The sequence below is a fragment of the Flavobacterium segetis genome, from assembly GCF_900129575.1.
Lineage (GTDB): Bacteria > Bacteroidota > Bacteroidia > Flavobacteriales > Flavobacteriaceae > Flavobacterium > Flavobacterium segetis.
This window is the reverse complement of sequence record NZ_FQWE01000005.1, coordinates 230686-288356: the sequence shown is the minus strand read 5'-3', so window position 1 is coordinate 288356 and position 57671 is coordinate 230686. Positions and strand designations below refer to the sequence as shown.

At 32.4% G+C, this 57671-nt stretch carries 37 protein-coding genes and 1 other RNA gene (2 of these 38 only partly in view); 19 read left to right on the top strand and 19 right to left on the bottom strand.

From position 1 onward, the window contains the following. From BUA99_RS09260 to BUA99_RS09225, 8 genes are all read left to right on the top strand, one after another. Positions 1–267 carry the 3' portion of an efflux RND transporter periplasmic adaptor subunit gene (locus BUA99_RS09260; RefSeq protein ID WP_072991236.1) on the top strand. The gene continues 810 nt to the left of window position 1, outside the view, so only the last 267 of its 1077 coding nucleotides appear in the window; its start codon lies off the left edge, out of view; it ends in the stop codon at positions 265–267. A 170-nt stretch (positions 268–437) separates the two neighbouring features. Then, the gene (locus tag BUA99_RS09255; protein WP_072991234.1) at positions 438–3671 is read left to right on the top strand and encodes an efflux RND transporter permease subunit; all 3234 of its coding nucleotides are present in this window, start codon (positions 438–440) and stop codon (positions 3669–3671) included. A 17-nt stretch (positions 3672–3688) separates the two neighbouring features. Next, positions 3689–3994, top strand: a complete 306-nt coding sequence (locus tag BUA99_RS09250) for a hypothetical protein (protein ID WP_072991231.1) — start codon at positions 3689–3691, stop codon at positions 3992–3994. Positions 3995–4043: 49 nt separating this feature from the next. Beyond that, a complete protein-coding gene (locus BUA99_RS09245) occupies positions 4044–4229 on the top strand; it encodes a YgaP family membrane protein (RefSeq protein ID WP_072991228.1) in 186 nt (61 codons plus the stop codon). A gap of 293 nt (positions 4230–4522) precedes the next feature. Beyond that, positions 4523–4975 carry a 2-dehydro-3-deoxyphosphooctonate aldolase gene (locus BUA99_RS09240; RefSeq protein ID WP_072991478.1) on the top strand — a complete coding sequence of 151 codons (453 nt, stop codon included), beginning with the start codon at positions 4523–4525 and terminating at the stop codon, positions 4973–4975. 170 nt (positions 4976–5145) lie between these two features. Next, complete coding sequence (gene kdsA, locus BUA99_RS09235) at positions 5146–5964, top strand: 3-deoxy-8-phosphooctulonate synthase (protein WP_072991225.1); 819 nt, start codon at positions 5146–5148, stop codon at positions 5962–5964. Positions 5965–5982: 18 nt separating this feature from the next. After that, positions 5983–6828 (top strand): hypothetical protein, encoded by an 846-nt coding sequence (locus BUA99_RS09230; RefSeq protein WP_072991222.1) that lies wholly within the window; start codon positions 5983–5985, stop codon positions 6826–6828. Positions 6829–7108: 280 nt separating this feature from the next. Further along, a complete protein-coding gene (locus BUA99_RS09225; protein WP_072991219.1) occupies positions 7109–8206 on the top strand; it encodes a PAS domain-containing sensor histidine kinase in 1098 nt (365 codons plus the stop codon). Positions 8207–8243: 37 nt separating this feature from the next. On the opposite strand, the gene BUA99_RS09220 is transcribed toward BUA99_RS09225, so the two are convergent. From BUA99_RS09220 to corA, 10 genes are all read right to left on the bottom strand, one after another. Next, complete coding sequence (locus tag BUA99_RS09220; RefSeq protein WP_072991216.1) at positions 8244–9623, bottom strand: M28 family peptidase; 1380 nt, start codon at positions 9621–9623, stop codon at positions 8244–8246. Between the two features lie 221 nt (positions 9624–9844). Continuing rightward, positions 9845–12145 (bottom strand): beta-glucosidase BglX, encoded by a 2301-nt coding sequence (bglX, locus tag BUA99_RS09215; protein ID WP_072991213.1) that lies wholly within the window; start codon positions 12143–12145, stop codon positions 9845–9847. An 80-nt stretch (positions 12146–12225) separates the two neighbouring features. Continuing rightward, the gene (locus tag BUA99_RS09210) at positions 12226–13617 is read right to left on the bottom strand and encodes a glucoamylase family protein (RefSeq protein WP_072991210.1); all 1392 of its coding nucleotides are present in this window, start codon (positions 13615–13617) and stop codon (positions 12226–12228) included. A 65-nt stretch (positions 13618–13682) separates the two neighbouring features. Continuing rightward, positions 13683–14660 carry a LamG-like jellyroll fold domain-containing protein gene (locus BUA99_RS09205; RefSeq protein WP_072991208.1) on the bottom strand — a complete coding sequence of 326 codons (978 nt, stop codon included), beginning with the start codon at positions 14658–14660 and terminating at the stop codon, positions 13683–13685. 21 nt (positions 14661–14681) lie between these two features. Next, on the bottom strand, positions 14682–16148 hold the full coding sequence (locus BUA99_RS09200) for a RagB/SusD family nutrient uptake outer membrane protein (protein ID WP_072991205.1): 1467 nt from the start codon (positions 16146–16148) through the stop codon (positions 14682–14684). 4 nt (positions 16149–16152) lie between these two features. Beyond that, positions 16153–19164, bottom strand: a complete 3012-nt coding sequence (locus BUA99_RS09195; RefSeq protein WP_072991202.1) for a SusC/RagA family TonB-linked outer membrane protein — start codon at positions 19162–19164, stop codon at positions 16153–16155. Between the two features lie 235 nt (positions 19165–19399). Beyond that, positions 19400–22144, bottom strand: coding sequence for a ligand-binding sensor domain-containing protein (locus BUA99_RS09190; protein WP_072991199.1), 2745 nt, complete (start codon positions 22142–22144; stop codon positions 19400–19402). 92 nt (positions 22145–22236) lie between these two features. Then, positions 22237–23436 carry an acetate/propionate family kinase gene (locus tag BUA99_RS09185; RefSeq protein ID WP_072991197.1) on the bottom strand — a complete coding sequence of 400 codons (1200 nt, stop codon included), beginning with the start codon at positions 23434–23436 and terminating at the stop codon, positions 22237–22239. Between the two features lie 196 nt (positions 23437–23632). After that, a complete protein-coding gene (pta, locus tag BUA99_RS09180) occupies positions 23633–25726 on the bottom strand; it encodes a phosphate acetyltransferase (RefSeq protein WP_072991193.1) in 2094 nt (697 codons plus the stop codon). A 58-nt stretch (positions 25727–25784) separates the two neighbouring features. After that, the gene (corA, locus tag BUA99_RS09175; protein WP_072991190.1) at positions 25785–26855 is read right to left on the bottom strand and encodes a magnesium/cobalt transporter CorA; all 1071 of its coding nucleotides are present in this window, start codon (positions 26853–26855) and stop codon (positions 25785–25787) included. Positions 26856–27172: 317 nt separating this feature from the next. Between corA and BUA99_RS09170 the strand changes: the two genes are divergently transcribed. Next, on the top strand, positions 27173–29734 hold the full coding sequence (locus tag BUA99_RS09170; protein WP_072991187.1) for a zinc-dependent metalloprotease: 2562 nt from the start codon (positions 27173–27175) through the stop codon (positions 29732–29734). A 578-nt stretch (positions 29735–30312) separates the two neighbouring features. Here BUA99_RS09170 and BUA99_RS09165 read toward each other — a convergent pair. Further along, complete coding sequence (locus BUA99_RS09165; protein WP_072991186.1) at positions 30313–31038, bottom strand: bacteriorhodopsin-like; 726 nt, start codon at positions 31036–31038, stop codon at positions 30313–30315. 112 nt (positions 31039–31150) lie between these two features. Between BUA99_RS09165 and BUA99_RS09160 the strand changes: the two genes are divergently transcribed. Then, positions 31151–32047 carry a Brp/Blh family beta-carotene 15,15'-dioxygenase gene (locus BUA99_RS09160; protein ID WP_072991183.1) on the top strand — a complete coding sequence of 299 codons (897 nt, stop codon included), beginning with the start codon at positions 31151–31153 and terminating at the stop codon, positions 32045–32047. Between the two features lie 110 nt (positions 32048–32157). Here the strand turns inward: BUA99_RS09160 and dnaK are convergent, their stop codons facing one another. After that, on the bottom strand, positions 32158–34044 hold the full coding sequence (gene dnaK / locus BUA99_RS09155) for a molecular chaperone DnaK (RefSeq protein ID WP_072991180.1): 1887 nt from the start codon (positions 34042–34044) through the stop codon (positions 32158–32160). Between the two features lie 465 nt (positions 34045–34509). Between dnaK and BUA99_RS09150 the strand changes: the two genes are divergently transcribed. The 6 genes from BUA99_RS09150 to tamL all read left to right on the top strand — a co-directional run bounded on the left by BUA99_RS09150 (position 34510) and on the right by tamL (position 44087). Next, complete coding sequence (locus BUA99_RS09150; RefSeq protein ID WP_072991178.1) at positions 34510–34839, top strand: hypothetical protein; 330 nt, start codon at positions 34510–34512, stop codon at positions 34837–34839. Positions 34840–34969: 130 nt separating this feature from the next. Continuing rightward, the gene (locus tag BUA99_RS09145) at positions 34970–35407 is read left to right on the top strand and encodes an acyl-CoA thioesterase (RefSeq protein ID WP_072991175.1); all 438 of its coding nucleotides are present in this window, start codon (positions 34970–34972) and stop codon (positions 35405–35407) included. 77 nt (positions 35408–35484) lie between these two features. Continuing rightward, a complete protein-coding gene (locus BUA99_RS09140) occupies positions 35485–36063 on the top strand; it encodes a cytochrome b/b6 domain-containing protein (RefSeq protein ID WP_072991172.1) in 579 nt (192 codons plus the stop codon). Positions 36064–36248: 185 nt separating this feature from the next. Next, the gene (locus tag BUA99_RS09135; protein WP_072991169.1) at positions 36249–36443 is read left to right on the top strand and encodes a hypothetical protein; all 195 of its coding nucleotides are present in this window, start codon (positions 36249–36251) and stop codon (positions 36441–36443) included. A gap of 347 nt (positions 36444–36790) precedes the next feature. After that, positions 36791–41800, top strand: coding sequence for a translocation/assembly module TamB domain-containing protein (locus BUA99_RS09130; protein ID WP_072991166.1), 5010 nt, complete (start codon positions 36791–36793; stop codon positions 41798–41800). Beyond that, positions 41793–44087 carry a translocation and assembly module lipoprotein TamL gene (gene tamL, locus BUA99_RS09125; RefSeq protein WP_072991163.1) on the top strand — a complete coding sequence of 765 codons (2295 nt, stop codon included), beginning with the start codon at positions 41793–41795 and terminating at the stop codon, positions 44085–44087. Before BUA99_RS09130 ends, tamL begins: the two co-directional genes overlap by 8 nt. Before the next feature lie 427 nt (positions 44088–44514). Here tamL and BUA99_RS09120 read toward each other — a convergent pair whose 3' ends face one another. The 5 genes from BUA99_RS09120 to BUA99_RS09100 all read right to left on the bottom strand — a co-directional run bounded on the left by BUA99_RS09120 (position 44515) and on the right by BUA99_RS09100 (position 51949). Next, positions 44515–46551, bottom strand: a complete 2037-nt coding sequence (locus BUA99_RS09120) for a protein-disulfide reductase DsbD family protein (RefSeq protein WP_072991159.1) — start codon at positions 46549–46551, stop codon at positions 44515–44517. Next, positions 46548–47861, bottom strand: coding sequence for a tRNA lysidine(34) synthetase TilS (tilS, locus tag BUA99_RS09115; protein ID WP_072991156.1), 1314 nt, complete (start codon positions 47859–47861; stop codon positions 46548–46550). The genes BUA99_RS09120 and tilS overlap by 4 nt, the downstream gene beginning before the upstream one ends. Positions 47862–48134: 273 nt before the next feature. After that, positions 48135–49430 carry an anthranilate synthase component I family protein gene (locus tag BUA99_RS09110; protein WP_072991153.1) on the bottom strand — a complete coding sequence of 432 codons (1296 nt, stop codon included), beginning with the start codon at positions 49428–49430 and terminating at the stop codon, positions 48135–48137. 111 nt (positions 49431–49541) lie between these two features. Continuing rightward, positions 49542–50576 (bottom strand): LLM class flavin-dependent oxidoreductase, encoded by a 1035-nt coding sequence (locus BUA99_RS09105; RefSeq protein ID WP_072991151.1) that lies wholly within the window; start codon positions 50574–50576, stop codon positions 49542–49544. Between the two features lie 170 nt (positions 50577–50746). After that, a complete protein-coding gene (locus BUA99_RS09100) occupies positions 50747–51949 on the bottom strand; it encodes an NAD(P)-dependent oxidoreductase (RefSeq protein WP_072991148.1) in 1203 nt (400 codons plus the stop codon). 241 nt (positions 51950–52190) lie between these two features. On the opposite strand from BUA99_RS09100, the gene BUA99_RS09095 reads away from it, so the two are divergent. From BUA99_RS09095 to BUA99_RS09085, 3 genes are all read left to right on the top strand, one after another. Further along, positions 52191–53390: a serine hydrolase domain-containing protein gene (locus tag BUA99_RS09095; RefSeq protein ID WP_072991146.1), complete on the top strand. Its 1200-nt coding sequence runs from the start codon at positions 52191–52193 to the stop codon at positions 53388–53390. 99 nt (positions 53391–53489) lie between these two features. After that, positions 53490–53886, top strand: a transfer-messenger RNA (tmRNA) gene (ssrA, locus tag BUA99_RS09090). A gap of 155 nt (positions 53887–54041) precedes the next feature. After that, positions 54042–54359, top strand: coding sequence for a hypothetical protein (locus BUA99_RS09085; protein ID WP_072991143.1), 318 nt, complete (start codon positions 54042–54044; stop codon positions 54357–54359). A gap of 72 nt (positions 54360–54431) precedes the next feature. Here BUA99_RS09085 and BUA99_RS09080 read toward each other — a convergent pair whose 3' ends face one another. Both BUA99_RS09080 and BUA99_RS09075 read right to left on the bottom strand, forming a co-directional pair. Then, positions 54432–54902 (bottom strand): OsmC family protein, encoded by a 471-nt coding sequence (locus tag BUA99_RS09080; RefSeq protein WP_072991140.1) that lies wholly within the window; start codon positions 54900–54902, stop codon positions 54432–54434. Between the two features lie 119 nt (positions 54903–55021). Next, positions 55022–57671, bottom strand: partial view of an efflux RND transporter permease subunit gene (locus tag BUA99_RS09075; protein WP_072991137.1) — the 3' portion only. 389 nt of this gene lie beyond the right edge of the window; the window shows 2650 of its 3039 coding nt (coding positions 390–3039); its start codon lies beyond the right edge, outside the window — the gene reads right to left on this strand; the stop codon is at positions 55022–55024.

Here is a 57671-nt window from a genome sequence, read left to right as displayed (position 1 = left end):
GTAAATATCCAGTTTCCAATTGCAAATAAAGCTAACACATCAAAAAGTGAAGTGCTTTTAGTACCAGTATCCGCATTAGTAAAACAAGGACAACTGACTGGAATTTACACAATAGGCACTGGAAATGTAGCCCTATTGCGATGGTTGCGCACTGGGAAAAGCTTTGGCGAACAAGTGGAAGTTTTATCTGGACTTTCGGCAGATGAGCAATATATCGTTTCAGCAGACGGAAAACTATACAATGGAGTTCCTGTGAGTGTTCAATAAAAAGTGTTCCGCTTTTATTTTAGATAATTAAGAAGATTTTGTAATTAAATTCTGCGTGAGGGATAGCAGTGAAAATCCTTTTTGTATCGTTGATAAACGAGATAAAAAGATTGTAACGAATAGCCCGACCCGACCTTTTGGAAGGGTCACGCCCAAATAAATAAAAAATTATGCAAGAAGGTATTTCAGGTAAAATAGCCAATTTATTCATGAACTCAAAACTGACCATCTTATTGATGATAGGTTTGATGATTATTGGAGTTTATAGTTCGTTTTTAATTCCACGGGAAGAAGAACCACAGATCAATGTGCCCATGGCCGACATCTTAGTTGGTTATCCAGGAGCAAGTCCGTCAGAGGTTGAAAGTCGTGTAGCAAAACCACTAGAGAAAATAATATCCAACATAAAAGGGGTTGAGCATGTGCATACCATGGCGATGAATGGTCAGGCGATGTTGATTGTACAGTTTTATGTAGGTCAAGATGTAGAGCGCTCGTATGTAAAATTGTACGACGAGTTAGCGAAACATGAAGATATGTTCCCAAAAGGGGTGTATAAACCAATGGTAAAAACACGTTCAATTGACGATGTGCCGATGCTAGGAATTACACTTTGGAGCGAAAAAGAAGATGCTTATCAAATTCGCCAAATTGCTGAAGAAGTAACTTCTGAGATTGAAAAAATTAAAGATGTAGCCATTACTAAAGAAATTGGAGGTAGTAATCGTGCACTTAAAGTAGTATTAGATAAAGATAAGATGGCCGAAAATGGCGTTGATGCTTTAGGAATTATGCAAATGATTCAGGCTAATAACGGCAGTTCACAATCGGGTGGTTTTGTTCAAAATGACCAAGAATATTTAGTGACTACTGGCCAGTTTTTATCGAATGCTGAAGATGTAGAAAACTTAGTGGTGGGTATCAATAAAAATATGCCTGTTTACTTAAAGCAAGTAGCTAAAGTGCAAGACGGACCAGAAACGCCAAGAAGTTACGTCTCTTTCGGGTATGGCAAAGCCAATGAAAAATTTAAAACAGCTAAATCAGAATATCCTGCGGTTACTATTTCTATTGGGAAAGTAAAAGGAGCTGATGCGATGAAGATTTCGGAGAAAATCCTAAATAAAGTGGAGTTGTTGAAAAAAGATTTAATTCCTGATGATGTTCATGTAGAAATAACTCGGAATTATGGAGAAACCGCTTCAGATAAAGTAGGCGAACTTTTATTTCACTTATTTATTGCAATTGTAGCAGTGACTATTTTAGTGATGCTGGCTATGGGATGGCGTGGTGGATTAGTAGTGTTTTTCTCGGTTCCATTAACCTTTGCGTTGACATTATTTAGTTATTATTTATTGGATTATACTTTAAATAGAATTACACTTTTTGCATTAGTTTTTGTCGTGGGAATTGTGGTTGATGATAGTATTATTATTGCCGAGAATATGCACCGCCATTTCAAGATGAAGCGACTGCCATTTAAACAAGCTGCCATTTATGCGATAAACGAAGTTGGAAATCCAACAATCTTAGCCACTTTTACGGTAATTGCAGCTATTTTACCCATGGCTTTCGTATCAGGAATGATGGGACCTTATATGAGTCCTATGCCGATAGGCGCTTCGATTGCGATGCTATTATCCTTGTTTGTTGCCTTGACGGTAACGCCTTATTTAGGATATCATTTGCTTCAAGAAAAAGATACGCAAGAACATAAAGAAGCTGAGGGATTAGAAACGAGCCGTATTTATAAAATATACAATAAGCTAGAACGTCCGTTATTAGAAAGTAGCTCAAAAAGAAGAATACTTTTAGCGGTAACTGTTTTGTTATTAATGGGTTCGGTTTTTATGTTTTTTACTAAATCGGTGGTGGTAAAAATGCTGCCTTTTGATAATAAAAATGAGTTTCAAGTGGTGATTGATATGCCAGAAGGAACTACGCTAGAACGCACAGCTGCGGTTACTAAGGAAATTGCGCAATACCTGTCAACACGACCAGAAGTGGTTAATTATCAAAATTATATAGGCACCTCTGCTCCTATTACTTTCAACGGATTAGTGCGTCATTACGACATGCGTGGTGGTAGTAATATGGCTGACATTCAGGTTAATTTACTACACAAGGAAGAAAGAACGATACAAAGTCATGCTATTGCAAGAGATATGCGAGGTGATGTTCAAAAGATAGCTAAGAAATATGGTGCTAATGTGAAACTAATTGAAGTTCCTCCAGGACCGCCGGTTTTATCGACATTAGTTGCTGAGATTTACGGAGGACCTAATTACGAGGAACAAATAAAGGTTGCTAAGCAAGTAAAAACTATTTTAGAAAACACCGCTGATGTCGTGGATATCGATTGGATGGTTGAGGACAATCAAGTAGAATACAAGCTCGAAATAGACAAGGAAAAAGCGATGCTTAACGGAATCGCTCCGCAACAAGTGGTTGGGAATTTAACTTATTTATTGAAAGAGTACCCAATTTCTAATTTGTATGATGAAAATTCAAATGATAATGTAGCTATTGTTCTTTCGCTTGATGATAAAGACAAAACGAGCTTACAAGACATTCAGAATCTAAAAATCAAAGGAAGTCAAGGCAACATGATTCCAATAAGTGATTTGGTCAAAGTAAAAACAGATACTTTACAAAAAACCATTTACAGAAAAGATCAAAAACGAGTAGTATATGTAACAGCTGATATGGCTGGAGCATTAGAAAGTCCGGTCTATGCGATCTTAGGGATGAGCGATCAACTAGCCAAGATGAAAGTTCCCAAAGGGTACAAAGTGGAAGAATTGTATATGGAACAACCTACTGACGAAACTAATTTTACCGTAAAATGGGACGGAGAATGGCAAATTACACTGGAAGTATTCCGTGATCTAGGAGTAGCATTTTTAGTAGCGATTGTCATAATATATATGCTAATTGTAGGATGGTTCCAAAACTTTAAAACACCAATTGTAATGATGTTAGCGATTCCGCTATCGTTGATTGGGATTGTTTTTGGACACTGGTTATTAGGTGCTTATTTCACAGCTACTTCTTTCATTGGCATGATTGCTTTAGCAGGTGTCATGGTTCGCAACTCCGTTTTACTGATTGATTTTATCGAAATTAGATTGGAAGAAGGAATTCAATTAAAACAAGCAATTATAGAAGCTGGAGCAGTAAGAACCTCTCCTATTTTGTTAACCACTGGCGCGGTTGTTATAGGAGCATCAATTATACTATTTGATCCTTTGTTTCAAGGATTAGCAATTTCTTTAGTGTTTGGAGCTATAGTTTCCACCATTCTCACATTGTTAGTGGTGCCATTGATTTATTACATTGTGGAAAGAAAAAAATGGGAAAATGTTTCTGAAAATTCTATCACGAATGATGAAGAAGCACTATAACTTTTAAAATAAAAAATATGAAACTACTGATTATAACTGCTGTGTTAGATTTTGAAAAAGAGATCAAGCAAATGCTAAAAAAAGTTCATGTAAAAACCTTTACTTATAAGGAAGTAAAGGGTTTTACAGACCTTTCGGAAGAAGCGATTGAAAGCAATTGGTTTGCGGGAGATATGCATGAAACAGAATCTGTACTCTTTTACGCTTTTGTAAAAAAAGAAAATATTGATCCCTTATTTGATTTGGTTAACGATTTCAACACTAAACAAGTGACCATGTCAAACATTCATATTGCTGTACTTAACATAGAAAAATCAAATTAATAACAACTAAATAAGAGGATGAAATTACTTCATTCCTCACATAAACATTATGAAAAACAGAATAGTAAGATTCGTAGCGGGAAGTTTTATTTTAATTAGTTTGCTTCTATCAATTTATGTAAACCAGAATTGGCTGTGGTTTACTGCATTTGTTGGAGCTAATTTATTACAATCATCAATAAGTAAATGGTGTTTGATGGATACTATTTTAGCGAAATTAGGTGTAAAGGATTAGTATTTTTAGTGATTGGTAATTCGTGATTCGTGATTCGTGAATCGTGAATCGTGATTAAAGAATAGTAATTGGTTTTTAGCATTTAAGACGTACGAATGAATTATAATTTTAGAAATAGAATTATTGAGTTATGATTATAGATTAAAACATGTGAATTATTTTGACACTTCAATTGACAAAAAAAACATATTGTAATCGATAGAATTTAAAGTTCTATTTATCTTTGTAAGAGTAAATATTGATTTGGTAAAACAAACACAAATCATTTATAACAATACAGAATTATGAAGAATATTAAAAAATCCATTCTCTTGATCGCCATTTTTATTGCTATTACCTCTTGTGTAAGTACTAGATCTACTTTAAAAAACGTTGATGATGATGCCCCTAATTTAGTGCTTTCGAGAGAAAATACTTTTGTTATTACAGAGTATAGCACCGATAAAAAATACGGTTACGAGGCTGATTATCCAGTTAATATTTTTTTTCAAAATACAAGAAATGAAACCGTTAATCAAGAGCGTTTTTTAAATGCTTTGGCTGGACCAAAGGGCGAAAAAATAACTTTTTCAAAAAAAGAAAGTTGCTGTCCTTTTCCAACAAAGAGAACCGACTTAGGTGCGGGATTTCTTGATGTTTATGAGTTAAAATGGAAAGGTCAAAAAAAACCAATCAAACTGTATTTAAATATTTACGAGAAAGGAATTTTGATGGTTCCAGTTGGGCTTAGTTTAGCGAAAAATTAAATTCAGAATTGTATTTTCTAGCCCTGATAGTAGTGGAAATCCTTTTCCTTTTTTGAAAATAAAAGGAAAAGATTGCAGCGTATAGCAGGAAATAGCTCCAAATAAAAGCAGAAACCGTAAACTAGAGTCATAAAACCTAACTATCTTTGCACTCTCAAAAAACAACTACTATGAACATACATAATATTCCCCAAATTAAACATACCGAAAGTGGCAACTTCTTCCTATTAGCTGGTCCTTGCGCGATTGAAAGTGAAGAAATGGCGATGCGAATTGCTGAAAAATTAGTTGGCATCACGGATAATTTACAAATTCCTTTTGTTTTTAAAGGATCATTTAAAAAAGCAAATCGGTCACGAATCGATAGTTTTTCAGGAATTGGAGATGAGAAAGCACTCAAAATTCTTCGAAAAGTTTCAGAGACCTTTAAAGTTCCCACAGTCACTGATATTCATACAAATGAAGATGCTGATATGGCTGCGCAATATGTTGACGTATTACAAATTCCAGCTTTTTTAGTACGCCAAACGGACTTAGTTGTGGCTGCCGCAAATACTGGCAAAGTAGTTAACTTGAAAAAAGGACAATTTATGAGTCCTGAAAGCATGAAACATGCGGTTCAAAAAGTACTAGATTGTCAAAATAAAAATGTAATGGTTACCGATAGAGGAACAATGTTTGGCTATCAAGATATGATTGTTGATTTTAGAGGAATTCCTACGATGCAGCAATACGCGACAACGGTTCTTGATGTTACACATTCGTTACAGCAACCGAATCAAACAGCTGGTGTAACAGGTGGACGACCTGACATGATTGAAACTGTCGCTAAAGCTGGTATAGCTGTAGGTGTTGATGGAATTTTTATAGAAACTCATTTTGATCCTGCCAACGCAAAAAGTGACGGAGCTAACATGTTGCACTTAGATTATTTTGAATCTTTAATGACAAAATTAGTGGCAATTAGAAAAACAATAAATACATTTTAAATAAAGAAAAAATACGTAATGAAATCTATATTTCACTTTTTAGCAGTTCTTCTTACGCTAAGCTCTGCTTGTTTATCCGCTCAAGAAAATATAAAGCTTCAAGAAAAATATACTGACCATAATAAAGGTAAATTTTTCGTTTCGTGGGGCGGAAATAGAGATAACTATTCTAAATCTGATATTACCTTCAAAGGAAAAGATTATAATTTTACGATAGAAAACGTTACTGCAAATGATAAGCCGAAAGGTTGGCATGTAGATTACATCAATCCTGCAAGAATGACTATTCCGCAAACTAATTTTAAATTGGGCTATTTTATTTCTGATAAATATAGTGTAGCCATAGGCATGGACCACATGAAATATGTTATGGCCCAAGATAAGGCTGTTACATTGAATGGATTTTATCCAAATCCTGGAACTTACGACGAACTCCTGCCAAATAATCAAATTCTTTTGACTGAAAAATTTTTAACCTTTGAACACACTGATGGTTTAAATTATGTGCATACAGAAATATCAAGACACGATGACATTTCTTCTTTATTCAATCTTGCTAATATTGATAAAGTACAAATTAATCTCACAGAGGGAATAGGAGTTGGAGTATTATATCCAAAAACTAACGCGATGCTATTGGGTAAACAACGCCACGACGACTGGCATATATCAGGTTTTGGGACTTCTTTAAAAGCAGGATTGAATGTCACATTTTTTAAACATTTTTATATTCAAGGAGAATTAAAAGGTGGTTACATTAACATGCAAGATATTAGAACTACTCAAAGTACAGACGATACTGCTTCACAAGATTTTTTCTTTTTTCAGAGAATCATTGCTTTCGGTGGAATATTTAAAATTTAATGTAGATTATAAATTTACAAGATCTAGAGAAACTTACAGATCATTCTAAAAATTTAAATATTAATATTACAATTGATATCTGCTTTTTTACATCGTTAAAATTCGAAATTATAAATTATAAATTTATATTAAAACTGTGTAAGATATGAATAGAAATTATTGTTTTTTATTGATTAATCGTTAAATTTACGAAAACAGAAGCGCTTCATTTAATTATCCCTCGATAATTTAAAAGAGCGAATACTTTGATTTGATTTATAATAATTATAAAAAAAATTCAATGAATAATACTAAAATAAACGTTGAGGACGAAAAAATTTATCGTTTTGATAATTTCTTTAATATATCAGCTGATTTAATTTGTATTGCGGGATATGATGGCTATTTTAAGAGAATAAACTCGGCTGTCTCAAAATTACTAGGATTTACTGAAGAGGAATTGTATTCAAGACCAATTACTGACTTTATATATGCTCCAGACATTAAAGATACAGTTGAAACTAGAGAAGAAGTTTATAAAAACAAACCATTATTAAATTTTGAAAATCGATACGTCACTAAAAGTGGAGAAATAATATGGCTGTCGTGGACTTCAATGCCTGTAGAATCAGAAAAATTAGTTTATGCAATTGCAAAAAACATTACTCATAAAAAAAAGGTAGAAGAAGAGAGAAATTTTTTACTTACTAATTTAACTCAGATAAATAAAGAATTGACCGTACTGTCACATAAAACTTCACACGATCTAAAGTCACCTATCAATAATATGCTTTCGGTTTTCAGTTTAATTGATATTTCTAAAATTAATGATCCAGAAACTTCAGAATTAATTGAAATTCTTAAAGTAACAAGTGAGAAATTAAAAGAAGCTCTCAATGATTCAATTGATCAATTAATTGAAAATAAACATATTAATACTCAAATTGAGGAAGTAAATTTGCGAGAAGTATTAAACGAGGTTCTTGCTTCAATAATATCCTTGATAAATGATTCAGCAGCGATACTTCAAATTGACTTTACAGCTTTTGAAACTATCACCTTCAATAAAGCATACATAAAAAGTATTTTTTTGAACTTAATTACTAATTCAATAAAATATGCGAAACCTACTCAAGCACCGCATATATCCATTACATCTCGAAAAATAAATGGAAGAAAACAGCTCATATTTTCCGATAATGGAATTGGATTTGATTTAAATAAGGTAAAAGACAAAATCTTTGGTCTTTACGAAAAATTTCACACTAATGATGATGGAAATAGTAGCGGTATTGGTCTTTATTTAGTTTATAATCACATCACAAGTCTGGGTGGTCGCATTGCTTTAGAAAGTAATATCAATGAAGGTGCAACATTTACAATTTCTTTTAAATATTGAAACAGTAAAAAATTGCAACTTCTTAATTTTTTAAATTTTATTTTACAAATCCATTTTGATCTACTAAGTAAATTAAAGATGCCATTGCTGCTGCACCTAACTCCAACTCTCTTTTATTCACCGCGTCAAACGTGTCATTAGCCGCATGGTGATAATCAAAATAACGTTGTGAATCAGGTTGTAAACCCACTTTTACAATGTGTTTAGACTTCAGTGGGCCAATATCTACCCCGGAATGGCCTTTTACAAATTTGTGTATTAAATAAGGTTCGAATAAAGTTGCCCAACTACTTATTCTATTAAAATTTGCCTCATCAGCTTCTACAGAAAAACCTCTTGGCGAAAATCCACCGGAATCACTTTCCAGTGCAAAAATATGATTTTCGTTATTTTTACTCGATTGTAATTCATACTCTTTTCCACCTCTAACTCCATTTTCTTCATTCATAAATAGAACGACTCTTAGCGTGTTTTTAGGCTTATAGCCAATACTTTTAAAGATATTTAATACTTCCATACTTTGCACACATCCTGCGCCATCATCGTGTGATCCATCACCTAAATCCCATGAATCTAAATGTCCGCCTACGACCATTATCCTTTCTGGATGTTCTGATCCTTTTATTTCTCCTATTACATTATAAGACAATACATCATCAAATGTCTCGCAAGATTGCTTAAAAAAGAAGGATGAATTAGATTTTTCTTTTAACATTTTACTTAAAAGTTCTGCGCCGTTTGTACTGATGGCAGCAGCGGGAATACGTTGTTCTGATGTAATATCACCATAATTTGTTGCACCAGTATGTGGTAAATCATCTAATCTTAAATTCATCGATCTTACAATTACGCCTAGTGCACCCATTTTACCAGCTTCTCTAGCTCCTGATGATCTTTGATCAACACAGCTACCATACGCTTTGAAGGTTTCAACAAATTCAGGATTCATTGGTCTATTAAAAAACACGATTTTCCCTTTAACTTTATCAATACCTAGGTTATTTAATTCCTCTAAACTTTGCACTTCAATAATGCCACCTTGAACGCCTTTTTTAGGAGTAGCTACTGAACCTCCAAGAGCGCAAATAGGAAATGTGATTTTTTGTTTACCAACTAATAAGTATGCGATTTCCTTTTCGCCCCGTACCCATTTTGGAACCATAACTTCTTGCAGGTAGACTTTGTCCAAACCAAGTGTTTCCAATTGTAATTTTGTATATAGAACTGCTTTTTCTGCTCCAGTAGATCCTGATAATCGCGAACCAATTTTATTTGATAGATGGTCTAACCAAGGATAACATTTAGCATTAGTTAAAGCTGATTTATAAATGTCCTTCAAAGCTAATTCTTCATTTGTTTGTGCCTTACCGATAAGGTGACTACACATAATAAATGCAACAATAAATGATTTTTTCATAGATGGTGACGTGTGAGTTAAAAACAATACGCTATTAGAGCTGGCAATTTCGTAATTATTTATCAATATCTATAGTTTAAATCGAAATAACGTCTAAAAATGAATTGCTATTTACAAATAAGAAATGATACATTATTTTTTTTACTCTTTACAATTTGTTCTATAAAAAAACCCTCCGACTGCATTATCGAAGGGTTTTAACTAACTAAACAAACCAAAATTTATTTAACCAATTCAAATTCAACTTTATTTTCTGTATTAGAATCAGTTCCTACAAAAATTTCAAAAAGACCAGGCTCAGCAACAAATTGTAAATTAGAATTATAGAACTTTAAATCCTCTACACCAATATCAAAAGTAACAGTAGTTTTTTCGCCTTTTTTAATAAATATTTTTTGAAATCCCTTTAATTCTTTTATTGGTCTTGTCACTGATCCAACTAAATCTCTAATGTACAATTGAACAACTTCTTTTCCATTGAAATTCCCAGTATTTTCAACCTCAACACTCACTTTTATCTTCTCATCAAAATTCACTTTATTATTAGAAATTTTGAGGTTCGTGTATTTAAAGTTGGTGTAGCTTAATCCATAGCCAAAATGATATAGAGGTTCGTTCCTTTCGTCAATATAATTTGATCTAAACTTTTCAAATTTCCCTTCCTTATTCAATAAAGGTCGGCCAGTGTTTTTTTGATTGTAATAAATGGGAACTTGGCCAACACTTCTTGGAAAAGTAGCTGTTAATTTCCCAGATGGATTTACATTACCAAACAATACATCAGCAATTGCACTTCCTGCTTCACTTCCCGCAAACCAAGTGTTAAGTATTGCTGGAACGTTTTCATTTTCTTGCACTAAAACTAAAGGACGACCTGTAAATAAGACTAAAACAACTGGTTTTCCTGTTTTTAACAATGCTTCTAGTAAATCTTTTTGAGCTTGCGGAATCTCTAGGTTGGTTCGACTGCTACTTTCTCCTGATAATTCAGCTGATTCTCCTAACGCTGCAACAATTATATCAGACTGGTTGGCTATCTTCACAGCTTCTTCTAATAATTCAGCCGCCGTTCTACTATCACGATTTAATGTTTTACCAAACATCGTCGCTCTTTCTTCAAAAGCTGCATCATAAACAAGATTGCTTCCTTTAGCGTAAAGCACTTTTGCGCTACTACCGGCAACTTCTCGGATTCCAGCAATAAGTGAAATCGATTTTTGCATATTAGTGGCAACACTCCAAGTTCCAGCCATATTTTCTTTGGCATCAGCCAATGGTCCAATAACTGCAATTGTTCCTGATTTTCTTAAAGGAAGCAACTGATTTTTATTTTTTAATAAAACTAAAGATTGCGTTGCAATAGTTCTCGCCTCAGCTCTATTACTTTTAGTAAAAACTTCCGTCTTAGCTCTATTTTCATCGCAATATTTGTAGGGATCATGAAACAATCCTAAGTCATATTTTGCATTTAAAATTAGTCTTACCGCGTTATCAATTTGCTCGATACTGACTTTTTTTTCGGCTAAAGATTTTTTTAAAGTTTTAAGAAAACCTTCGCCTACCATATCCATTTCAATTCCGGCATTCATTGCTAAAGCTGATACCGCTTGCAAATCGCCCATACCATGATCGACCATTTCATTTATACCAGTATAATCAGTCACAACAAATCCTTTAAAACCCCATTGATTGCGCAACACATCAGTCATTAACCATTTATTTCCTGTCGCTGGAATTCCGTCTACCTCATTAAAAGCAGCCATAACTGATCCCACACCAGCATCAACAGCAGCTTTATAAGGTGGGAAATAGTCATTATACATTCTTATTCTACTCATATCAACGGTGTTGTAATCTCGGCCTGCTTCCGAGGCTCCATAAAGGGCAAAATGCTTTACACAAGATAAAATCGTATTATTTTTAGACAAATCTTCTTGCTGATATCCTTTAACCATTGCTTCCGCTATTTTACCTCCTAGAAAAGGATCTTCACCTGAACCTTCAGAAACTCGTCCCCAGCGTGGATCCCGAGATACATCAACCATGGGCGAAAATGTCCAATTAATTCCATCTGCGCTTGCTTCTTGAGCAGCAATTTGCGCACTTCTCTCAATTAAATCCATATCCCAAGTACTTGAAAGTCCTAAAGGTATTGGAAATGTTGTTTCATAACCATGTATTACGTCCATCCCAAAAAGCAAAGGTATTTTTAATCGGCTTTTCTCAACAGCAATTTTTTGTACTTCTTTAATTTTCTTTACTGATTTGATGTTGAATAATCCCCCAACTTTTCCTTCTTCAATGTTTTTGGCAACATCAGAACTATTGGCTTGACCAGTTGTTATGTCACCCGAGGTAGGTAAATTTAATTGTCCTATTTTCTCCTCGATTGTCATTTTTGCAATCAAATCAGCAACAAATTCTGTTTTAGGTTTTATATTCACTGTTTTTGGTTTATCTTTTTTTTGGCTATAGCCAAAAACTGAAAAACCTATTAGCAGCACTATTACTTTAATATTCATTAATCGCATTTTTATATGTTTAAATATCCAATCTTATATTGCTTTATTACCTACAACTTTTAACTAACCTTCAATAATTTTTAAAATCCGTATTGCGTCGATTTAAATCCTAGAGATTGTAAACCTGTTTTTACTTCAGGTGCTTGCATAAATAATTTCCATATCAATCCCGTACGATGATTTTCAATCATTGGAGCAATTGTTCCTTGATCAATCGCTAAATAGCGTGGAGTAAACCAGTTATAATGTGGCGAAAATGCATCATAGGGTCCAGCTACACCTATTAAGTCATTCTTTCTTTCATTGTACAAGTACAACAAAAACTTCATACTTTCAACTGGTGTATAAGGAAATGAAGATAAGGCAGCGGTAGGTGTTATAACTCCAGTATCATTCAATGGCTGGTGCGCGGTATACCCAGTGGTTCCATCAATGTTTCTTGTATAACTTGCCGTTAATCCCCAACATTTATCAGAATAACCATTCCAATTCTTAGGATTGGTAATACAATATTGATTGATAATTTTAGAATGATTCTGTGTCAGTTTCCAATAATCAGCATAAGTATCTGACAAACCTCTTGGATCCATGCCTAAGTATGAATATTGAGACCAAAATAATGGACCTACATTTCCTGCCGCGCCATTATGGTTAAGAAGTACTGGAATTCCAAACTGTGAACCACCGTTTACGATAGCGCCACTTCTTGCCCATCCTTGATGATATGCAGCAGCAGAAATAGGATGAGTTGGTGAAGAAGCACCTAAAACATACGCAATTAAAACTTCATCATTTCCTTGTAGCTTCAAATTCATATCCCAAGCAAAATTAGGAGACCAGTGCCAATACATTACATTTTCTCCTTTTGTATACCAATCCCATTCTACACCTTTCCATAAATCGTCAGCTAAAGTTGCAAGTGCCTTTTCAGCTGAACTACCATCTTTAAAATATTCTCTGACAGTCAATAAACCTTGACATAAAAGTGCAGTTTCAACAATATCACCACCATTATCTTTAGCACTAAACGGAATTACTTTACCTGTTCTTCCATCGATCCAATGAGACCATGCGCCATGAAATCTATCCGCATTTTTCAAAAAATTTAATGCGGTTGTCATTCTATTCACTGCCTCACCTCTTGGAATAAATCCACGTTCTATTCCTACTATTAATGTCATAAAACCAAAACCTGAACCTCCGGTGGTAATAATATTAGATTCAAAACTTGGTACATCAGCATAATATCTTTCTCGAGCGAGTTTCGAATTAGTTTCAGCATAATCCCAAAAATATTTAATGACATCTTTTTGGACTTGATCCATTGCTTCAGTCTCCGTCAAAATAATTACTTGCGGTGCAGGAGCGGTTGGTAACGGAGTTCCTATACCGCCAGCTTCAGGAGTGGGCGATGAAGAACATGAAATAAAAATAAGAAATAGAATTATTCCAGAAACGATAAAATTTTTCATTTTAAAAATATAAGTTTGTAATTGCAAAATACCTAGTTAAAAAACTAGGTGTTTTGAAAAATAAATTATCGACCGTCGCTCTCCAATTTGTATAAAAAACGAACGTCACTAGATGCGAGTGCTGATTTATAAATTCTAAATTCATCTAGTAATCCAGCATAGCTTGTGGCCCAATCTTGTTGTCCCACATTATTAAGCGCTGGTGTAGTTTCAAATGGATGTGTCCCAAAAACAACCTTTCCATTAGTTCCTGTCATTTGGAAATTTCCATATTTAGGTGCATTATTACTATTATTTATACTCCCAGGATTGTCTGCGTAAAAGACAGTCGATCCGTTTACTCCCGCAGATGGTGCATAAGGAAATGAACCTAAATTAGGTGCTAGTTCCCCGTTGATATATGCCGAAAAAACACTTTTAGAAGCATCATAAGAAAATACAACATGCATCCATTTATTAATATTGTTATCAATATTAACAATAGGACCCCAACTACCCCAAGCTACACCGTTTCTTCCATTCTCTAAATTAATTTTTAAGCGTATTCGATTAGGAAACGCACTATCTGGATTTTCCATGAAAACATTCAATGCACCCCAAAACTCTGTAGGTCGAACAATACTAAAAATTCCTTGAGCGCCTTTACCTTGACCTGCAACTGCAGGATCAACCGTATTAGCAGTATTCATCCAAAAAGAAACTGTAAAACTATTTAATCCTGTTACAGCTGTAGTAGCAGTTCCAGTAAAATAACGTTCTTGCGAGCTAGATCCATTGTATGCAATACCTTTGACACCAGCTGAGTAACCAATATTGTTACCAATAATGTTATTTATACTTCCTTTACTATCAGTCAAATTGTTTTCGAAACTAAATTTCGACACTAGATCTGTAGCAGCAATATCATCAGAGCTGGCGTAACCACCAATTGCTTCGTAAGCAATTGGTGCATTTGTTTTATCAATATTTTCATCATCACAGCTTACAAAAAATTGTGAAAGTAAAACACAGCTAAATATTAAACTATATTTATTTATTTTCATGATATAAGTTTTTTTAAAAAATTAATAACCAGGATTTTGATTTGATAGTCCCGCAGATTCATTAATAAATATTTGCGGTATAGGAAAAACTTCATGCTTTCCTGCTACAAATGTTTTACCGTGAATAGCAAATGCAGCTACTGCTTGACCAGTTCTTACTAAATCATAAAAACGATCATGCTCGAAAGCCAGTTCAACTCTTCTTTCTTTCCAAATTGCAATTCTCACGGCAGCTTGGGATGTAGCAGTGGTATTTGCTAGTCCAGCTCTTGTTCGTATTTCGTTTAATAAAGGAATAGCTACCGTAGTTTGGTTTAACTCATTTAATGCTTCTGCCTTCATTAATAAAACATCTGCATAACGTAAATATTTAATATTTGTATCGGATTGATCCGCATCTGGAATAGCTGAAGAATAAGCTTTGTAATTGTATCTTGGATTTTCTACCGTTAGCGGCACTACTCTATCATCATACAAAGTAGTTCCTGCAAAAATAATAGTAGCATTTTTCCTCACATCACCTGCTTCATAAGCATTTAGTAAACTTTCAGATGGTGTATTGAAACCCCATCCCCAGCCACCAGCGCCACGAGCGCCTTGACTTACTGAATAATTTTGAATCCCCTTAATCGTTGCAGATCCTACACCTTGTCCAGTACCTTGAATTTCGAATATTGACTCGGCGTCATTCTCTCCAGCTAAACGGAACATCGAGGCATAATTAGGCACAATAGAGTAACCTGTTACTAGATTACAATTGTCAATTACTTTCTGCCAATTTTTTTGATATAAATTTACTTTAGCTAACAAAGCGTAGGCCGCTCCTTTTGAAGCTCTTCCTTTTTCACTATTCGGATATTGCGATTTGTCTAGCAACACCAAAGCAGCTTCAGTTAAATCTTTTTCTATAAAAGCGTAAACCTCTTCCTTTGATTTACGAGCAAGTTGCATTATTCTGTCCTCTTGCGATGATGGATTTGGTAAACGATCAATGATAGGAACACCACCATAAGTTTTTACTAATGTAAAATACATAAAGGCTCTTAAAAATTTAGCTTCACCAATTAATCTAGCACGTAAATTAGCATCAGCTTTGTCTAATTGTGGTATGATGTTTATAGCTTGATTACATCTATTAATTGCTTCATAATTCGCTGAAAAAATTTCAACGATAGATAACGAAGACGGATTATACGTTAATGCATCCATTACATCTTTATCAGTACCTGTATCTCCGGGAGAAGATCCTTTATCAGCATCGTCAGAAGCAATACTTGTTACACCATTCCATGAAAATGATGACATGTTATAATCTAAAAACTTACTGTATATAGAAGTTACAAACGTAGCAGCTCCTGCATCATTATTGAATAATTCAATATCTTTTGTCGATACTGATTCTGTTTGATCAACATCTAAAAAATCATTTGAGCATCCTGAAATAAAGTAGCAGGATAATGCAAATAGTGATATATATATCTTTTTCATTTTTTTAAAATTTTAAGTTAGCACCAATTACAATTGATCGCAATGCAGGGTATGCGTTTAGTTCAATCCCTTGTGATCCATAAGGATCTCCATCACCATTTAACTCAGGAGAAAAACCAGAGAATTTTTGAGTAATAAAAGGATTTATAGCATTTACATAAATTCTACAAGTGTTTACAAACATTCCTTCTAGAGGGATTTTGTAACCTAGTGAGATATTATTGATTCTGAAAAAGTCTCCTGATTCCATGTAGTATGTAGATGCTACAGGTACTTGGTTAAATGGAGCTGGAGTTGTCGCCGTAGTATTGTTACTTGACCAAAAATCAGTTGCAAGTGAATTTTCGATATTCTCTCCACTAAAACGTTGTGCTTTTTTACCATTGTAGACTTTTGCTCCAGAAGTTCCGTATCCATCTACCGAAAGGTCAATGTTTTTATAATTCACCCCTAAAGTCACTCCGTAAGTTGATGTTGGAAGTATAGATCCCACGTATCTTTTATCAGTGCTTGCATTCAAAGCATCTTGAGTCACTTTATTTCCGGTTGCGTCAAAATATAATTTGTTACCGTTAGTAGCATCAAAACCTGCGTATTCATACATGAAAAAGCTACCTAGTGGTTTTCCAACTGATGTATTATCTAAGATTTTAGTAAATTGTCCGTTTAATAAATCTCCGCCGGTTCGCGGCGCGAGAATGGCGTTATTAATTTTAGTAAGTTCGTTTGTATTATTAGAAAAATTTCCGCCTATCCAGTAACTTACGTTGTCATTTACTTTGTCATCCCATCTTAGCGCTATTTCGTATCCTTTATTTGACACTTCGCCCACATGTGCTGGAGAAGAATTACTAATACCAGATGTTATCAGTGGTCTTGTATTTAAAATAACATTGTTAGTCGATTTATCGTAAACATCAAATGATCCTTTAAGTTTATTGTTTAATAATTCAAAATCCAAACCAATAGAAGCTTCCTCTGTAACTTCCCAAGACAAGCTAGGGTCAATTTGCGAGTTTATCGTTGTACCATCAAATAAAATCGAACCACCTAAATAAGTATTATTTCCTGCAATACTATACGCTTGGTTATTCAAAGGAACATTTTGATTTCCTAATTTCCCCCAGCTTCCTCTTAATTTAAGGAGATTTAAAGCTTTCACGTCCGTCAAGAAATTTTCTTTACTTACTATCCAACCTAAACCTATTGCTGGAAAAGTTCCCCAACGATATTCTCTTCCAAAATTTGAAGAGCCATCGCGTCTTAATGTACCTGTCAATAAATATCTGTCCTTCAATTTATATTGGAAACGGCCGAAGTAAGATGCAATTTTATTTTCATTAAAAACTGCATCATTGTAACTTAATACTGTTCCTCCATAATCAACATTAGCTAATGACCAATAATTTGCATTGGCATTTACATTTCTCCTAGCAATCCTCAACTCTTCCCTTGGTCCACGAACAGAGGATTCAATACCAGCCGTAACTTCTAAATCATGAATTTCTGCAAAAACTTTATTATAAGTTAAGTAATTAGATAAATTCCAATTAAAGTATTGACTTCGACCTTTAGTTAAAACATTAATATTTCGATCAGCAGGATAAATGATCGTGCTCAACTGACCAGGATTATTGTTAGTTTCCCAAATAGCTTTACTATCCTCGTAATTATAATTTTTCCAAGAATAATACTCGCCATTAAATTGAGACGTAAACTTTAAAGAGTCAAATATTTCGTAATCTAATTTTAAACCTCCCTGCAATATAATGCTTCTTTGTTGCTCATTAAAATAATCTAATTGCGCAACAGGATTTCCTACATTGTTAAAAGAAGATCCTGCAGGACCGGCAAATCCATTTGCACCCACGAAGGAGACGCCATATTGACCATTCGAAAAACGAACAGGAATTATAGGAGATTGCTTGTAAGCATTAGTAAATGCGTCCAATGGTTTAGGTGCTGATTTTGTAGTTCCAAAACTCAAATTTTGATTTAAAGTCAGTTTTTTGGAAATTTTAAATTCATTGTTACTTCTAAAAGTGGTACGACTAAAATCAAGACCATTAAGAATTGCTTTTTCTTCATAATTACCTACACTGAAGAAATATTTAATATTTTCTGATGAACCTGACACAGAAATATTATTTTGAGTATAAACCCCTGTTCTTGTTATGGCATCAAACCAATCGGTATTAACAGGCTGATCCTGCGAAAATGTAGTAGTTTGCAATGCATCATTAGAGTAGTGAGCATATTTATTACTTCCAGCCATTTTGACTGTTTTTAGTGGAGATCTAAAACCTGCAAAAGTTTCAATTTCAATAGACACCTCATTTCCCTTACCTTTTTTAGTTGAAATAATAATAACACCATTTGCAGCCCGAGTACCATAAATCGCAAGTGACGATGCATCTTTAAGAATCTCGTAGGATGTAATGTCATTAGTATTAATGTTGTTAATGTTATCTGTAGGCATTCCATCAACGATATATAATGGTGTTCTTCCTCCTAATGCAGTACCTAATCCTCTAATAATTACTGAGGGAGCTGAACCAGGAAGATCTGAAGAAATTACCTGGACACCTGCGGCCTTACCTTGTATAGCTTGCGAAGCATTTAAAACTTTCATTTTAGAAACCTCGTCTGCTTTAATAGATGTTATTGCAGATGTGTTATCAATTTTTTTTCGTGTTCCATAACCAATGATTATCACTTCTTTCAAAGCTGTGTCTTCTGATTCTTTCAGTGTTACGGTCATCAAATTTGCTGTTGCAGGAACCGAGATCGCATCAAAACCAATCATGCTAAATTTTATTATCTCTCCCACTTTGGCATTGATACTAAAATTCCCGTCAAAATCAGTATCAGTTGAAGTTTTTGAATCTACTGCAACTACACTTGCTCCCGGAATCCCCATTCCAGTAGGATCCACTAATTTTCCCTTAATAACTTGACCAGACATGTAGGCTGGAAGCATAATAAGTGCTAAAAAGCTGAAAATAAAATTTCTCATCTATTAATAATTTGTTAAAGTTAATGGAGCCAAATTAATCAATTACAACGTTGTAGTTGATATACCAACGATACTACATAAACACATCAAAATAATTAACAAATGCTATATAGCACTACTATTGTGCTATATAGCCGCTAAAAATTACAAAGATAAAAATGATTTGATGTAGTAATGATGTACTATCATAGCAATAAAAAACGATCAGAAATTTAATTTTAATTAACCATTTTCATCATAACGTTAATAAAAATTTAGATAAATTATCTTCTTGATTGAGGTTGAATTTTTTCCGAAGACGATAACGATGTAGTTCTACTCCTCGAAAAGAAATATTCATAATAGGTGCAATTTCTTTTGATGAGAGATTCATCTTTAAATAGATGCATAATTTGATATCTTTTGGAGTAAGCTTAGGATATTTTTGAGCTAACGAAATTACGAATTCGTCATTAATTTGATTCAAGTTAGTTTCAAAAATTTCCCACTCGTGTTTGTTTATAGCATTGATTTTAATTACTTTTTTTATCTCACTTTTAGACTTATTAAAATCCATATCAGAGTCTAAAATTTCTTGAATACTTTCAATCATTTCACTCTGTTTAGCAATAGAAAGTGATTTTCCAGTTACTTCCGATGATTTAGATTTTAATTCTAGCTCAAGAATATGTTTTTCGTATTGCTGGGTATTCAATTCATTAACTGCTTTTAATTCTATTTCTAAAATTTCTTTTTGATGCTTTAATTCTTCATCACGTAATTGTAATTTTTGTAGGTATCGCATTTTGTTCCATTTGTAATATAAATATAAGATCAATGCAATAATTGCAATATAAAGAAGTAACATGTACCAAGAAAAATACCAAGGCTTTTTCACCGCGAAGTTAAAAGTAGAAACAGTTTTATAGTCTAAGCCATCATTAATATAAATCGTGATATTGTAAGTACCACTTGTTAAATTACTAAGAACAATCACTCCATTATTAACACGACTAAACTGTTTTTTATCATTAATTTTGTAGAATAAATTAGGTTTCTTTACTCCATATACTCCTGAAATTATATGGACTTTTAATTCTGAATTATAAGGTATACTCACACTATCACCAATAACATTCTGATTAAGAAAAGTTTCGATTTTTATGACTGGCTTTTTATCTAAAGAAAAATTTAATGGTAGGGAAATAAAGCCATCATCTAGATTTAATAAATAAGAGTTTTTAGTTTTATAAAGTTTTAAATTATCATTTATAATTTTTCCTTTATAATACTTCTCTTGAATACTACTCCAAATGAATTTATTATTCTTAAAAAGTATCGCGTTTAAAACTCCTTGTTGTAAAATCAAAAATTTATTTTCATCAATTGAAACAATATTTGAAACATTTTTAAAATTTTTGTTGAACAACTGATTATCCTCTAAGGTATTGCTGATAGAATTATAAGTGTACCACGATTTATTGATAAGAAAAAGTATTTCATTTCTAAACTCAAAAATTTTAACTCCAAAATCATTTGTAATTTTAGAACGCTGTGTAATATTATCTACCAATGTAGTTTTAAAATTGTCATCGTATAAAATACGATATAATCCTCTGTTGATATCCGCTGCCCAAATCTCATTTCTACGATTTTGAGCCACATACCTTATAGGTTTGACAAGTTGTCCAATTACTTTGTTTTGATTTAAATCATTACTATTGTTGTACAAAACGATCCCACTATAATTAGCTTGTAGAAATGAATTATTCACTGAACTCTTGGTAAAACTCCAACCTCCATTAATGAGATTAATTTTACTAAGTGTTTCATTTTTAAAGATAAATGTTCCTTCATTATGACCTATAACATAATTGTCATTCACTTTAGTAATATCCCATCCTTGGCCTTGTGTATTAGGAAATAAATTAAGTTGTTTAGATTCGTACTTAAAGATACCATGATTAGATGCCATTAAATATCCATTTTTTATACTTGCAACTGAATAAACGGAACCCAAAATACCTGAATTGTCATAAAAAATAGATATTGGAGAATTTACTTCAATGTGTGCAATTCCATTATCTAAACCTAGCCATAAATCATTTTCTGAATCGAGTCCAACACTCAATATAGAATTGTTCATTAAAGCATTGTTTCGATTAATATTAGTATATGTATTAGCAACCAAATCATAGATAAAAACACCTTTGTTTGCTGTTCCAATAATTAATTTTTGATTACTTATAAATTTTGCAATATTAATATTTCCTGCTTTTAGAATGTCGTTCAAAGGATTATTCCAGACGTTAAGTTTACCGTTGTCTTCTATAAAAATTCCGTTTTTTTTAGTAAAATAAAATGTTTTGTTTTTATACTTCTCGATACCATGTATTACATTATTTTTCAAAATTGATAGACCTTCGATCTCATAAAATTTACCGTCAATTAATTTGTAAATCCCTTCAAATACTGACGCTATTAATAATTGGTTCTCAACCACAAAACAGTAAGAAACTAGGAACGGAAATATAATTTTTTCTACTTTTTTACTGTCATAAATATAAAGACCATTGAATGACTGAAAGTGAATTTTATTTTTAAATTTAAAAATTTTCCAAATTTCCTCGTTCTCCCTATCTTCAAAAACTTTCATTTTATTAGATATGGAAACGTAAAACATCTTACCATTCTCCCGATACCAATACCCAAATTCTTTATACGAACCTGTGTATATTTTATCTCCATCGATCATTACTGATCTAATTATTGTTTTATTAGGAAGCGAATATTTTTCCCACTTAACGCCATCATAACGTAATAAATAATAATTATTAGCAAAATACATTGCTTTATCATTTCCCTGTGTAACACTCCAAATTTGGTTGTCCCCGCTATAATCTGATTTAGAATAATTTTCTACGAAAGGCAGCAACTCTTGAGAAAAAAGTTGCAATGAGGAAAAATATAGTAAAAATATTAACGCTATTTTAAATTTCAAAATGTGATGTTTTATGCCCAAATATAAAAAGATTTAATCGAAGTTAAGCATAAAAAAAGCTTCCAGTGAAGAAGCTTTTTAGTAGAAATATCTTAATTTGTAAGTAATTCAAATACCTGATTAGCTATTTCAATTTCTTCATTTGTCGGAATTACTAAAATCTTAGTTTTAGAGTCTATTGTATTGATCTCTCTAACTTCTTTAGATCGTAATTCATTTTTTTGTTCATCTAATTCAATTCCAAAATAATTCATATCAGTACACACTAACTTTCGCATGTATGATGAATTCTCTCCAATTCCTGCTGTGAAAATAATAGCGTCTAGTCCATTTAAAACTGCAGTGTAAGAACCAATGTATTTTTTTATTCGGTAAGCATTCATCGCTAACGCCAGCTGACAATCAACATTTCCGTTTTCCGCTTTTTCTTCGATATCTCTTAAATCGCTATAACCAGTGAGTCCTAACATTCCACTTTGCTTTTGTAGCATGGTATTAACAGCTTCGAGAGAATAACCTAAAGTATTAACGAGATAAAAAATAATAGATTGATCCACATCTCCACTCCGAGTACCCATAATTAAACCATTCATGGGACCAAAACCTAGCGTATGATCGACACTTTTTCCGTTTTTTATGGCAGTCATACTACAACCATTTCCCAAATGAATTGTTATAATTTTTGACTCTATAACTATAGAATTTTGCGTCAAAAAGTGAATTGCATTTTCTGAAACGTATTTATGACTTGTACCATGAAAACCATATAACCTGATTTTATTTTCCGTTAAAAGATAATTTGGCAATGCGTATTTATGCGCTATAGCCGGAATTGTTTGATGGAACGCCGTATCAAAAACGGCTACTTGTTTTGCTTTATCAAAAATAGTTGAAGCAACAATTATTCCCTCTAAATTAGCTGGATTATGCAATGGGGCCAACTCAAATAATTGTTTAATTTTTTCCTTGACCTCCTCAGTAATTATCACAGTGTTCGAAAAAGAACTTCCGCCATGCACAACTCGATGTCCTACGGCTTCAATTTCATCAGTGCTTTTTATGACACCAATTTTCTCATCCATTAGTAGATTTGCAATTTTCTCCAGACCTGTTTTATGATCTGGAATGGTAAGTGCCTCCTCAATTTTTGCTTCATTGGTACTAAAAGTTAGATTGGAAAATTCTAATCCTATTCTATCAATCATACCAGAACAAATAACCTCATTTGCTGGCATATCAATTAACTGATATTTTATTGATGAGCTCCCTGAATTTATTATTATTACTTTCATTTATATTTTTTTTTACCGCTAATGCTTTACACTTTGTATCTTTTTTAGCCGTCAATACGCTAAGAACAAAATGATATATTTCAAATTATCGTGAACTTTCTACAAATTTTAATTCTACCAGCAGAAGTTCACTGAACTAAGTTTTTTTAAATAATTAAATTGTTTTTTGCTTTATTTACTTGTGGTTTTGAACAATCTACAAGCCCTGCGCTTGAATGGCCGTAATAACAACTGTATTAATAATGTCATCTACAGTACAACCTCTACTTAAATCGTTAACCGGTTTATTCAAACCTTGCAGCATAGGACCAATTGCTAATGCACCCGTTTCCCTTTGAACCGCTTTGTAGGTATTGTTTCCCGTATTTAAATCTGGAAAAATTAAAACGCTCGCTTGTCCTGCAACTTCTGAATTTGGCATTTTACTTTTACCAATGGCCATATCAACCGCTGCATCATATTGAATGGGTCCTTCTATTTTTAAATCAGGACGTTTTTTGCGAACTATTTCAGTTGCTTCTCTAACTTTATCAACTTCATTTCCTTTCCCAGATGCGCCAGAAGAATATGAAAGCATTGCAATTTTTGGCTCAATACCAAAAGCTGAACTAGAATCAGCTGATGAAATTGCAATTTCAGCGAGTTGCTCTGCTGTAGGATTTGGATTAATAGCACAGTCTCCGAAAACAGAAACTCGATCTTCTAAACACATAAAAAATATCGATGAAACGATGCAAGTGTCTGGTTTTGTTTTAATAAATTGTAAAGCCGGTAAAATTGTATGTTGAGTAGTGTGTGCAGCACCAGAAACCATTCCGTCAGCATCCCCTTTGTACACCATCATTGTACCAAAATAAGAAACGTCCTCCATTAGATCTTTGGCCATAGCCATAGAAACATTTTTATTTTTTCGAAGTTCAAAATAAGTGTTTACATAATCGTCATATTTATCAGATAAAATGGGATTTATAATTTCTACTTTTGAGAAATCGAATGGAATACCTAACTCTGCGACTTTATTTTCTATTTGTTTTTTATTACCAATAATCGAAATATCTACGACGTCCATAATTTGTAAACGAGATGCCGCAACAATAATTCTATCGTCACTCCCTTCTGGTAAAACAATATGTTTACGATGCTTTTTTGCTCTTTTTACTAAATTGTACTGGAACATTTTAGGAGTCATTCCTTCTGCTTCAAATGAATTTAAGATTGTAGATAAATTATCTACATCAATATATTTTTCGAAAGTATTAATAGAAGCTTCTATTTTAAGTTGATTGTCAGCGTAAATTTTAGATTTAATATTTCCCAATCTATTTGTGATGCTGTAAGTTCCGCCTTCAACGGTTATGATTGGTACAATTGTAGTCAGCCCTTCAATTAATTTCATGATGCTATCGTCAGGTATAATATTTCCTGTCAGGACAATACCAGCAATTGAAGGGTAATTAGCTGATTCATTTGCTTGTAAAGCACCTAAAATAATATCGGCTCTATCTCCAGGAGTTATTACTAACGCTTTTTCTTTTAGATGTAATAAATAATTCCGGAGTTGCATTGCACCAACACTAAAATTTCCTACTTCATTATTCAAGTATTCTCCACCAAAAAGGACTTTTGCATGTAAGACATCGACAATTTCTTTGATAGTAGGATTATTTAAGCTTGATATAAGCGGAATTGCATTGACCAAAATAGATTTAGGAAGACTATTTTTTAATCCATTAGTTACCAATTTAATATTTTCCGGTTGCACTTTATTTGCTATTACGGCTAGAACTTCCACATCCCTAACTTTAAATGAATCATAAGCTAAGTATAGACTATCTATTAATTCTTCTAAAGTTTTACCAACGCCAGAACCAACAATGATTGTTGGGATTCCAAGATTTTTAGCAATTAAAACATTCATGTCTAATTCTATTACGGTTCCTTCTCCGCTAAAACTTGTACCTTCAACAAGCACAAAATCAAACTGCTCCTCTAATCGTTTATATTTTTCAATAATTAGGTCTAAAACCTCTCCTATTTTTCCTTTATTTTTCTTTTTAATCAGTTTACTTTTAGTAATTGCATACGCATCTTCAAATGCGATATCCAAACCAAAATGCGATATAACAGTTTCAATATGATTATCTACTTTACCATCTTCAAAATCTTCAATTATAGGTCTAAAATAACCCACTTTAGCTGTTTTTCCAATGAGCATACTCATTAAACCAAGAGTAACAATGGACTTACCGCTGTTGTGTTCACTCGTTGCAATATAAATCGATTTATTCATTTTACTGTTTTATAATTCTTTAAAAACTTTATTATTAAGCTAAAATTGCCTGAAAAAATTAAAACCATTTTCTTTTCTTGAAATAAAAAATCATTACTATACCTATCATAACCATAATACCAATAATAGTGTAGTAACCGTTGCGGTAATGCAATTCCGGCATAAATTCAAAATTCATTCCATACACACCCACAATAAAAGTTAACGGGATAAATAGTGCTGAAACAATAGTAAGCGTTTTCATGATTTCATTCATCTTATGCGTTTGCGAAGAAAAATAGAAATTAGAAGCACTCTCTAATGAGCCAAGATCTGATTCAATTTGCTCTAAAAGTTCTAAACTTTTTTGATGTAAACGGGAGAAAAAAGTATAACTATCCATTTCCATTGCATTAAAAAGATTATCATCCTTCATACTTTTGATTCCAAAGAGCGAATCGCGAAGTGGAATTATAGATCGTTTTAAAAAATTAAAATTATCACGGTGTTTTTCTATTCGTACTAATGTTAACGGATCGGCACTTCCTTTAGAAATATTAATTAACTCTTCTACTTTATCTTCCTCATTTTCAATTGTAACATAGAAATTTTCCATTATTGCATCAAGAAGAATATAAAGTAAATAATCTACTTTTTTTGTTCTGACAAGTCCTGAATGAGTACGAATTCGTTCGCGAATATGAGAGAAAAAATCGGAGCGTTTTTCCTGAAAAGAAATTAAAACACCATCTTTTATCAAAAAACTAATTTGTTCAATGATAATATTGTCTGAATCCCCCGCAGGTAATAAAGACTTAATATTAAAAAATAAAACATCAGCTGACTCCTCTAACTTTGTCCTTCTACTGGTATTTAAAATGTCAGTTAACATAAAAGTATCAATTTCAAAATAAGCTCCTACAGACTGAATTAATTCTATATTATTTAAACCATGTATGTTTAGCCAATTTATTTTTCCAAAATCAATATATTTATCTAAATCCGAAATCTTAAAACCATCATATTCAGTTAAATCTATATTATCATAGACAAATAATTGCATCTCAGATTTATGCTCCTTGTGAATGCCTGTATACTCCAGATGATACGGTAGTGATTTTTGACCTTTCTTGTATTTGATTTTTCTCATTAAAAAAGTGTATCAGATTGCAATACAGAATCAATTTCAATATATATTTTATTTTAATACATAAATTTTGAAACGAGAATCCGATTAAACAACACTAAGAAACAAAAATACGGAGAAAATAATAGTCTACTATTGAGAAAAGTCATAAAATAGTTTAAAAAATATTTGATCAGCAATTGTTAATTAGCTAAAATTAATATTCTAACTAATAAGAATTCAAAATATATTTATAGATTTGGAAACTATTGGTAAATAAAAGCAAGATTCTTTCATTTGCGCACTAAAAATTAAATATTAACTATAATAAATCTAACTAAATGATTAAAAAAACAGTATCCGTAATTATGGTGTTCTTGTTTGTCTTTTCAGTTCAAGACACATTTGCACAAAGCAGGAAAAAGAAGAAAGCAGATAAAAATGCAACTACGAAGGTAGAAACTAAAGCGCCTGAAACTAAAAAAGAACCAAAGCCTTACAGCAAAGTCATTGATACCACAGCAGTAACTCAAAATGGTCTAATAATTGTTCATAAAATAGATAATAAGTACCTCTTTGAAATTCCTGATTCTATTATTGGGAGCGAAATAATGACAATTACTCGTTATTCTAAAACACCTGCTGGAGGTGGAATTTTTGGTGGAGAGGAAATTAATCGCCAAGTTGTACGCTGGGAAAAAGGTTTAAATAACAACATATTGCTACGATCAGTAACGTATGTTATCATGTCAACTGATGAAAGTAAACCTTTAGCACAAGCTGTTAAAAATTCTACATCAGATCCAATTATTGGGAATTATGATGTTCTTGCCTACAAGAAAGATGCGTCTGGAAAAATAACAGGATATGTACTAGACCTATCAACTGCGTTTGATGCTGATGTTCAAACTTTTTCATTAGACCCGATAAAAAAGCAATTACTAAACATTCAAACATTTCAAAAAGACAAATCTTTTATTTCTAAAGTCAGTAGTTTTCCTTTAAATACTGAAATTAGAAGTGTAAAAACATTTACAACAACACCACCGAAAATTAATACGACTCCAACACCTAAAATCGGAGTTGATTTACCATCAGCTTTAGATGCTGGCGTAGTCACCTTAGAATTGAATACTTCAATGATTTTATTGCCAAAAGTTCCGATGCGCAAAAGAGAATTTGATGCGCGGGTGGGTTATTTTGCAAATCAATATGGTGTTTTTGAAGAAGAATCTCAAAAATCAGATACTAAAGTTTTTGCCGTAAGATGGCGTTTGGAGCCAAAATCTCCCGAGGATGCTCAAAAACAAAAAAACGGAGAATTAATTGAGCCTTTGAAACCTATTGTATATTACATTGATCCAGCAACTCCAGATAAATGGAAGAAATATATAAAAGAAGGAATTGATGATTGGCAAGTTGCATTTGAAGCTGCTGGATGGAAAAACGCTATTCGCGGAGAATACTGGCCAGAAAATGATCCAACAATGAGCTTAGAAGATGCCCGTTTTTCAGTTTTGAGGTATTTTGCCGCTGAAATCCAAAATGCTTATGGACCAAATGTTCATGATCCAAGAAGTGGAGAAATTCTAGAAAGTCATATTGGTTGGTATCACAATATCATGAGTCTTTTGAGAAACTGGTACTTGATTCAAACCGCAGCAGTAGATCCAGCCGCAAGGGCAAAGAAATTTGATGATAAATTAATGGGTGAGCTAATTCGTTTTGTATCCTCTCATGAAGTAGGTCATACATTAGGATTGCGTCATAATATGGGTGCAAGTTCTGCTACGCCTGTAGAAAAATTGCGTGACAAAGAATATCAAGCAAAAAATGGACATACTTCCTCTATCATGGACTACGCTCGTTTCAATTATGTAGCACAACCAGAAGATGGCGTAACTGACTTATTTCCTAGAATAGGTGATTATGATAAATGGGCAATAAAATGGGGGTATTCTTATTTTGAAGATGTCAATACTGAAAAAGAAGAAAAAGCCAAGCTAAATGAAATGACAAAAGAGGCTTACAAAAATAACCGCTTATGGTTTGGAACAGAAACAAGTCCTTATGATCCAAGATATCAAACAGAGGATATTGGAGACAATGCAATGAGAGCCTCAGAGTATGGAATTAAAAATTTAAAAAGAATTCTTCCAAATTTACTAGAGTGGTCTAGCGAAAAAGGAGAAAGTTATAGTGAACTAGATGAACTTTATGGTGCTCTTACTGGACAATTTAGAAGGTACATGGGTCATGTAACTAAAAATGTAGGTGGAATTTATGACTCACCTAAAACTTATGATATGACAGGAAATCAGTTTACAGTTGTACCAAAAAGTATTCAAAAAGACGCTGTATTATTTTTAAATACACAGTTGTTTACTACTCCAAAATGGTTACTGGATCAAAACGTACTTTCAAAAATTAATCCAGAGAACGGAGTTGAGGCCATAAAAGCAATGCAAGATGCAACATTATCGAGTTTAATGGCTGGAGATCGAATGGTGCGACTTTTAGAATCGTCAGCAGCAAGCAAAGAAAATTATTCAGTTGATGAATTAATTACCGATTTGAATAAAGGTATTTTTTCAGAATTGAAAACTAGCGCAGCCGTTGATATGTACCGCAGAAACATACAAAAACTATATGTTGATAAGTTAATAGAATTGCTTAAGCCTGGTTCTACAACCGTTAGGTCAGTTCCCGTAGGAGTTAGCTATGGTTTTACGACAAGAAAAGTTAACTTAGCGCAGACTGATTTACCCTCTATAGCAAGAGGTCAATTGATTAGTTTAAGAAACAACTTGAAAGTATCTTCTGCTAAAATTGCAGATCGTATGACTAAATATCATGTTCTTGATTTAGTTGCAAGAATTAATGAAGGATTAGATCCGAAGTAAAATGTGTTAATTTATAGTTAAAAGAGGCTGTTCTTAAGGACAGTCTTTTTTTTGCCAATTAATTTCTAATTTAAAATCTTAAAAATTGCTGTCTATCTTCTTTAATTTTTGAAGAAAATAATCAGTAAGGCTATTAGCTATTAACTCGCGTAAAGGATTCATTTAGAAATAGAAATATCTTATATCCTTCTTTTACATTTAATTCTATTGGGAAAAAAGAAAATATGAAATTGTAACAGTCGAAAAAAATAATTTATAGTAAGATATAAAGATATTTGTGAATATTATTAGCCCATTGAGATATTATCATAGAATGTAGTATTAAATGAAGATAAGCAGATAAAAATAGTATCTCCTTACAACGTCTTTATACATTTTTAAATTTATTTTATAAGATCATCAGTAAAATATTGTAATTCAATTTTCTGAATAGTAATAATTTTTTAAATAATAATAATAATACCCTTTTAACTATTTATCATTTAAAATTTTAAGCGGTAATAGTTACGTAACTTTAAAATTAGACATAAAAAAACCGAACTATCTCTAGTTCGGTTTTTTAAAATTACTTATTGTAATTAGTCCTTAGAAGATTTAACAGCTAAGCTGTAAATAACTAAACCAAATCCAATTTTGTTGATAGCATCTGCAATGTTGTAAACTACATCAATGTTTCCAGATGGAATGAAACTGTTATACCATCCAGTTGTTCCCATCATGTATCCTAATGGATAGATTGACCAACCAACTAGTACGAACCAACATAAAATTTTGTGTGCTCTTAATACTTCTCCTCCAGCAGCGGTAGCTAATTTAGAAGCTTCTCCTAACCAGATTTCATAAACGATCAAGAAGTAAGCTAATCCAGAGATTAATCCCCAAAAAGCAGCACTATCAGGTGCAATAACTTCACCAATGTATCCTGTAACAAGCATTACAACAGAATACAGAATCATTTTCCATAAAAGAGATTGTTTTGCTCCTGCTACTTTAAGTATTAGGTAAAACTCTAAGCACATCAACGGCACAGTTAGTACCCAATCCACGTAACGGAAGAATGTTGGTGATTCTCCAAATGAAGCCCAATAATCTCTCATGTAGAAATAATGAACTGCGGCAATAAAGGTAATTAAACCTGAAACTAAAACTGATGTTCGCCATTTTTTGTCAAATTGGCTTAAGGATAAAAAGAAAAATGCTGATGCAGCCATCATAGCCATACAGCCTACGAAAAATGTAAAACCGACGTAATCTGTTGGTAACATCTTTCCAACTAATCCTGAGATAAACATAAAATTTGTCATAAATAATTAATTTAAATTGTTTTTTTGTTTAACCAAAAGTATAAAAAGATAAACGATAAAAAAAATTTTTGTTTACTATTTTTTCGCTATTTTTAAACATTAATTAAAATTTATGAAAAATTACCCCAAAATAGCACTTGTAGCAAGCTTCTTCGGATTATGGATGGATTCCTATTTTTCCCATCAAATCCAAATTATTTTAGGCTTTTTATTGATTTTTTCGTTTGGAATTCTACATGGCGCTAATGATTTACTACTTATAAAAAACATAGATGATAAAAACAAAGCTAAATCACCTATTAAAATTCTTATTTACTACGTTTTTGTTGTTTTAACAGGTGTAATTCTATTCTATATTATACCTCAATTTGCACTGTTATTATTTATTGTAGTTAGTTCTTATCATTTCGGTGAACAGCAATGGCAACATTTAAAACAAGATTTTCCAAAAATTGTAGTATTAACTTTTCAATTCTTGTACGGCTTTATCATTTTATTGTTACTATTTAATTTTCACACGGCCCAAGTACAAAACATAATATTCAAAATTACCAGCGTTACTATTCCCATTCAATATTTTTCATTAACACTCCAATTTGCAATACCTGTATTTATTACAATTAGCGCTTATATATTTTTAAAGGAAGACAAATGGAAGAAGAAAATATTTTTAGAGTTATTTTTTATGTTGTTATTTGTTGTTCTGTTTAAATCATCTAGTTTAATTTGGGGCTTCGCACTTTATTTTGTTTTATGGCACAGTATTCCATCGATAATAGATCAAATTACGTACTTGAATGGATCTTTTTCCATAAAATATTTTTATGAATATTGCAAAGCCGCTGGTATATACTGGTTCATTTCCATCGCTGGTATTGCAATGATCTATATCCTATTTAGAGAAGAACAGTTATTTAATGCGCTATTTTTCTCCTTCTTGGCTGCAATTACCTTTCCACATGCTTTAGTGATTATGCGCATGTTTAAGGGAAAAGTAAAAACTTCTTAAATTAATATTAGTTGCGTTTTATAAAAGCAAAAAAACCGTTTGCCTAAGGCAAACGGTTTCTATTACTAACAATGTAAAGAGGCGATAAATCGCGACTTTGAAATTATCTATTATTTTACTTCTTCAAATTCAACGTCTTCAACATTGTCTCCTTGAGTTGCTTCACCTTGTGGCTGAGCATCTGCTTGACCTTGCTCTCCTTCAGCGTACATAGCTTCAGTTGCTTTTTTCCAAGCAGCGTTGATGTTGTCTAATGCAGTTTGAATTGCAGGAATATCTTGAGATTGGTGAGCCATTCTCAATTCAGTTAATGCATATTCTACAGCAACTTTATTCTCATCAGATATTTTAACACCTAATTCTTTCAATTGAGTTTCAGTTTGGAAAATCATTCCATCTGCTTCGTTCAATTTTTCAGCTCTAGATCTCAACAATTTATCTGATTCAGCATTTGCTTCAGCATCTTGTTTCATTCTTTCAATTTCTTCAGATGTTAATCCAGAAGAAGCTTCGATACGAATATCATGAGATTTTCCAGTTCCTTTATCAGTTGCAGAAACTTTGATGATACCATTAGCATCAATATCAAAAGTTACTTCAATTTGTGGAACTCCTCTTGGTGCTGGTGGAATACCATCTAGGTTGAAACGACCGATAGTTTTGTTATCAGCAGCCATTGCTCTAGCTCCTTGAAGAACGTGAAGTTCAACAGTTGGTTGAGAATCAGCAGCAGTAGAGAAAACTTGAGATTTCTTAGTTGGAATAGTAGTATTAGACTCAATTAATGTAGTCATAACACCGCCCATAGTTTCGATACCTAAAGATAAAGGTGTAACGTCAAGTAACAATACATCTTTTACATCTCCAGAAAGAACTCCACCTTGAATAGCTGCTCCAATAGCAACAACTTCATCAGGGTTAACTCCTTTAGACGCTTTTTTACCAAAAAATTTCTCCACTTCTTCAGCAATTCTTGGCATACGAGTTGAACCTCCTACAAGAATAACTTCATCAATATCAGAAACTGATAAACCTGCATCTTTCAAAGCTCTAGCAACTGGTGCCATAGAACGTTTAACTAATGTATCAGTTAATTTTTCAAATTGTGCTCTAGTTAATTTTTTAACTAAGTGTTTTGGTCCTGAAGCCGTTGCAGTTACATAAGGTAAGTTGATTTCAGTTTCAGCAGAAGATGACAATTCTATTTTTGCTTTCTCAGCAGCTTCTTTTAAACGTTGTAATGACATTGGATCAAGACGTAAATCAATTCCTTCAGCAGCTAAGAAATCAGCAGCTAACCAGTCAATAATTTCATGGTCAAAATCATCTCCACCTAAGTGCGTGTCTCCGTTTGTAGATAGTACTTCAAAAACTCCGTCTCCTAATTCAAGAACAGAAATATCAAATGTACCTCCACCTAAATCATAAACAGCAATTTTTTGATCCGTTCCTTTTTTATCCAATCCATAAGCAAGTGCAGCTGCAGTAGGCTCATTGATTATACGCATTACTTTAAGACCTGCAATTTCGCCAGCTTCTTTTGTCGCTTGACGTTGTGCATCGTTAAAATAAGCAGGAACAGTAATAACTGCTTCTGTAACTGTTTGACCTAAATAGTCTTCAGCAGTTTTTTTCATTTTTTGAAGTGTCATAGCTGACAATTCTTGCGCAGAATACAAACGACCATCAATGTCAACACGTGGCGTATTGTTGTCCCCTTTTACAATTTTATAAGAAACTCTTTTTGACTCAGCGGAAACTTCACCAAAACCTTGTCCCATAAAACGTTTGATAGAAGCAATAGTCTTAGTTGGGTTAGTTACTGCTTGTCTTTTAGCAGGATCACCCACTTTAATCTCTCCACCTTCAACAAAAGCGATGATAGATGGTGTAGTTCTTTTTCCCTCTGCATTAGGAATAACAACTGCTTCGCTACCTTCCATTACAGAAACACAAGAGTTTGTAGTACCTAAATCAATTCCGATTATTTTACCCATTTTTACTATATTTAAATTTTATTATATACTGTTTTTAATAACTCAAAGTCGGTAAGTCAATCTTTATGCCAATACAAATGACGCTATTGATTTGTCAGTTTGTATTAAAGTTGGCGGAAATAGATATGACAAGTTGACATTTCTAACTGACTAAAACATGGAAGTTTTGAGCGATTTCAACTGTTTAGAAAAGTTATTTATCCTTTAAAGCAAAATTAATAAGTGCTTTCAAATAACTTAAAAAACGTATTAAAGACCACATTTTTTAAGCTTAGTTTTTATCAAAAATTACGTCTTTATAGTAATGACACTAATTAAAAATAGTATAATATTTTATTTTATTAGATTATATTCACATTAAAAGAATTGCTTTAACACAGATTTTCAGTTGTAAAAAGTGTTATCGCTTGAAACAACACACGAAATTTTCGATCTAATTTATATATTTGGGCAAAAACTAAAATAATGAAATTTTCAACAATCCAACTCGGAAATAACAAAATAGAAGTCTTTAACTCGTTTTTAGGACGAGAGTCAATTGTGCTCAATGGAAAAATTGTGTCTGAAAAAAGCTCAATTAGCGGCGCTAAACACACCTTTACGATGTTTGAAAGTGACCGAAAAGTAGACTGTAAATTAAACTTAGATTACGGAGCTACTGGAGTCGTTATGGATCTATATGTTGACAATATTGCGATTATAGAATCTCCTAGAAGTTCTCTATTACTAATTTTTGTGATAATAGCTTTTATAATTGGTATTGTAGCTGCACAGATACTGTATCACAATTACTAAATTACAAATGTAAAATGTGATAATTTTACAAAAAAAAGAGAAGTGCTAAAACTCTAAGGTCACTGTGAATTGACTATTTTTACGTTTGAATCAATTAATATCAATACACATTTCAAATTTTTTACTTTATATGATGTCTTTCAGCAAACACTTATCTTTTCGTTGGTCGGATTTAGATCCAAATTTTCACATTCGTCACAGTGCTTATTATGATTTTGGTGCGCAACATCGAATCGAAATCCTAGAAGGTTTAGGATTGACGATGCAAGTGCTACAAAAGCAACACTTTGGGCCTATTCTTTTTCGAGAAGAATGTGTATTTAAAAAGGAAATAAAACTTTCTGATAAAATAACGATGCAAACTAAAATTTCAAAAATGAAACCTGATGCATCTCGATGGTCAATAGTACATGAATTTTTAAACGATGAAAATGCAATTTGCGCAATAATTACCGTTGATGGGGCTTGGATGGACACAAAATTACGAAAAATAGCTAATCCTACTCCTGAAGTTGCAGTCCAAGCAATCAGTCTATTTCCAAAAAGTGAAGAATTCATCACCCTTTAAATCTCGTAGCAAATTGAACATTAGAATAATTATTTTTATGTAACTGAGTTTTAAACATCAATTTTACACAATAAATTATGAAAAATAGAGATTTTTCCATTATTTTTAGAATAATGCACTGGTCGATTGCTATTTGTTTTACAGTGATGCTAATAACAATATTTTTGAGACTAACATGGATGAATAAAAATCATGTAGCAGAAATTATTCAAGAATATCTTGCCACTACAGATCAATCTTTATCAAAAGACCAATTAATTACACTCGCCAAAAAAATAAGAAAACCAATGTGGGATTGGCATATTTATTTCGGTTACGCTTTGGTAGGGCTTTACACCATAAGGTTGATTCTCCCGCTTTTCGGACAGATGAAATTTATAAATCCATTTGCAGTGGGACTATCCTCAAAACAGCGATTTCAATATTGGGTTTACCTTATTTTTTACGGATGTGTAGCCATCTCTTTGATAACCGGTTTAATTATTGTTTTAGGGCCTAAAAACCTAAAAGATGCAATGGAGCAAATTCATGTTTTGTCAATTTATTACTTATTAACGTTCATTGTCTTACATTTGGGAGGCGTTCTGCTGGCAGAATTTACGGAACAAAAAGGTTTAATTTCGACGGTTATAAGTGGTCCCAAAAAAGGTGTTTAAAATAAAACATTCATAAAATTAAGTGCGTTAAATAATTACTCTTGAATGTTTTTCTTTCTAATTATTAGTGCTCGAAGTTTTATCTTATTTTATCATTAACAAAAATTTTGTAACATTAGTTAGAAATAGTATAACAGCAATAATATTTCAGTACGTATCTTTATAAAAATTAAAAGTAAAAAGCTATGAACTCAAAACATCAAAACCCGCAGAAGCCTAATCAAACACATTCCGATAATAGAAGCGACATGAGAAAACATGAGTATAAAGATTTTGAAGAAGTGTTAAAAAACGATGAAAATTACGATGTTGATACTCAAAAATTTAAAGGAGAAAAACCAGACTGGGACGACAAATTAAATAATGAAGAAAAGAAATAATCTTTTTTTTACAAACGCCTTTCTAAATTTTAGCAAGGCGTTTTTTTATTTCGCAATGAACGTTTAAATCGTATATTTTATTATTCCTATTTAAATTATCCTACCATAAATCACTTAGGCTTTGATTCTGATCTGATTTCATAAACAAAAATTCCCGTAAGATTTGAAATTTAAAAAGCTTGTAAATTCTAAGTTAAAATTTACCCAAAATTAAAATTCTATAATAAATTTTTAAAAAGATATAAATACATCCACACTGCAATTTATGATCTTTATCTCCTATCGTGACAATTTGATAAGTTGTAATTATCATTGAAAAACGCTAATTTTAGCAAAAAAAATCTCATTTGAAAAAATATTTTAAGAAAGGTGCGAAAATAATACTTTGGGTCATCGCATCTATTGTAATGCTGTTTTTAATTGGAGTAGTTGCAATTCAGATACCAACTGTTCAAAGCTATGCTAAGATGAAAGCAGTTAATTTTATACAAGAAAAAATTAAAACTAAAGTATCTATTGACCGAATCGAGATTGGTTTTCCAAAAAAAATTATTTTAGAAGGAATTTATTTTCAAGATCAGACTAAAGATACCTTAATTGCTGGGGAAAAACTCGCAGTCGACATAAGTTTATTTCAATTAGTAAACAATAAAGTTAATATAAATTCTGCTCATTTAGAGGGAATTACAGTTAATATAAATAGAAATTCAAATTATAAATTTAATTTTGATTACATCATCGATGCTTTTGCTTCATCTGAAAAGTCTAAAAATAATTCTACACCAATAAAATTTTCTGTAAATGAAATTGAACTTGATCGAATACATTTTAATTTCGATGATGCCACAACTAAAAATAGAATAATTGCAAATTTAAATCACTTTCAGACTACAATTAAAACATTTGATTTGGACAAAATGAATTTTGAAGTTCCAAAAACAAAAATCAATGGCTTAAAATTAAATGTAAAACAAGGTATTACCCCATCACCTATTCCTAATAAAGTGAGTACAAATCAATCAGAGTTTAACTTAAAATTAAAATTAGATGAAATTGATTTATCAAAAATTGATCTTACTTATAAAAATGAACAGTCGAAATTATCTACAGCTTTTTATTTAAAGAAGTTGATAGCGAAAATTGACAAAATGGATTTGAACAATCAATTTGCTATTGTTGAAAGCATAAAGTTAACAGGACTAGAAGGAAATCTTTCTCTTGATAAAGCATTAAAAATAATTTCCAAAACAAAAACAGTGTCAACTGAACCTAATCGCTGGCAAGTAAAAGTTAATAATGCTACAGTAAATAGAGTAAATTTTAAATATGATAATAATAATGTAGCGGAAAGTGAAAAAGGCGTTGATTATAACCACTTAGATATAAAAAAACTAAATTTAGAGTTAGAGTCTTTCAATTACAATCCTGAAAACATATCCGGTTTAGCTAAGTCACTCACGGTAAAAGACAAAAGTGGTTTAAATATTCAAAAATTAACAACTGAATTTTTCTACGGTTCAAAGAATGCGTTCTTTAAAAAATTATATTTAAAAACACCTCAAACTGAATTACAAGACGAAATTAAAATTGGCTATCCATCAATTGCATCATTAGCAAAAAATCCAGAAGAATTAAGTTTAAATGCTAATTTTAAGAATAGCAAATTAGGTGTAGCTGATATTTTACTTTTTGCTCCCACTTTGAGTAACATTAATCCTTTTAGTAGTAATCCAAATGCAATTTTACTTGTTAATGGCAAAATTACAGGAAAAGTAAAAAATATGATCTTCCCTTCGATAGCTATTAGTGGCGTAGGTGAAACAAAATTAATGGCAAGCGGAAGGATTACAGGTTTACCAGATATAAATAAAACAATTTTTGATTTAGACATTAAAGATTTACAATCTACAGCGAAAGATTTTAATAGTTTTTTGCCAAAAGGCACAGTACCAAAATCTATTCAGCTACCAGCAAAATTTGCCGTTAAAGGAATATTCAAAGGTACTATTACTGATTTTTATACCAATATGAATTTAACAAGTAGTTTTGGTAATGCTAAAATGATAGCCAAATTTGATCAAAGTAGGAAAAATTTCGAAAAATATGATGTAGAAACAGAATTGAAAAATTTTAATTTAGGAAAATTAATTAAAAATGATTCTGTGGGCAACGTAACTTTAAAAGCTCATATTAAAGGAACTGGTTTTAATCCAAAAACTGCTGTTGCGACAATAAATGGGACTCTTATGAAAGCCTATTTTAATAATTACACTTATAAAAATCTTAGTCTCAAAGGAGCTATCAAAAGTGGAAATTTTAATGCTATAGCTGCTGCAAAAGATCCGAATCTTGCTTTTACTCTAGTTAGTAGTGGAAATTTTAAGGATAAATATCCAACTGCAAAATTAAAGTTAAATATAGATATTGCCGATTTAGAAAAATTAAACTTACACGCAGGACCGTTAAAAATTAGAGGAATAGTTGATGCTGACATTCAATCTGCAAATTTAGATTACTTGAACGGTAGTGTAATTGCACATAGTATAAACGTTACTAATGCTAAAGATCAGTTTGCAATTGATTCCATAAGTGTTTTCGCAAAATCAACTGCTAAAAGAAATTCGTTAGTAATAAAATCACCATTTTTAGCTGCTGAAATAATAGGTAAATATCAACTCTCTAAAGTTGGTGCTGCGCTAACAAATTCGATTGCCACTTATTATGATAGTAATCCCAATGAAAAGAAGAAAACTTTACAGCCGCAGCAATTTAATTTCACAATTGCTATAAAAGATGATCCTATCTTATTTAAAGTTGTTCCTAACCTTAAAAGTTTAGAAACTATTACTTTAAATGGGAAATATAATTCTGTCAATGATACAATAGTCATAAACGGCGCCATTCCAAAATTAATATATGGAGAAAATACAATCGCTAATGCCATTTTAAAAATTGACACACAGGATAAAGCCTTGCTCTACGATTTAATTATTGATGATGTACAAAATAATTTATTGAAATTGCCATTTACAAGCGTTAGCGGCGCAGTAGCAAATAATATAGTGGATTATAAAATTATTTTGAAGGACTCAAAAGAAGTAGAACGCTATATTATTGGCGGTACGCTTACTTCACTGGATGGGAATAATGATGTAAATATCGATATTGACAATTTGTTGCTGAATTATGAATTTTGGAAAATAGATCCTGAAAATGTAATTAGTTTTGGAAAAAAAGGCATTTTCATTGATCAATTTGATTTAAGTAAGGCTGGAAGTAGTATTTCAATTCAATCAGAAACCAAAAGTAAAAATGCACCCATTTCAGTAGATTTCAAAAATTTTAATATAAGCACTATTACAAGTTTTGTAGAGAAAAATGATCTACAATTAAGCGGAGAAATAAATGGTAATGCATCTATAAAAGATTTAACTGCAACTCCTCTTTTTACTTCTGACTTAAACATTGAAAACTTTACATTTAAAAAAGATACTGTTGGAAATATCAATATTCAGGTAAAAAATAATATTGCAAATGATTACAATGCGCAAATCAAAATAACAGGCTTAGGGAATCAAGTCAATCTGGATGGAATATATAGAACTACTCAAAGTAGTTTTAATATGAATTTAGATATTGAACAATTAAATTTAAAAAGTATTCAAGGATTCACTTTAGATAATTTAAAGGAGAGTACTGGTTTTCTAAATGGTAATTTTAAGATAACTGGAAATATTAACGAGCCAGTTGTTATTGGAGAACTACAATTTAATGATATTGGATTTAAAGCGACTCAACTTAATGCCACGTTCAAATCTATCAACGATAATATTAAATTTACCGGCGAAGCAATTCTTTTTAATAATTTCACAATAAAGGATGAAAATGATAATGAGTTAGCAATTAATGGTAAAATTAATAGTCCAAATTTTAGAAATTTTGGGTTTGATTTAAACGTTGATGCTGATAACTTTAAAGCAGTAAATTCAAAAGCGAAAGACAATGATTTATATTACGGCGAACTGTATTTAGACAATCATTTAAAAATAACTGGAAATTTAGACAATCCAGTGGTTGAAGGAAATATTAAAATTAACAAAGACACTAAGTTTACTATTGTCTTGCCACAATCTGATCCATCAATTGCTGATCGCGAAGGTATTATTGAATTTATAGATCAAGATAACCCTAAAATTGAACAGAAAGTTACTTTGAATGAAATGAGTAGCGATTCGGACATAAAGGGAATCAATGCCGCTGTGACTATTGAAATCGATAAAGACGCAGAATTATCGATGGTAATTGATAAAGCAAATGGAGATTTTTTAAAACTAAAAGGAGAAGCTGACTTAAGCGGTGGAATTGATCCTTCTGGCAAAACAAGCTTAACCGGAAGATATGAATTATCTGAGGGAAGCTATGAAATGAATTTTAATGCAATCAAGAGAAAATTTGACATCAAAGAAGGAAGCTATATTTTGTGGACTGGTGAACCAACAATGGCCGATATTAACATTACCGCAATCTATAAAACAGAGGCCGCTCCTATTGACCTAGTAAGTGACCAACTTGGAGCAGTTACTAGTGCAGTGAGAAACACATACAAGCAAAAAATTCCGTTTGAAACAAATTTGAAAATGACAGGAGAATTAATGAAACCAAATATTTCTTTTGACATTATATTACCTGATGGAAATAACAGCGTTTCTAATGAAATTATCAATTCAACTCAGGCGAAATTGACACAATTGAGACAGCAAACTGATGAGATGAACAAGCAAGTTTTTGCTTTGTTACTTCTTAATCGATTCATAGGTGAAAATCCTTTTGCCAGTGAAAATGAAGGAACAAATATTTCATCAATTGCACGAGAAAGTGCCAGTAAAATTCTATCTGAACAACTTAATAATTTAGCGGGAGATTTAATTGAAGGTGTCGAATTAAATTTTGATTTAGCTACATCTGATGATTATACTACAGGAAAACGAGAAAGTAAAACCGATCTAAATGTAGGTATCTCTAAAAAATTATTAAACGACCGCTTAAAGGTTACTGTAGGAAGTAGTTTTGGTATTGAAGGACCACAACAAGCAAATCAAAATGCTAACAACATTGCTGGAGATGTATCATTAGATTACCAACTTTCAAAAGATGGAAGGTATAAAGTTCGCGTTTATCGTGTAAATAAATACCAAGTTGCACTTCAGGGTGAAGTTGTAGAAACAGGAATAGCTTTTATAATTACTTTAGATTATAATAAATTCAAGGAGTTATTTACAAAAATTCAGTCAAAAAAAGCAAATTCAAAAGCAAATTCAAAAGCTAAAAAAGGATCAAAAACAAAATCAAATGAATAAGAGCAACTTACTATATTTTATTCTTATTACTATATTATTGTCATCATGTAGTAACACTCGTTTCTTACCAGATGGAGAATTATTATATACCGGTGCAACGATTAAAATGGAAGGTGAGCAAACATCCAAAAAAGAGAAAAAAGAATTAAAAACCCAATTGAAAGATTTAGTCCGACCGAAGCCTAACAAAACACTATTGGGTCTACGTCCAAAATTATATATTTATAATTTGGCCGGTACGCCAAAGAAAGAAAAAGGATTGCGCTACTGGCTGAAAAATAAAGTAGGAGAAGCTCCCGTTTTATATAGTCAAGTGGACCTTGAATATAATAAAAGCGTGCTTCAGAATTTTACAGAAAACAGTGGATACTTTAATGCAAAAACTATAGCTGATTCAACGAGAAGAGGTGAAAAAGCTAGTGTTACTTATGATGTAAATCCTGCCAAACAATACAAAATAAAAGATATAAAATTCCCTACTGACTCAACAGTGCTTGCAAAAGCTGTTGCAAAAACAAAGCCTAGAAGTTTGTTAAAGAAAAATGATGGCTATAATTTAGAAGTAATAAAACAAGAACGTATCCGTATTGACGGTAGATTGAAGGAAAAAGGATTTTATTATTTCAATCCTAATTATTTGCTAATCCAAGTTGATAGTACTGTAGCTGATCATCAAGTAGATCTTATTGTTAAGTTAAAAGATGAAACTCCAGAACTTGCAGAAACTCCATACAAAATCAATAAAATTATTGTTTATCCAAACTATGCCATTGGTAATGACAGTATAAAAAGTGTCGATACTGCAGTTACAACTTACAAGGATTTTACAATAATTGATCCTGAAAATTTATACAAACCACGAATTTTTGATCGGGCATTATCCTTTAAAAAAAATGATTTATACAATCGAACTGATCATAACTTAGCTTTAAACCGATTAGTAAATTTAGGGACGTTTAAGTTTGTAAAAAACCAATTTAAAGTTTCTGACACGACAGGAAATTATCTCGATGCTTATTATTACTTAACACCATTACCTAAGAAATCATTACAACTCGAATTACTTGCAAAGACAAATTCGGCTAATTATACCGGAACTGAGCTAAATTTAAATTGGAGCAATCGCAACGCTTTTAGAGGTGCAGAACTATTGACGATTTCTGCTTTTGGTGGACTTGAAGTTCAAGTTTCCGGACAAAATAATGGCTTTAATGTTTACCGTTTTGGTACAGAAGCAAATCTGATTTGGCCCCGACTTGTCGCACCATTTAAATTTAATTCACCAAGCGGTTTTATTCCTAAAACTAAAGTAACGCTAGGATATGAATTCCAAAACAGAACAAAATTGTATTCATTACAAACTTTTAAGGGGTCTTATGGCTATCTCTGGAAAGAAAACGAAAGAAAAGAACATTTACTTAATGTAACAGAAATCACATTTGCAAGTCCACAAAATGTTACTGCATTATACAAGTCGAAAATTCTTGAAAATCCATCATTAGGAAAAGTAATTGAGAAGCAATTAATATTTGGACCTACTTATTCCTACACCTATACAAACACCGCGCAGAAAAGAAAAAAACATACCTTTTATTACAAAGGAGCTATTGATTTAGCAGGAAATTTAACTGGGTTAACGACGGGTGCCAATATTAGAAAAGGTGATACTATTAAAGTTTTCGGAGTTCCATTTAGTCAATTTATTAAGATAGAAAATGATTTTAGACATTATCTTAAATTAGGATCTGATTCTCAACTAGCTAGTAGAATTATTGTAGGCGCAGGATACACATATGGCAATTCCAGTGAAATGCCTTTTATTAAGCAATTTTTTATAGGTGGAACAAATAGTCTACGTGCCTTTCGAGCACGATCAATAGGTCCAGGAAGTTTTGATGGAGCTGCTAGTAGTAGTAGCAGCTTTTTACCAGATCAGTCTGGTGATATAAAATTAGAGCTCAATACAGAATATCGTGCTAAAATTTATGGATTAGTAAAAGGTGCACTTTTTATTGATGCTGGCAATATTTGGCTATTAAATGACAATTTAGAAAAACCAGGAGCAAAGTTCTCTAAAAAATTTCTTAGTGAAATGGCTGTTGGCGCCGGTGCTGGACTGCGGTTTGACTTTTCTTTCTTAGTTTTACGAACTGATTTAGCCTTCCCTATTCGGAAACCAAATTTATCAGAAGGTAATAGATGGGTTTTAGATAAGGTCAATTTTGGAAATGGACCGTGGAGAAAAGAAAATTTAATTTTCAATTTAGCAATTGGTTACCCTTTTTAATGATTAAACCCGGTAACTATTTTAGTCTAGTTAGAACAGAAATTATTATATACTACTTCATTACATTGAAGGTTATTTTCTGGTACTGTTATTTATTCTACCGCAACCTATTCAGTGAAGATATAAGTAAATTAAATATTCTACTACATCAAGAAAAGTCATGAAAACTAATAAAATTATATATTTTGTAAAAAACTAAGTGTTCTGTTACCCTATATATTCGTATTTTAAAGTGAATAAAATAAGACTATAAAATTACTTTGATTCAATAGTAAAACGATTCTTTTTTTGACTTTGTCACTTGTAAACTTTCAACTTACGTACATGTAAAGAATTACTTCAACTTTAAATAAAAATTACACTAATTTTTACAATAAAATTTGTAAAAATAGTGCAATTTTTAAATGACATGTGTTAATAGCTAAAACTAATTTTCTTTTTTGAAGCGATCAATTCCCTCCCTTAGCCACGCTTTGTACTCATCAATATTGGAGTTATAACTTTCAGGCTTATTAGACAACATGGTGCCTTCAGTATCTAAAACAATATAATAAGGTTGCGCATTAGCTTTGAATTTAGTAATCTGAAAGTCACTCCACTTATTGCCAATACTGGTTATTTCCTTACCTGTTTCTTTAGAAATATACTGTTCACTTTTCGGCAATTCTTTTTTGGAGTCAACATATAACGAAATTAAAACTATTTCATCTTTTAATATCTTTAACACCGCAGGATCTGACCAAACATAGTCTTCCATTTTTCTGCAATTTACACATGCATATCCTGTGAAATCAAGTAGAATAGGCTTGTTTACTGATTTGGCATAAGCCACACCTTTATCATAATCTTCAAAAGCAACCAAGTCATGAGGTCCTAAATGTGCACCTTCTGGTAAATCTTGATTTGTAGTAGCAGAACCTCCTTTTGAATTACCAACTCCGTATGGACTTTCGCTATAGGTCATTGGCGGTGGAAAACCAGAAATCACTTTCAATGGAGCTCCCCAAAGTCCCGGAATTAAATAAATTGTGAACGCCAGAACAACTAATCCAAATGACAATCTACCAACACTTATATGAGTGATAGGACTATCGTGTGGCAGCGTGATCTTGCCAAATAAGTAAAATGCTAAAGTTCCAAAAATAGCGATCCAGATAGCCAAGAAAACTTCTCTTTCTAAGAAATGCAATTGTAAAACCAAATCAGCATTAGATAAAAACTTGAATGCCAAAGCTAATTCTAAAAATCCTAAAACCACTTTTACGGTATTTAACCAACCACCCGATTTTGGTAATGAATTTAACCAACCTGGAAACATAGCAAACAACATAAATGGTAGCGCTAATGCCAATGAAAATCCAAACATACCTATAACTGGTGCAATTCCTCCTTTAGAAGCGGCCTCTACTAAAAGTGTTCCTACTATAGGTCCAGTGCATGAAAATGAAACGATTGCTAAAGCTAAAGCCATGAATAAAATTCCTATTATTCCACCTCTATCGGCTTGACTATCTACTTTATTTGCCCATGAATTTGGCAACATTATTTCGAAAGCACCTAAAAACGAAGCTGCGAAAGTCACTAAAATAATAAAGAAAATTATATTAAACCAAACATTAGTGGACAACGCATTCAGCGCATCGGCACCAAAAATCCATGTCACCAAAAGTCCTAAAACAACATAAATAAAAATAATAGAAACACCGTAAATAATAGCGTTACTAATTCCCTTCGCTCTGGTTTTACTTTGTTTTGTAAAAAAACTAACCGTCATAGGAATCATTGGAAAAACACATGGTGTGAGCAATGCTGCAAATCCAGAGAGAAATGCAATAAAAAATATTGACCACAAACCTCTTTGTTCCGTAGGTTTTGAATCAGCAACGACTACATCTTTTTGAGCAGATTGCGTGGCTTTTGTTTCATTTACATTTACTTCAGCCGTATCTACTGAAGCTGAATCAGCAGGATTTATATTAGCGGTTTCGGTACTTGAAATTGCATTAGGCGCAGTAATTACTGGAACTTTAAAAGTAAAATTTTTCTCAACATTAATACAGACCTCTTTACAAACTTGATAATTAAAATCGACTTTGATTTCCGTCAACTTTAGATTGGTGATGACAATCTCTTGTCGGATTTGCGCCTTCTTTTCAAAAAATGTTTCATTAACTTCAAATATATCATTAAAGGCAGTTCTGGTGTTACTTTCTTTGGCTTTGCCAACCAAATTAAAATTTCCTTTTTGATTTTTGAAAGCAATTTCTAGAGGCAGTGGTCCACCATCAGGAGTAAATTGTGAATATAAATGCCAGTCGTTTTCAATAACTGCGTCAAAAACTAAGACATAATTCGTTTCTGATTTTTTTTCTATTTTGCTTGTCCATTTTGCCGGATCTAGAATTTGTGAATTTACAGTGGCAAAAGCCAAAAAAGCGATCAGTATAAATAATAATTTCTTCATTCTTCTAATTCAATTTTAAGTATATTTTGTGTTGTGTTTTCAATTTTAAATCGCTCATCTTGCCTAATCCCAATAACCCAAACAATGGATGAATTAGAACATAAAAGCCACGTATTTTCTTTGTCTAACAACGATAGTTTTTCATCTTTAAAAAGTTTACTAATCTTTTTTGACTTTCCGCTCATACCAAAAGGTTGAAATTGATCTCCCTCTCTCCACTGACGCAAAACTAGCGGATATTGCAATTTATTTGAATCGACAAAGATAGTTTTATTTGATGCCGAACTTAGCTTAGCGGCTTTGTGAAATGATAGTTTTAAGGGAAAATTAACTTCTTGCAACTCTTCTTCTATAAAATACTCCTGTTTTTCTTTTTCAAAGTCTAATGGTGCTACAATCAAAAAATTTCGATCTTTGATTAAGCGATATTCTGCAGAAAAAACTTGCCTGCCGGATTGACTTTCAACTAATTTATAGATATCTTCCCAAGCCGTAAAACCAAATTCTCTAAGCCATTGGTATAAATATGATTTATAATTTGGTAATTTTTGTAGTTTTTTTATATCAAACTTAATATTTTGCTCCTCCTGACTTGCCACTTGCTGGTAAATCATAATTGTTGCATCCTCTATCATTGAGGCCGCTTCTTGCAAATAGTGTTGCGTTTTTTGGAATGACGAAAGAAAGTTTGGATTCAGTTCCTTAAACATTGGAACTAGGTTATGCCTAATTTTATTTCGCAGGTATTTATCAGATGCATTACTACTATCTTCACGCCATTGAACCGCGTTTAATTCAGCATAATTTTCAATTTCATGCTGGCTTAAAGCCAAAAGCGGACGTATTACTTTTTCGTTTTGTTTTGGAATCCCCGTTAATCCGTCTAACCCTGTTCCACGCGACAAGTTAATAAGAAAAGTTTCAAGATTGTCATCAGCATGATGCGCCGTTAAAATATAGTGATATTCGTCCGTTTCCAGCAATTCGTAAAACCAGTTATAGCGCAACTCTCGAGCGGCCACTTGTGTAGAAAGTTTGTAATCCTCAGCAAACGCTTTTGTGTCAAATTGTGTAATAAAAAATGGAATATCATTCGCAGCACCGTAATTCTGAACAAAATTTTGATCATCAAAACTTTCAAGTCCACGCAATTGAAAATTGCAATGAGCGATCGCTATTTCGTAGTTTAATTGCTGAAACAAATGAATCATAACCATACTATCTATTCCGCCACTGATGGCAAGCAGTAGCTTTTTACCATTTAAAAATGGAAATTTATGATGTAAGTGATTTTGAAATTTTTCTAGCATTATCAAATTTAATTAATTCATATTATTTTAAGCCAAATTTTTACAGAGAAACTCAAATTACAGTAGCCGTTTAATCACCTTTAGATTTGGAATAAAACCACTTCTAACGCTACAAATAAGTCTATTGAATAAGCATTCTATTTTTCAAACTATTATGCTCGTCAAGGTAATTAAGTTTTGTGGTGATGAAAATATACGATTTTTAATGCTGTTGAACTATTACAATCTATTTATTCAAGTAATTTGAGCAAATGTTTCCAATACTTAAAACTACTACACTAAATCCCCCAAAACTTTTCGCATCGCTCTGGCTTTTAGAAGGCATTCTTCGTATTCTTTTTCCGGAATTGAAAGCGAAGTGATGGCACTTCCCACGGAAAAAGAAACATATTTACGCTCCTGATTATACAAAATACTGCGAATGACTACGTTAAAATCGAAGTCCCCATCAGGTTTAAAATAACCCACTGCTCCACTATATAATCCACGTTTTGTTTCCTCTAATTCTTCAATTATTTTCATCGCCGCAATTTTTGGCGCACCGGTCATACTTCCCATCGGAAAAGTAGTTTTGATAACATCAACAGCAGCGTATTGATTTTCTATTTTTGATATAATAGTTGTGATCATCTGGTGTACTTGTAAAAACGAATAAATACCACATAACTCCGTTACTTCAACACTACCCTTTTGTGCTGTTTTTGATAAATCATTGCGTACAAGATCTGTAATCATAATATTTTCAGAACGTTCTTTCGGATCTGAAGCCAAATTATTTCTCGAATCCAAATCCTTAACTGAATCTGTAAATCGTTTTGCAGTTCCTTTAATTGGTTGCGAAATTATTCGGTCGCCATCTTTTCTTAAATACCGTTCCGGAGTTGCTGACAATAAGAAATGTTTGTCATTCTTAAAAAAAGTAGCAAAAGGAGGTTGCGAAATTTCATTTAGCAAACTAAACTTTTCAATAGGATTTATAATTGCATGCTCTGCAAAAAATTCCATACAAAAATTAAGTTCATAAATATCACCTCGCTGTATGTGTTCAATCGCATTAGAAACTTTGTTGATATATTCTTTTTTTGAAATTCGCTGCTGAACAATTAGTTTCTCTTCTAAATTTTCTTCTATATCAGGAGTCGTTGTTATTTTGCGAAAATCCATTTCTACTTCATCATCGCAAAAATTAAGATATTTAATTTCGAGTTGGTTTCCCTTCAATAAAAAAAGCTTTTTAGGTTGAAAAAAAAATAAATCGGGAAAATGAAGTCCGTCGAAATTTGTTGAGGATAATGATTCGGTGTTATTTTTTAAATCATAAGATAAATAACCAAAAAGCCAATCTTTACTGATTTGCTGGTACTGTTTTAAATCTTCAAAGGCATTGTGAAAATCGGTTTTCACAGAGGTAAATGCATCTACGGCAACAACACAATCGTAACTAGAATAAACCTGTGGATAGTCATTGCTGTCTAAATAAATAATTTCGCGGTACTGTTGTGACCAATATAAAAGCTGTTTTTTAAACAGTTTTGGATTGTCAACTGGCTTGTGAATAGAAGTTCTCAAAGAAGTGTTTGTATTTAAAATTCAAAATTACAATAAAAAACAAACCTTCAAAAATTGATTTCATTAAATGATGCTATTTATTTTGCAAATAATTTAATTAATTTTGCAAGACTAGTTTTGATGTAAAACTAGATCTTCGCGATCTACATTTATCGCATCGATAACTTCTTTCAATAATTGTATGCTTTTCAATTTGTCTTTATGATTAAAAATAGGACTTGTAACCATCAATTCATCAACTTGGGTATAATCGATAAATTGTTTCAAGAGCGCTTCCACTTTAGTTTTACTTCCTACAAATGAGCAAGCGGTCATTTGGTTTACCTGAAAGTGCTCTTGTTCAGTCATTATACCATCTAATGAGTCAAGCGGCGGTTGTAATGCTTTACGATCGTTTCTAATTAAATTTAGAAACATTTGAGTTAAACTGGTAGCTATTTTCTCGGCTTCTTGATCAGTATCTGCAACAATTGCATTCACGCAAGCCATCGTTTTTGGTTTGTTTAAATAATTTGAAGGTTCAAAATTTTCTCTATAATATTCAAAAGCTTGGTACATTTGCTTTGGTGCAAAATGTCCCGCAAAAGCGTATCGCAACCCCTTGGCTGCAGCCAAAGCGGCACTATCGATGCTTGATCCAAGAATCCAAATAGGAACATTTGTCCCTTCGGCAGGAAACGCTCTCACATTTGCAGCAGCATTATCAGTAGAGAAAAAATCCTCGAGCGCTTCAACATTTTGTGGGAAACGCTGCGACTGCTCGTAAAAATCTTTGCGAATTGCTTGAGCGGTTAATCCATCGGTTCCTGGCGCTCTACCCAAACCTAAATCAATACGATTAGGATATAAAATTTCTAGCGTTCCAAACTGCTCTGCTACAATTAACGGCGCATGATTGGGTAGCATAATCCCGCCTGAACCCACTCGAATAGATGAAGTTTGGCTGGCAATATAACCTATGAGCACTACGGTTGCAGTGCTAGCTACGTGAGCCATATTGTGATGCTCAGCCAGCCAAAATCTCTTGTAACCTAAACGATCGGCTAGTTGCGCTAATTCTTTAGTTTTTTTAAAAGTTTCTTGCGCATTGCTATCTTGGGAAATCACTGCTAACTCTAATATCGAAATGGGAATCGTCTTTTTCATGTTACTCATTTTCATAGTTGATACAAATTTACGCTTTTAACATCAGTGTTAATTTTATGTGGTGTTAAGAGATTTGTAATGTTTGAGAAATAAAAAGAGTACGGAAACAAATCTAACCAAAAAAAACCTGCAACTAATTGTGCAGGTTTGAAATTGTAATTTAAAAAAATTTACCTCCCATCTACATAATCTTGTAAATAACTAAATCGCGGCGTAAGCTTACCTTTTTCGGTAATTTTAGCTCTACGTAAAATTCCATCTTTGTCATCATTAAAAAAGGCAGGAATAACATGCTCTAGAAACATCTCTCCAAAACCATCACTGGCATCTTTAGGTAATTCGCAGGGTAAATTATCGACTGCCATCACGACAATTGCGGCAGGATGAAAAACATCAACTTCCTTGTTTTCATCAGGAAGATATCCGTATAATGGATCTGCAATTGTTGATGAGCGCAACGTACAGGCAATAGGACCATTTACATCACAAGAAATATCGGCCACCACTTTTATTTTACAATCAGTAGCTTTTAGCATTTCTTGAGTCAGTATTGCAGGCGCATTATTACCATAGAAATGACCCGTTATATAAATGTCAGTTACTTTTGTAAATTTTTCAAAATCAGAAACGTAATCTTTTGGATTTTGATAGAAATCAGTAAAATCCAATAATTGTTCGTCTTTACGTTTATTGTATTCTAAAACATCAATTTGTGTATAGACAGCTTGATCGTAGTTTTTTGTTAAATAATTTGCAGGGGAAACTTCTTTTATTTTTATGGCATCTAAAATTTCTTTTGCACCATTACCCACTTTTCCAGTTCCTGTTACAACAAATTTTAAAGGCGGTAAAACTAATCGCTTCAACTGAGTAATTAATGCCTCTTTTCCCGATAATGTTTCTGCTTTTGGTAATTTGAATAATTCAAATTTTATTCCAAAAGCTCTAATTCCATTATACGCCCCTACGATTCCAGCGTATCTCCCAAAACCAATTAGTCTTCGGTTTTCAGCATCGACAATCGTTTCATAATCGTAGAGATCAATATTTTTTTCCAGAACTGATTGTAGTAACTTTCTATTATAAGGTTGTTTCTTTATGGTATGAGAAAAAAAGAAATAGGACTTATTAGGAATTAAATATTCTATTGGCACTTCTTTTACTCCAAATAAAATATCGCAGTCACTTAAATCATCAGTTACTTCGATCCCGAGGCTTTGATATTGGGAGTCGTCAAAGATCCTGATATCTGAATGTTCAACTTTAACAGTGACATCTTGATAATTTTGTTTTAAAACTGCTAGTTCGCTAGGTGAAAAAACAACTCTCCTATCAGGCGGATTTTTACGTTCTTTTACTATTCCAAATTTCATACGTATCTAAGACTTTATTTCTGTTTACTTATTATTTTTCTCTAATTTGTTACAAATATAACATTTTCAATTAAAACATTTTTCACAAAATTATTTCATTTAAAAATATTTGCTGTTAATTGAATTTCAAAATATTGACAAATTTCATTAAAAAATATATTGCTAAAATAGTGTTAAGATTGAAAAAATAGTGATCCACATAGCACTGTTTATATATATTTGCGATTCTAGCAAAACTGAAATGATTTTTATAAAAAAAACAAAAATACTACATATATTTTTCCTGATAATAATTTTAAACTCTTGTGCCAAAGAGAAGAAAAAAGTTGAATTAAGTGATAATGAACTTCCAAAGACCACTTTGCCTAAAATGAAACCTTTAGCTAAAGTAGAACCTAAACTTACCGCCTCTTATATTTTTTTAAAAACACAAGAAATAAAGTCATTTTATTCTAAGAACTGGCCGAATAATAGTTTAAACGGAAGCTTTCTGGTAGCTCAAGATGGACAAATCATCTATGAAAAATATGAAGGTTACGCTAATTTTAGAGACAAAACCTTAATAACTAAATCTACACCACTTCATCTTGCATCAGTAAGTAAAGTGCTAACAGCGACAGCTATTTTGAAGTTAGTCAATGCAAAAAGAATAAGATTAGACCAAAAAGTGAACACCATACTGAAGGAATTTCCATATTCAGATATTACAGTTGAAACATTATTAAATCATAGAAGTGGTTTGCGTAATTACGCGTATTTCACGGATCGTGACAAGACGGTATGGGATAGACATAATATACTTACCAATAAAGATATTTTGAAAATCATGGCTACCAAAGATATTGGACTTGAGTTCAAGCCTGATACTCGTTTTAGTTATTGCAATACTAATTATGCAATGCTGGCGCTAATCATTGAAAAAGTGACAAAATTGTCTTATGAAAAAGCAATGGAACAAATGATTTTTAAGCCACTGGGCATGAAAAATACTTACGTTTTTAATTATGAGCGAGACAAAGATTCAGCTGTAACTTCCTATAAAGGAAACAAGGTAGAAATTGGATTAGATTATCTTGATGCAGTTTATGGAGATAAAAATATATACTCAACAGCTCGAGATATTCTAAAATTTGACCGTGCCAGAAATAATTCTAATTTTTTAACCCCAAAATTAAATGCGCTTGTTTACAAACCGTACAGTAATGAACGCAAAGGAACAAAAAATTATGGTTTAGGGATACGAATGGTAAATTTTGAAAATGGAGAAAATTTTTATTTTCACAATGGCTGGTGGCATGGAAACACCTCATCATACATTACACTTCAAAAAGAGGGTGTTACTATAATTGCGCTATCTAACAAATTTACTCGAAAAACGTATGATGTTAGGAAGGTCTCATCATTGTTTGGCAATTATCCTTTCCGAATTAAAGACGAATAATAAAAAATTATTAGTGCCAACTGCAAAGGTTTACTACTAAAAGTGAATTTTTATCAGTATCTTTGCAAACTCAAAATTAAAGTTTCGGTTTTGATTAAGGGGGTCGACTGGTTTTGACAGCAAGTCGAATTGATCAGTAAGCACGTCGAGCATTGAGACCTTGCTCGTAAATATAAGATCTTATCATTTTACACGGCGAAAATAACTACGCTTTAGCTGCATAATCCGAATTATAGTACGATTAAGCCACGTTCCTATCAGATAGGAAAGCTGGATTCTCCTTGAAAGCCTTGGTTTGTGGCGGTCAATTTAGGGGAACCGTAAAAATAAACCTAGATTTCCATGAGCTTCGGGTGGATTTTGAAATTAAGAAGATAAGTAGCGTGTGGCTGTTTCTGGCCTAGCACACTGTCGAAAATTCAATCAGAAAATAAACGTGTAGAAAGCTTTTTAGTTGCTTGTTTGGACCCGAGTTCGATTCTCGGCGACTCCACAAAATGCCTTGTAAATGTTTGATTTACAAGGCATTTTTTTTTCGAACAAAAGAGTAGAGATTATTGCAATTCTTCCCTGTTTTAACCATTAGTTGATGTTAGAAAAATAGGAAACTCAAGTTTGAATTCGTAACTTTGGGTAGATACATAAAAAACAATGAAAAAACCAACTAATAAATTACCTCATTTTGAACTAAGTGGCAGCTCTTACTTTCGAGTAATTCAGCAGTTTTTAGACTTCACTCTTTTAGTAACCCAGTATTTAAATAAAAACCTCGGTTTTTCAAGAGTTCTGGTTTGTATACAATCTATTAAATCATTTCTATTAGCACGAAGAAAGATTGTTTCGGTATTTCTTTTCTTGGCCATTTTGTTTATTGCAACTTCCTCCTATGCTGTTTCTTCCGCAGCTGTGTTCATAATTACCACTTTCACTTTTAGTTGGACTCTTTTTCTATCTTCTTCTAAAAAATAGAACCTGACCAACTTTGAAATTTAAATAAATTGCCCGAAACCTTACGAAACTCTTTATCTCACTTCTACGAAATTATCCTAATTCACAACTTGGCTTATTTATAATTGGGAAATTACAGGAGTTGGCAATAAAACAGAGTTCGTTTGCTTTTTGATGTAAACGGAGTGCTTCGGCTATTTTTTCTTTTTGTGTAATAACTACTTTTGGGTACAAGCGCACTTCAATAAAGCGTCCGCTTCCGTTATCTAAAACTTCAATAGTTGCCTCAGCCGCATCAGTATAAGACAGCACTTCGATGCCGTTTTGCCTACAAACATATAAATAAGACATCATGTGGCAAGAAACAACACTGCTCAATAATAAATCTTCGGGATTATACAAAGCTGGATCTCCTTTGAAAGCTTTAGCAGCCGAAACATTTAAAATGGGTTTCCCTTCAATGGTAACAGTATGGCTTTTACTGAAAATTTTAGAAGTAGAAACCTCCTCCTCTTTGGTGGAAAACCAATTCAATTTTGCTTTAAATAAATGTTTGAATCCCATTGTTTTCTTTTTATGACAAAAGTAATTAAAAACAACGGTTACTGACTTAGATTAAAAACACTATCAATATCAGCTGTCAACGAGCAAAATTAAAAACGTTCTGCTATTCAATAAGTCAACTATTCTTTATGTTCAATATCAAAATAATACAACAAGCTTGGTAGCACTATTAAAAGTAAAGGCATTGCGATTAAAAAACCACCAATTACAGCAATTGCTAAAGGTTGATGTAATTCGGAACCCGTACCTATTCCAATAGCTAGCGGCAATAATGCAATAATGGCACCTAAAGCAGTCATTAATTTTGGTCGCAAACGTGTAGAAATCGCATAGACCAAAGATTGCTTTTTATTATTCGAACTAAGAAAGGTTTCTTTAAATTGTAAATAAGTAAAAATGGCATTTTCGCTGATAATTCCAACAATCATAATCAAACCCGTATAGCTTCCCACATTCAAAGGTGTATTTGTCAAAAACAATAATAAATAACTTCCGGAAATACCGAGGACAGAAATAAACAATAATATGAACGCCACTTTTAAATTTCGAAATAGAAATAACAACACACCAAAAACTAATAAACAAGAAGCCAATAAAATAAGTAATAATTCCTTAAACGATTGCTGTTGGTCCTTGTAAGCTCCAGCATAATCAATATAATAACCACTCGGAAGAATTACTTTACTTGACACTTCATTTTTAATATCTTGCATAACTGTACCTAAATCCGTATTGTCTAGCCTACCAGTGACTACACACATCATTTGCAAATTTTCACGCTCTATTTCGGCAATTCCTTTGGAAATCGTGATATTTACAAGATTAGTTATTGGTATCGATTTCCCATTTGGTAAAAAAATAAATATCTTTCTGATTTCTTCTAAATTTCTATTTTGAGTATTCGGATAAATCATGCGAATGGGTACCGCTTTATCTAATTCTAAAATAGAACCTATCAGATTCCCTTCTAACAATGTTTGTAGTTGAAATTGCAAATTAACTGGTGTTATACCATATTGTGATAATTGATTGTAATTTGGCGTAATACTTATCGACGGTCCAGCATATACAATTCCATCAAAAACATCTGCAGTGCCTTCGGTTTTCTCGACGATTTGTGCTACTTGCTTTGCTATTTTCTGCAATTCTTTTTGGTCATTCCCAAAAACTTTTACCTCAATAGGCGAAACAGAACTCATTAAATCACCTAACATATCGCCAATTACTTGACCAAAATCGATTCGAAGCGCAGGCTGTGAGGTTTCTACTTTTAATCTAATTTCATCAATAATAGCATTACTCGTCTTTGATCGGTCTTTCTTAAGCTGAATTAAATAATCCCCTCTATTAGGCTCCGTAATAAAAAAACCCATTTGCGTACCTGTCCTTCTACTATATGCCTCTACTTCGGGAATAGTATGTATTATTTTCTCTACCTCAATTAACATTCGATCCGTTTCCTCTAATGAAGTTCCTGGCGGCGATTCATAATCTAAAACAATACTTCCTTCGTCCATTTCCGGTAAAAAACCAGTTTCTAAACGCGGCAAAATTAAAACTATTGAAAGTACTAAAAACGCACAAAAAGCAAAACTCAATAGCGGTTTTTCAATAAAATAAGCCACCCAATTTTGACTTTTAACTTCTTGATGTACCGTTGTTGATTTTACATCAGAAGAGTTGTTTTCTTTTTTAGTAAGCAACAAATAAACAACTGGCAATAGAATCCAAGTCACCAAAAACGAACAAATTAATGTGATAATCATTGTATCCGTTAGCACTTTAAAATAAGCTCCAGCAACTCCGCTCATTAATGCAAATGGGAGAAAAATAACAATGGTACATAAAGACGAACCTACCATTGCAGGAGAGAGATAGTGAATTGCTTTTTGCAATAATACTGTCGTGGGTTCATCAGGATGCTCTTCATGAGTTCTATGGATTTGCTCCACTACAACTATCGCATCATCGATAATCAGACCCAAAGCTGCAGCAATAGCACCCAGCGTCATGATATTAAAAGTTTGTCCTGTAAAATATAAAACCAGCAAAGTAGCACTGAGTGTTACTGGAATTACAATTAAAATAGTAGTACTTGCTTTAATCGATTTTAAAAATAGCATAGCTACAATGATTGCTAAAAATAATCCAATTAATAAACTATCCGTAACGCTTTTTACCGCATCACCCACAAAACTAGATTGCTCATAATAGGACGATATTTTTAGATCACTTGGGATTATTTTTCGCAGTTCTTTCAACTTTGAATCCATATCCATTGACATGGTAATTAAATTGGCGCTAGGTTGTTTAATGATTGCAATTAAAACACTTTCTTTACCATTAGCATTAACTTTGATATATTCTTTAGCTTCTTCAATGGCTACCGTTGCAATATCTTTTAGGGTTACTATCCCTTTCCCGTTGTTTATAACGACTATATTTTCTAAATCTGATTTGGTAGTAATCTGAGCATCCGTTAAGGTTAAATATAAAAAGCGATTGTTTGACAAATATCCATTGGAAGTAATAAAATTGGTTTGGCTTAAAACCTGAGAAATGGCCTCTGGAGTGATGCTATAAGCAACCATTTTACTGTGATTAAGTTCAATCCAATATTCTTTTTCTTTTCCACCTATCACTCTAACTTCACTTACTCCATCTACTTGCGAGAGAAAAGGTTTAATTATAAAATTGGCTATTTTTTTTAATTCAATTGGCGATCTATTCTTACTTTCCAGTGCGTAACCTATAACAGGTAGAATAGAC

Coding starts and splice junctions, on each gene's coding strand:
- BUA99_RS09080 (WP_072991140.1), bottom strand. CDS start 54,902: ATGGGATTCAAACATTTATTTAAAGCAAAATTGAATTGGTTTTCCACC.
- BUA99_RS09195 (WP_072991202.1), bottom strand. CDS start 19,164: ATGAGAAATTTTATTTTCAGCTTTTTAGCACTTATTATGCTTCCAGCC.
- BUA99_RS09100 (WP_072991148.1), bottom strand. CDS start 51,949: ATGAAATTTGGAATAGTAAAAGAACGTAAAAATCCGCCTGATAGGAGA.
- BUA99_RS09225 (WP_072991219.1), top strand. CDS start 7,109: ATGAATAATACTAAAATAAACGTTGAGGACGAAAAAATTTATCGTTTT.
- BUA99_RS09135 (WP_072991169.1), top strand. CDS start 36,249: ATGAACTCAAAACATCAAAACCCGCAGAAGCCTAATCAAACACATTCC.
- BUA99_RS09085 (WP_072991143.1), top strand. CDS start 54,042: ATGAAAAAACCAACTAATAAATTACCTCATTTTGAACTAAGTGGCAGC.
- tilS (WP_072991156.1), bottom strand. CDS start 47,861: ATGCTAGAAAAATTTCAAAATCACTTACATCATAAATTTCCATTTTTA.
- BUA99_RS09105 (WP_072991151.1), bottom strand. CDS start 50,576: ATGAAAAAGACGATTCCCATTTCGATATTAGAGTTAGCAGTGATTTCC.
- BUA99_RS09150 (WP_072991178.1), top strand. CDS start 34,510: ATGAAATTTTCAACAATCCAACTCGGAAATAACAAAATAGAAGTCTTT.
- BUA99_RS09120 (WP_072991159.1), bottom strand. CDS start 46,551: ATGAAGAAATTATTATTTATACTGATCGCTTTTTTGGCTTTTGCCACT.
- bglX (WP_072991213.1), bottom strand. CDS start 12,145: ATGAATATTAAAGTAATAGTGCTGCTAATAGGTTTTTCAGTTTTTGGC.
- BUA99_RS09255 (WP_072991234.1), top strand. CDS start 438: ATGCAAGAAGGTATTTCAGGTAAAATAGCCAATTTATTCATGAACTCA.
- corA (WP_072991190.1), bottom strand. CDS start 26,855: ATGAGAAAAATCAAATACAAGAAAGGTCAAAAATCACTACCGTATCAT.
- BUA99_RS09140 (WP_072991172.1), top strand. CDS start 35,485: ATGAAAAATAGAGATTTTTCCATTATTTTTAGAATAATGCACTGGTCG.
- BUA99_RS09220 (WP_072991216.1), bottom strand. CDS start 9,623: ATGAAAAAATCATTTATTGTTGCATTTATTATGTGTAGTCACCTTATC.
- BUA99_RS09095 (WP_072991146.1), top strand. CDS start 52,191: ATGATTTTTATAAAAAAAACAAAAATACTACATATATTTTTCCTGATA.
- BUA99_RS09160 (WP_072991183.1), top strand. CDS start 31,151: ATGAAAAATTACCCCAAAATAGCACTTGTAGCAAGCTTCTTCGGATTA.
- BUA99_RS09210 (WP_072991210.1), bottom strand. CDS start 13,617: ATGAAAAATTTTATCGTTTCTGGAATAATTCTATTTCTTATTTTTATT.
- BUA99_RS09250 (WP_072991231.1), top strand. CDS start 3,689: ATGAAACTACTGATTATAACTGCTGTGTTAGATTTTGAAAAAGAGATC.
- BUA99_RS09230 (WP_072991222.1), top strand. CDS start 5,983: ATGAAATCTATATTTCACTTTTTAGCAGTTCTTCTTACGCTAAGCTCT.
- BUA99_RS09185 (WP_072991197.1), bottom strand. CDS start 23,436: ATGAAAGTAATAATAATAAATTCAGGGAGCTCATCAATAAAATATCAG.
- dnaK (WP_072991180.1), bottom strand. CDS start 34,044: ATGGGTAAAATAATCGGAATTGATTTAGGTACTACAAACTCTTGTGTT.
- pta (WP_072991193.1), bottom strand. CDS start 25,726: ATGAATAAATCGATTTATATTGCAACGAGTGAACACAACAGCGGTAAG.
- BUA99_RS09145 (WP_072991175.1), top strand. CDS start 34,970: ATGATGTCTTTCAGCAAACACTTATCTTTTCGTTGGTCGGATTTAGAT.
- kdsA (WP_072991225.1), top strand. CDS start 5,146: ATGAACATACATAATATTCCCCAAATTAAACATACCGAAAGTGGCAAC.
- tamL (WP_072991163.1), top strand. CDS start 41,793: ATGAATAAGAGCAACTTACTATATTTTATTCTTATTACTATATTATTG.
- BUA99_RS09205 (WP_072991208.1), bottom strand. CDS start 14,660: ATGAAAATAAATAAATATAGTTTAATATTTAGCTGTGTTTTACTTTCA.
- BUA99_RS09245 (WP_072991228.1), top strand. CDS start 4,044: ATGAAAAACAGAATAGTAAGATTCGTAGCGGGAAGTTTTATTTTAATT.
- BUA99_RS09200 (WP_072991205.1), bottom strand. CDS start 16,148: ATGAAAAAGATATATATATCACTATTTGCATTATCCTGCTACTTTATT.
- BUA99_RS09165 (WP_072991186.1), bottom strand. CDS start 31,038: ATGACAAATTTTATGTTTATCTCAGGATTAGTTGGAAAGATGTTACCA.
- BUA99_RS09170 (WP_072991187.1), top strand. CDS start 27,173: ATGATTAAAAAAACAGTATCCGTAATTATGGTGTTCTTGTTTGTCTTT.